At 67.1% G+C, this 57671-nt stretch carries 44 protein-coding genes and 2 pseudogenes (1 of these 46 running past the window's edge); 18 read left to right on the top strand and 28 right to left on the bottom strand.

What is annotated here, in order from left to right:
* From M4D77_RS05415 to M4D77_RS05430, 4 genes are all read right to left on the bottom strand, one after another.
* Nucleotides 1-1392 (bottom strand): aromatic ring-hydroxylating dioxygenase subunit alpha (locus M4D77_RS05415; RefSeq protein ID WP_259935703.1); only part of this gene is annotated, 1392 nt, incomplete at its 3' end.
* Nucleotides 1389-1694 (bottom strand): hypothetical protein, encoded by a 306-nt coding sequence (locus M4D77_RS05420; RefSeq protein ID WP_058252858.1) that lies wholly within the window; start codon nucleotides 1692-1694, stop codon nucleotides 1389-1391. The genes M4D77_RS05415 and M4D77_RS05420, both read right to left, overlap by 4 nt.
* A gap of 110 nt (nucleotides 1695-1804) precedes the next feature.
* The gene (locus M4D77_RS05425; RefSeq protein ID WP_058252857.1) at nucleotides 1805-2551 is read right to left on the bottom strand and encodes a ThuA domain-containing protein; all 747 of its coding nucleotides are present in this window, start codon (nucleotides 2549-2551) and stop codon (nucleotides 1805-1807) included.
* Between the two features lie 67 nt (nucleotides 2552-2618).
* Entirely contained in the window at nucleotides 2619-3488 is an 870-nt protein-coding gene (locus M4D77_RS05430; protein WP_083229472.1) for a TetR/AcrR family transcriptional regulator, read from the bottom strand.
* 90 nt (nucleotides 3489-3578) lie between these two features.
* Here M4D77_RS05430 and M4D77_RS05435 point away from each other — a divergent pair, with 90 nt between their 5' ends.
* From M4D77_RS05435 to M4D77_RS05455, 5 genes and pseudogenes are all read left to right on the top strand, one after another.
* Entirely contained in the window at nucleotides 3579-4286 is a 708-nt protein-coding gene (locus M4D77_RS05435) for a TetR/AcrR family transcriptional regulator (protein ID WP_223259032.1), read from the top strand.
* Nucleotides 4287-4390: 104 nt separating this feature from the next.
* On the top strand, nucleotides 4391-5098 hold the full coding sequence (locus M4D77_RS05440; RefSeq protein WP_247450614.1) for a histidine phosphatase family protein: 708 nt from the start codon (nucleotides 4391-4393) through the stop codon (nucleotides 5096-5098).
* A 63-nt stretch (nucleotides 5099-5161) separates the two neighbouring features.
* Entirely contained in the window at nucleotides 5162-5923 is a 762-nt protein-coding gene (locus tag M4D77_RS05445; protein WP_259935704.1) for an SDR family NAD(P)-dependent oxidoreductase, read from the top strand.
* A 1-nt stretch (nucleotide 5924) separates the two neighbouring features.
* Nucleotides 5925-7325: pseudogene (gene lpdA, locus M4D77_RS05450) on the top strand (dihydrolipoyl dehydrogenase).
* Between the two features lie 16 nt (nucleotides 7326-7341).
* Nucleotides 7342-8145 carry a ThuA domain-containing protein gene (locus M4D77_RS05455; protein WP_247450610.1) on the top strand — a complete coding sequence of 268 codons (804 nt, stop codon included), beginning with the start codon at nucleotides 7342-7344 and terminating at the stop codon, nucleotides 8143-8145.
* A gap of 212 nt (nucleotides 8146-8357) precedes the next feature.
* Here M4D77_RS05455 and M4D77_RS05460 read toward each other — a convergent pair whose 3' ends face one another.
* The 4 genes from M4D77_RS05460 to M4D77_RS05475 are packed head-to-tail and all read right to left on the bottom strand — an operon-like array spanning nucleotide 8358 to nucleotide 12953.
* Nucleotides 8358-9104, bottom strand: coding sequence for an SDR family NAD(P)-dependent oxidoreductase (locus tag M4D77_RS05460; protein WP_068972147.1), 747 nt, complete (start codon nucleotides 9102-9104; stop codon nucleotides 8358-8360).
* Nucleotides 9101-10204 carry a zinc-binding dehydrogenase gene (locus M4D77_RS05465; protein WP_259935705.1) on the bottom strand — a complete coding sequence of 368 codons (1104 nt, stop codon included), beginning with the start codon at nucleotides 10202-10204 and terminating at the stop codon, nucleotides 9101-9103. The genes M4D77_RS05460 and M4D77_RS05465 overlap by 4 nt, the downstream gene beginning before the upstream one ends.
* On the bottom strand, nucleotides 10201-11199 hold the full coding sequence (locus M4D77_RS05470) for a TIGR03619 family F420-dependent LLM class oxidoreductase (protein ID WP_259935706.1): 999 nt from the start codon (nucleotides 11197-11199) through the stop codon (nucleotides 10201-10203). Before M4D77_RS05470 ends, M4D77_RS05465 begins: the two co-directional genes overlap by 4 nt.
* Complete coding sequence (locus M4D77_RS05475) at nucleotides 11199-12953, bottom strand: PEP-utilizing enzyme (protein ID WP_259935707.1); 1755 nt, start codon at nucleotides 12951-12953, stop codon at nucleotides 11199-11201. Before M4D77_RS05475 ends, M4D77_RS05470 begins: the two co-directional genes overlap by 1 nt.
* A 248-nt stretch (nucleotides 12954-13201) precedes the next feature.
* Between M4D77_RS05475 and M4D77_RS05480 the strand changes: the two genes are divergently transcribed.
* Entirely contained in the window at nucleotides 13202-16591 is a 3390-nt protein-coding gene (locus M4D77_RS05480; RefSeq protein ID WP_259935708.1) for a pyruvate carboxylase, read from the top strand.
* A gap of 45 nt (nucleotides 16592-16636) precedes the next feature.
* Here M4D77_RS05480 and M4D77_RS05485 read toward each other — a convergent pair whose 3' ends face one another.
* Nucleotides 16637-17410 (bottom strand): enoyl-CoA hydratase-related protein, encoded by a 774-nt coding sequence (locus M4D77_RS05485; RefSeq protein WP_058252827.1) that lies wholly within the window; start codon nucleotides 17408-17410, stop codon nucleotides 16637-16639.
* A 235-nt stretch (nucleotides 17411-17645) separates the two neighbouring features.
* On the opposite strand from M4D77_RS05485, the gene M4D77_RS05490 reads away from it, so the two are divergent.
* On the top strand, nucleotides 17646-18395 hold the full coding sequence (locus M4D77_RS05490; RefSeq protein WP_065629473.1) for a FadR/GntR family transcriptional regulator: 750 nt from the start codon (nucleotides 17646-17648) through the stop codon (nucleotides 18393-18395).
* Between the two features lie 14 nt (nucleotides 18396-18409).
* Here M4D77_RS05490 and M4D77_RS05495 read toward each other — a convergent pair whose 3' ends face one another.
* The 10 genes and pseudogenes from M4D77_RS05495 to M4D77_RS05540 form a co-directional block, all read right to left on the bottom strand.
* The gene (locus M4D77_RS05495; RefSeq protein ID WP_065629472.1) at nucleotides 18410-19555 is read right to left on the bottom strand and encodes a Wadjet anti-phage system protein JetD domain-containing protein; all 1146 of its coding nucleotides are present in this window, start codon (nucleotides 19553-19555) and stop codon (nucleotides 18410-18412) included.
* Nucleotides 19552-22947: pseudogene (locus M4D77_RS05500) on the bottom strand (ATP-binding protein). The gene M4D77_RS05495 and the pseudogene M4D77_RS05500 overlap by 4 nt, the downstream one beginning before the upstream one ends.
* Nucleotides 22940-23518 (bottom strand): DUF4194 domain-containing protein, encoded by a 579-nt coding sequence (locus tag M4D77_RS05505; protein WP_065629471.1) that lies wholly within the window; start codon nucleotides 23516-23518, stop codon nucleotides 22940-22942. Before M4D77_RS05505 ends, M4D77_RS05500 begins: the two are co-directional and overlap by 8 nt.
* On the bottom strand, nucleotides 23515-24957 hold the full coding sequence (locus M4D77_RS05510) for a DUF3375 domain-containing protein (protein ID WP_247452162.1): 1443 nt from the start codon (nucleotides 24955-24957) through the stop codon (nucleotides 23515-23517). Before M4D77_RS05510 ends, M4D77_RS05505 begins: the two co-directional genes overlap by 4 nt.
* A gap of 37 nt (nucleotides 24958-24994) precedes the next feature.
* Nucleotides 24995-25393, bottom strand: a complete 399-nt coding sequence (locus M4D77_RS05515; protein ID WP_065629469.1) for a type II toxin-antitoxin system VapC family toxin — start codon at nucleotides 25391-25393, stop codon at nucleotides 24995-24997.
* Complete coding sequence (locus M4D77_RS05520) at nucleotides 25390-25623, bottom strand: type II toxin-antitoxin system Phd/YefM family antitoxin (RefSeq protein WP_065629468.1); 234 nt, start codon at nucleotides 25621-25623, stop codon at nucleotides 25390-25392. Before M4D77_RS05520 ends, M4D77_RS05515 begins: the two co-directional genes overlap by 4 nt.
* A gap of 69 nt (nucleotides 25624-25692) precedes the next feature.
* The gene (locus M4D77_RS05525; protein ID WP_065629467.1) at nucleotides 25693-27147 is read right to left on the bottom strand and encodes a wax ester/triacylglycerol synthase domain-containing protein; all 1455 of its coding nucleotides are present in this window, start codon (nucleotides 27145-27147) and stop codon (nucleotides 25693-25695) included.
* Nucleotides 27144-28637, bottom strand: coding sequence for an HAD-IB family hydrolase (locus tag M4D77_RS05530; protein WP_058252824.1), 1494 nt, complete (start codon nucleotides 28635-28637; stop codon nucleotides 27144-27146). The genes M4D77_RS05525 and M4D77_RS05530 overlap by 4 nt, the downstream gene beginning before the upstream one ends.
* Nucleotides 28634-30979 (bottom strand): glycerol-3-phosphate 1-O-acyltransferase, encoded by a 2346-nt coding sequence (locus M4D77_RS05535; RefSeq protein ID WP_137810259.1) that lies wholly within the window; start codon nucleotides 30977-30979, stop codon nucleotides 28634-28636. The genes M4D77_RS05530 and M4D77_RS05535 overlap by 4 nt, the downstream gene beginning before the upstream one ends.
* 136 nt (nucleotides 30980-31115) lie before the next feature.
* Entirely contained in the window at nucleotides 31116-31319 is a 204-nt protein-coding gene (locus tag M4D77_RS05540) for a cold-shock protein (RefSeq protein ID WP_058252822.1), read from the bottom strand.
* Nucleotides 31320-31536: 217 nt separating this feature from the next.
* On the opposite strand from M4D77_RS05540, the gene M4D77_RS05545 reads away from it, so the two are divergent.
* Both M4D77_RS05545 and M4D77_RS05550 read left to right on the top strand, forming a co-directional pair.
* Entirely contained in the window at nucleotides 31537-34968 is a 3432-nt protein-coding gene (locus M4D77_RS05545; protein ID WP_259935710.1) for a serine/threonine-protein kinase, read from the top strand.
* A gap of 115 nt (nucleotides 34969-35083) precedes the next feature.
* A complete protein-coding gene (locus M4D77_RS05550; RefSeq protein WP_068972157.1) occupies nucleotides 35084-35917 on the top strand; it encodes an aldo/keto reductase in 834 nt (277 codons plus the stop codon).
* A gap of 410 nt (nucleotides 35918-36327) precedes the next feature.
* Here M4D77_RS05550 and M4D77_RS05555 read toward each other — a convergent pair whose 3' ends face one another.
* The 4 genes from M4D77_RS05555 to M4D77_RS05570 form a co-directional block, all read right to left on the bottom strand.
* The gene (locus M4D77_RS05555; protein ID WP_065629464.1) at nucleotides 36328-37122 is read right to left on the bottom strand and encodes a trans-aconitate 2-methyltransferase; all 795 of its coding nucleotides are present in this window, start codon (nucleotides 37120-37122) and stop codon (nucleotides 36328-36330) included.
* Nucleotides 37123-37215: 93 nt separating this feature from the next.
* A complete protein-coding gene (gene xylB, locus M4D77_RS05560; protein ID WP_065629463.1) occupies nucleotides 37216-38616 on the bottom strand; it encodes a xylulokinase in 1401 nt (466 codons plus the stop codon).
* A complete protein-coding gene (locus tag M4D77_RS05565; RefSeq protein WP_259935711.1) occupies nucleotides 38613-40088 on the bottom strand; it encodes a mannitol dehydrogenase family protein in 1476 nt (491 codons plus the stop codon). The genes xylB and M4D77_RS05565 overlap by 4 nt, the downstream gene beginning before the upstream one ends.
* Nucleotides 40085-41143: an NAD(P)-dependent alcohol dehydrogenase gene (locus M4D77_RS05570; RefSeq protein WP_259935721.1), complete on the bottom strand. Its 1059-nt coding sequence runs from the start codon at nucleotides 41141-41143 to the stop codon at nucleotides 40085-40087. The genes M4D77_RS05565 and M4D77_RS05570 overlap by 4 nt, the downstream gene beginning before the upstream one ends.
* Before the next feature lie 150 nt (nucleotides 41144-41293).
* On the opposite strand from M4D77_RS05570, the gene M4D77_RS05575 reads away from it, so the two are divergent.
* The 6 genes from M4D77_RS05575 to M4D77_RS05600 all read left to right on the top strand — a co-directional run bounded on the left by M4D77_RS05575 (nucleotide 41294) and on the right by M4D77_RS05600 (nucleotide 47652).
* Nucleotides 41294-42334, top strand: coding sequence for a sugar-binding transcriptional regulator (locus tag M4D77_RS05575; protein WP_137810249.1), 1041 nt, complete (start codon nucleotides 41294-41296; stop codon nucleotides 42332-42334).
* Nucleotides 42331-43689, top strand: a complete 1359-nt coding sequence (locus M4D77_RS05580) for a sugar ABC transporter substrate-binding protein (protein ID WP_137810250.1) — start codon at nucleotides 42331-42333, stop codon at nucleotides 43687-43689. Before M4D77_RS05575 ends, M4D77_RS05580 begins: the two co-directional genes overlap by 4 nt.
* A 2-nt stretch (nucleotides 43690-43691) precedes the next feature.
* The gene (locus tag M4D77_RS05585; protein ID WP_137810251.1) at nucleotides 43692-44645 is read left to right on the top strand and encodes a carbohydrate ABC transporter permease; all 954 of its coding nucleotides are present in this window, start codon (nucleotides 43692-43694) and stop codon (nucleotides 44643-44645) included.
* The gene (locus tag M4D77_RS05590) at nucleotides 44645-45532 is read left to right on the top strand and encodes a carbohydrate ABC transporter permease (protein WP_259935712.1); all 888 of its coding nucleotides are present in this window, start codon (nucleotides 44645-44647) and stop codon (nucleotides 45530-45532) included. The genes M4D77_RS05585 and M4D77_RS05590 overlap by 1 nt, the downstream gene beginning before the upstream one ends.
* A gap of 55 nt (nucleotides 45533-45587) precedes the next feature.
* Nucleotides 45588-46694, top strand: coding sequence for an ABC transporter ATP-binding protein (locus M4D77_RS05595; RefSeq protein ID WP_058252812.1), 1107 nt, complete (start codon nucleotides 45588-45590; stop codon nucleotides 46692-46694).
* Between the two features lie 175 nt (nucleotides 46695-46869).
* On the top strand, nucleotides 46870-47652 hold the full coding sequence (locus M4D77_RS05600; protein WP_137810252.1) for a sulfite exporter TauE/SafE family protein: 783 nt from the start codon (nucleotides 46870-46872) through the stop codon (nucleotides 47650-47652).
* 51 nt (nucleotides 47653-47703) lie between these two features.
* Here the strand turns inward: M4D77_RS05600 and M4D77_RS05605 are convergent, their stop codons facing one another.
* Together M4D77_RS05605 and M4D77_RS05610 are read right to left on the bottom strand one after the other, a co-directional pair.
* The gene (locus tag M4D77_RS05605; RefSeq protein ID WP_137810253.1) at nucleotides 47704-48657 is read right to left on the bottom strand and encodes a DUF808 domain-containing protein; all 954 of its coding nucleotides are present in this window, start codon (nucleotides 48655-48657) and stop codon (nucleotides 47704-47706) included.
* Between the two features lie 133 nt (nucleotides 48658-48790).
* Nucleotides 48791-50110: an MFS transporter gene (locus M4D77_RS05610; RefSeq protein ID WP_249356272.1), complete on the bottom strand. Its 1320-nt coding sequence runs from the start codon at nucleotides 50108-50110 to the stop codon at nucleotides 48791-48793.
* Nucleotides 50111-50225: 115 nt separating this feature from the next.
* Here M4D77_RS05610 and M4D77_RS05615 point away from each other — a divergent pair, with 115 nt between their 5' ends.
* The 3 genes from M4D77_RS05615 to M4D77_RS05625 are packed head-to-tail and all read left to right on the top strand — an operon-like array spanning nucleotide 50226 to nucleotide 54239.
* Nucleotides 50226-51902, top strand: coding sequence for an AMP-binding protein (locus M4D77_RS05615; RefSeq protein ID WP_259935713.1), 1677 nt, complete (start codon nucleotides 50226-50228; stop codon nucleotides 51900-51902).
* 46 nt (nucleotides 51903-51948) lie between these two features.
* Nucleotides 51949-53154 carry an acyl-CoA dehydrogenase family protein gene (locus M4D77_RS05620; protein ID WP_259935714.1) on the top strand — a complete coding sequence of 402 codons (1206 nt, stop codon included), beginning with the start codon at nucleotides 51949-51951 and terminating at the stop codon, nucleotides 53152-53154.
* Nucleotides 53155-53162: 8 nt separating this feature from the next.
* A complete protein-coding gene (locus M4D77_RS05625) occupies nucleotides 53163-54239 on the top strand; it encodes an acyl-CoA dehydrogenase family protein (protein WP_259935715.1) in 1077 nt (358 codons plus the stop codon).
* A gap of 109 nt (nucleotides 54240-54348) precedes the next feature.
* Here M4D77_RS05625 and M4D77_RS05630 read toward each other — a convergent pair whose 3' ends face one another.
* The 3 genes in view from M4D77_RS05630 to M4D77_RS05640 are tightly spaced (at most 26 nt apart) and all read right to left on the bottom strand, a layout consistent with a single transcriptional unit that may run on beyond the window.
* Nucleotides 54349-54957, bottom strand: coding sequence for a 3,4-dihydroxy-2-butanone-4-phosphate synthase (locus M4D77_RS05630; RefSeq protein WP_083229323.1), 609 nt, complete (start codon nucleotides 54955-54957; stop codon nucleotides 54349-54351).
* Nucleotides 54908-56362, bottom strand: a complete 1455-nt coding sequence (locus tag M4D77_RS05635; protein WP_259935717.1) for an NAD-dependent succinate-semialdehyde dehydrogenase — start codon at nucleotides 56360-56362, stop codon at nucleotides 54908-54910. Before M4D77_RS05635 ends, M4D77_RS05630 begins: the two co-directional genes overlap by 50 nt.
* 26 nt (nucleotides 56363-56388) lie before the next feature.
* Nucleotides 56389-57671, bottom strand: partial view of an amidohydrolase gene (locus M4D77_RS05640; protein ID WP_223258855.1) — the 3' portion only. The gene runs 376 nt beyond the window's last position; only the last 1283 of its 1659 coding nucleotides appear in the window; its start codon lies beyond the right edge, outside the window — the gene reads right to left on this strand; it ends in the stop codon at nucleotides 56389-56391.

Raw genomic sequence — 57671 nt, forward strand, 5'->3', positions numbered from 1 at the left:
GTCGACTTCCTCGCCCACCCACTTCGCGAGCAGGTGGTGCATGTGGCGGATCTTGAGTTCCTGGTACGCCGCCATCGGCAGGTACTTCTGGGTGGTGGTCTTCAGGCCGCGGTGCACCTTCGGCATGTTGTACGCGTCCTGGTCGAACACGCGGGCCGAGCTGCCGAGGACCGTGGCGTCGATCCAGGTCTGTTCGGGCGTCAGCCACTGCACCTTCGCGGCCGGCGGACGCGGCCCGGTGAACGGCGCCAGCAGGTAGACGTCCATGATCGACGTGTTGTGGTCGTCGCCGTTCGGCCGGAACCGGTAGACGATGCGCTGGTAAGCACCCCACGGATGGAAGTTCGGGAACACCGTGTAGTAGATGCTGTCGAGTGACTCGGCGTCGGACATGTTGTCCGCCTTCACATCACCGATGACCTCGCGGAGCCCCTCGCGGGCGAGCAGGCCGGACATCTCGCGCGCGGTGACACCGTCGGGCAGGGTGACCATCGGGTCCTCGTCGATGCGCGCATCCACCATCGAGTCGAACATCTCCTGCTCGCTCGGTGTGAACTTGATGTGCGGGCTGGGCACGCCGTTGGCGGTGATCCCGCGGTTGAAGTTGCCCCACGAGTCGTACTGGCTGTTCGAATCCCCCGTTCCCACAACACGTTGCGGGTGGGTGGTGATGACGTGGAAGGCCTCCGAGAACGCCTCCTGGGCGATCTTCCAGTTCGCGTCGATGACCTTCGCGACGTGCGCCTGGATGTAGCGATCCTCCAGCGGCCAGGCCTCGAAGTGCTTGCCCAGGTCGCCGAGGAAGCTGGCAAGCGACTCCGACTGCGGGTCCATGTTGATGAAGACGAAGCCGCCCCAGGTGTCGACCTTGACCTGCGGAAGGTTCATTGCATCCTTGTCGACGTGGGGGAAATCCCATTCGCACGTCATGGATTTCAGCGATCCGTCCAGGTTCCAGCAGAAGCCGTGGAACGGACAACGCAGGTCGTTGCCCGCGGGACCGCTCTCCTCGCGGAGCATCCGGCCGCGGTGCAGGCACGAGTTGTAGAACGCGCGGATGGACATGTCCTTGCCGCGCACGACGAGGATCGACTTGTCGCAGATCTCGTAGATGTGCGTGTCGCCGGGCTCGGGGATCTCCTCTTCACGACACGCCATCTGCCAGACCTTGTACCACATACGATCTCGCTCGAGCTCGTGATACTTGCGGCTGATGTACCGCGTGACCGGGATGAAGTTCTGATCCTCGTAGAGGTCGTGGGTCTCCTCCCGCAGGACCTGCGGGACCGGGTGGGTGTCGGTGTCGAGCAGTCGCTGGTAGCTGGCGACGTAGTCGGCCTGCTCGTCGTCGGATGCCGACGATCCGGGGGTGCGTGTGTCGATCTCGGTCACAATTTGCCTCCTTCGGCCAGGCGATTGCTGCGGGCTTCGTCGGCGAGTCGGTCCGCCTGCATCTTCTCCAGGAGCTTGGCAGCGCCCATGAAGCGACGGTTCTGGGTGATGGGGACGGGCTCGCGCGGACCGAGACCGACCCAGCGGGCCATCTCCGGGTCAACGGATTTCACTTCGCCGTGCAGATACCGGCCTTCGGGGTCGAAGGTGCCGGTCTTGCCGTCCTTGGTGGTCACGAGGACGTTGAAGTCCTCGTCGAATTCGTAGATGGCTCGACTCATCGGATGCTGGATCTGACGCATCGGGTTCTCCTCGGTGGGGCTGGCGCGCCTCTTACTTGGCAGTTTATTCACTAACTGTAGCACCTAGAGTGAGCGGCAACACATCGAACTGTATTCGCTGTAAAAAAAGTTCAGATGGAACGGGCTGCCCACCGGAGCGAGTTGGCGATCAGGGACCGATAGTCCGGGTGGGCGAGAGTGGCCGCGGTGTCGCCGGGCTGGAGGTAGACCAGGCGGGATGCACCGTTGGTGCGACACCAGCCGACCAGCGACGATCCCTCGGCGTGCTGCCACCCCTCCCGTTCATCCCGCCGCCCGGACATGGCCAGTGCGGTGGAGAAGTGCACGTCGTCGGTCATCGGTGCGTTCGTCCGCAGCAACGGCGTCACGGAGTCCTCGAACACCTCGCAGAGATAGGTCTCGTCGACGAGGTCGAGATGTGCCGGCAGGTCCGCGGTCACCGGGTGGGTGCTGTCCTCGATGGTGATCCGTTGCTCCACCGCATGCCGATAGCCGGAGTCGGGGCGCGGTGCCCCGCGCACGGTTCCGGGCTGGTACAGGTAGCGGCCGCCGACGAACTCCGACCACTCGTCCCAGTTGGCCCAGCTCGCGATCGCATGATGCAGGACGACGTATCCGTGCCCCGTCTCGCGGGCCGCGCGCAGACAGTCCCGCAACGACTCCGGCGGGTCGTACGGTTCGGGCAGGGTGCCCGGCATGTCGTAGTGAAGGGACACGTCGTGGTCGGCGAGGTCGTCGGGCCCGATCGCGGCGTCGGGATGTTCGCGCCAGGTGACCTCACCGGGAAGGGCGTCGAGGAGATCGGCGAAGGCGGCTCGGTCGAAGGAGTGGCCGCCGGTGATCGCGAGGATGCGCATGATCGAGTCCAACCTGCATCGGAGTAACTGTTTCGGAATTAAAGTTACTCGACGGGCTCGGCTCGGGTCAGCGGCCTTCGATCATCTTGGTGCAGACGTCGGTCGTCGCGGTGCGCAGACTGGGGACCGGGATGTCCGACAGCGGCCCACCCTCGATACGCAGGGGTTGGATGGCGATGGTCATCGCGATCATCGTCCGGACCCGGAGGGTGCGCGCCGCGTGCTGTGCGGTGGCCGCACGCCGGTTGGGCGGGTCCTCACCGGCCGGGAAGTAGTCGAACGCACGTCGGATGTGCCGTTCCTCGTACTCCTTCGTCAGCAGCCGGGTCCCGGGGGTCGCGCCGCCGGCCATCTGCAGGAACAGCATGCGGGCGGAATTGGGGTGCTCGGCGGTCCAGTCCCAGACCGCGGCGACGACGTCCTTGAACGAGTCCGCGCTCGCGGACACATCGTCCGGTCGAGCCGACTGCGCCGCGGCCGAACTCGCGTCCATCGCATAGCCGAGTGCGCTCTCGAAGAGCTCCTCTTTGCTGGCGAAGTGATAGTAGACCGCGGTCGGGACCATTCCCGCCTCGGTGGCGATCTCCTGGATGGAGGCCTCCGCGAACCCCTTTCGCGAGAACACCCGAACCGCGGCCTTCACGATGAGATGCCGCCGCGACGGACGGTGCGCGGTCGTGCCATTGCCGGCGCCCGACCCGTTCTGGACCGGTGAGTCCGGCGGTGCGCCCTCGGCGCCGGCCTCGTGTTCCACCGGCGAGATGTCGGGTGCGGCGTCGGGATCGACGTCCTCCTGTGGGCCGGTGCCCGCCCCCGGATCCGCGGCCGCCAGTGCGATGTCGTCGGCAGCCGGGGTCGAATCCCAGCCGAGCCAGTCGGCGTCCGACTCCGACATGCCGTCGGCCGGCCGGGCGTTGTCTCGCCTCGATCTCGCCATACGTCCTCCTCGCCGTGCTCCCCGTCCCGATCCGCCGTGGCGCAGACCTCCCGGTTCCGTTCACGGCGTGCCATCAGGATGGCACAGCCCGTGGCAGCCCCCGATGCTGTCATGATCTATCGCATGGCGGGCAAGAATCCCTCAGGACGAAGCACTTCCGGCCGACGCAACGCCGGGCGCGCGTCGGCGAGCGCTCCGAGTGGCGGCAGCGGCGCGAAGCGGGCCGCGCACCGGCCGTCTCGACGCGACGTCGTCGTCGAGGCGGCGATGCACCTGTACTCGATGCGGTCGATCGAGGACGTCACCGTCGCCGACATCGCCGCTGAGGCGCAGATGACCTCGGCGGCAGTGTATTACCACTATCCCTCCAAGGAGGAGGTACTCCTCGGCGGACTGCGGATCTTCGCCGAGCAGATGCTCACCCAACTGCGCACGGAGATCGACGCCGATCCCGACGCCTCGCTCGGCGACGTGATCATCTCGGTTCTCGAGTGGACCGACGCCCACCGGGCGGCGTCGCTGGTCTACTTCGTGCGGTCGCCCGGATGGAGTCTGTCGATCGAGGCGCTGCGCCGGGAGGTGCGTCTGGAGATGCTCGCGATCTTCTCCGCCGAGTTGCGGGTGCGGGACCGCATCACGTCCAAGGCCAAGCAGGCCGCTGCGGCAACGGCACTGTCCAGCCTCCTCGAGGTGTCCGCGTCGTCGTGGCTCACCGAGGACGTCGTCCTCGCGAACCTGGGGCGCCGGCGCTTCTCCGACGAGGTGCGTGAGCTCGCCGCCGACATCGCCAGCGTGTGATGTGACACCCTCGAACCTATAGCTTCGACGTCTGATCGTGCATCTGAACAGGCGGTTCGCGATAGTATCTTTATAGAGAAACTAGTTTGTGGTTCACTGGAGCCGTGCCCAACCAGACCCGCGCGCGCTCGATCGACCTCGACAACCCGTTCGCGCCGCTGGCCGGACTGTGCGAACTCGTGCTCATCCGCCACGGCGAGCAGGCGCTGAGCAAGGAGCTCAGCGCAGCCGAGACCGTCGATCCGCCTCTGTCCGACCTCGGGCAGCGACAGGTGCGCGCCGTGGCCGACCGGCTCGCCACCCACACCGTCGATGCCGTCTACAGTTCGCCGCTGCGCCGGGCCCTCGACACCGGCCGGGCCATTGCCGCCCATCACGGTCTGGAACCGATCGTCCGCGACACCCTGACCGAGTACGAGCCGTGGCAGTCCTTCCCTGCCGACGAATCGCCGTTCGAGACCCTTCCGCACGACGAGATATCCCGGATCTTCCGCGAACACATCAGGACCCGCAGCTACGAACCGTTCCCGTACGCGGAGGACCCGGGGGCCTTCCGCGCGCGAGTGCTCGGCGAGATCGGCCGGATCGTCGACGCGCACCTCGGCGAGCGCGTGGTGGTCACCTGCCACAGCGGGGTGATCAATGCCGTGCTCGCCGACGCGCTCGGAAGCGGTTTCGACATGCCGGTCCGCGTTCACCACACGTCGGTCAACGTGTTGCGCGGTGCGGACACCCGCCGTGCGGTGCAGTCCGTCAACGACTTCACACACGTGCTCGACTTCCAGACCTCCGTCGGCGCGATGAACCTCTAGTCCGACCCCGCCAGAACAACCAGCCCCGAACCGCCAGCACGACCGAAAGAAGAAGGACCCGACATGGATCTCGACCTCACCGGAAAGCGCGCCCTCATCAGCGGTGCGAGCAAGGGCATCGGCCTCGCCATCGCCAAGACCCTCCTTGCCGAGGGGGCGTCCGTGGGCATCTGCGCCCGTGGCGAAGCCCAACTCAAGACCGTCGCCGACGAACTGTCGGAGTCCGGCACGGTGTTCTGGAAGTCCGTCGACGTCGGCGACTCCACCGCGGTCACGTCCTTCGTCGACGACGCGGCCGAGGCGCTCGGCGGGGTCGACATCGTCATCGTGAACGCATCGGCGATGACCGGTAAGGGGCGCGAGGCCTGGGAGAACAGCTTCAACGTCGATCTGATGAGCCTGGTCGGCTTCATCGAGGCGGCGACACCGCATCTGGAGAAGAGCTCGGCCGCGTCGGTCGTCACTATCAGTACGACATCGGCCATCGAGGCCGGCCCGATCACCACCGCCAACAGCTATGGCGCGCTCAAAGCCGCCGTGTTGCAGCACTCCTCGGCGCAGGCACGTGGTTCGGGAGCCAAGGGGATTCGCGTCAACGCGGTGTCGCCCGGTCCGGTCTACTTCGAAGGCGGACCCTGGGACACCATCAAGGAGCAGCGCCCGCAACTCTATGACGCGGCGCTGTCGTCCGCCGCACTGGGCAAGCTGGCCGCCGCCCAAGATGTCGCCAACGCGGTGACCTTCCTGGCGTCGCCCGCCGCCGGTCACATCACGGGCACCAACCTGGTCGTCGACGGCGGCTTCACCAACCGATTCGACTTCTGAGATGAGCGCGGACTCCACCGAGACCGCCGACGTCGTCGTCCTCGGCGGCGGTTCGGGCGGATACTCGTGTGCCCTGCGCGCCGCGCAGCTCGGCATGTCGGTCGTCCTGGTGGAGTCCGGCAAGCTCGGCGGTACCTGCCTGCACAACGGTTGTATCCCCACCAAGGCGCTGCTGCATGCCGCGGAGATCGTCGACTCCGTGCGCTCTGCGGCCGATTTCGGAATCAAGGCTTCGCTCGACGGTGTCGACATCACCGCGGTGCATGCGTACAAGCAGAAGGTCGTCGACGGTCTGTACCGCGGCCTCGAGGGACTGATCGCCTCGCGGGCGATTCGCGTGGTGCGTGGTCACGGCCGCGTCGTCGGGGACCGAACGGTCGCGGTCGATCTCGCGGACGGGGGGACCTCTCGGCACCGGGGTGAGGCCCTTGTCCTTGCCACCGGATCGCAGTCGCGGACCCTGCCGGGCATCGACATCGGCGGTCCGATCATGACCAGCGACCGTGCGCTGGAGCTGGATTCGATCCCGAGGTCGGCGATCGTCCTGGGCGGCGGTGTGATCGGTTGCGAGTTCGCCAGTCTGTGGGCGTCGCTCGGCGTCGAGGTCACCATCGTGGAGGCGGCACCACGACTGGTCCCGACTGAGGACGAGTGGTCGTCGAAGCAGTTGACCCGAGCGTTCCGCAAGCGCGGCATCACGATTCGAACCGGGGCCATGCTGTCCGCCGCGCGCGTGACCGATGCCGGGGTCACCGTCGATCTCGCCGGCGAGTCGGAACCGTTGCACGCCGACATCCTGCTGGTGGCGGTAGGGCGTGGTCCGCGGACGTCCGGTCTCGGGCTCGAGGAGGCGGGCATCCGACTCGACCACGGGTTCGTCGAGGTCGACGATGCGCTGCAGACCACTGTGGCGGGCGTTTACGCGGTCGGCGACATCGTGCCGGGACCGCAGCTCGCCCATCGCGGGTTCGCGAACGGGATCTTCGTGGCGGAGCAACTGGCCGGCCTCGATTGTGTGCCGGTCGCGGACAGTGGGATTCCCCGCGTCACCTACTCCCACCCCGAGGTTGCTTCGATCGGGCTGACCGAGGCCGAGGCCGTCTAACGGCACGGTGACGTCACCACCGCCATCTACGACCTGGGTGGCAACGGCAAGAGCCGCATCCTCCAGACGTCGGGTGGGGTGAAGATTGTCCGTGCCGGGTCCGACGGACCCGTCGTGGGAATCCATCTCGTCGGTGATCGGGTCGGTGAGCTCATCGGTGAGGCACAGCTGATCTACAACTGGGAGGCGACCGCCGACGACGTCGCGAACCTGGTGCACGCGCATCCGACCCTGGCCGAGGCGCTCGGCGAAGCCCACCTCGCGCTGGCGGGCAAACCCCTGCACGCACACGCCTGAGATCTCGAGGAGCGACATGTCCGGACCCGCCGGCCGCCTCGACGCGGTAGTCATCTGCGGTGGGCAATGGCACGACTTCGACTACGCGAGACTGCAGATCCTCACGCTGCTGGCCGATCACGAAGTGGTGCGAACGCGAGTCTTCGACGACTACGCGGGTGCGATCCCGGCCATCGACGACGCGGATCTGCTGATCACCTACACGTGCAACCGGATTCCGGACGAGGCCGCGCAGCGGTCGCTCACGGAGTTCCTCGCACGCGGCGGTCGATGGCTCGCGTTGCACGCCACCAACTCCGCGATCGAGCCGACGCCACCGGGGTCGCCGAGCAAGTACGTCACCCCACGCACCATGGGCGTGCTGCCGCAGCTCGTCGGCAGTCAGTTCCTCGGGCATCCGCCGATCGCGCCGTACCGGGTCGAGATCGCCGCGCCCGATCATCCGCTCGTGGCAGGTGTCGAGGCCTTCTACGCCGTCGACGAGCTCTACGTGAGCGAATTGTTCGAGCCGATAGAGGTTCTCGCCCACACGCGGTTCGTCGGCGAGTCGACCGGTTTCGCCGAGGGCACAACACCTCCGACGATCCGTTGCCGGTCCTCTACCTCAAGCAGCATGACGCCGGAACCGTCTGCTACTTCACGCTCGGGCACTGCCGCGGCCGGTTCGATGTCCAAGACCTGGGTATCGACGATCTCGGACGGGTCGACCGGGGGAGCTGGGAGGTGCCGGAGTACCGGACCATCCTCGGCCGGTGCGTGGACTGGGCGGTTCGCGGGACGTTCTGAGGGTCAGAGCGTTCCCCGATGCCCCGTTTCGTGACCGGCAGACTTCAACTCGACTCCTGGACCTCGATCGGAGTCCATCGGTCGAGTTGAAGTCTGCCGGTCGCGGGCCCGACCTCCTGTGTTTCTATCGATTCAGCGAACAGAGGCCCCATGCGCCCTAATCCGAGAGAACGCCACAACCCTTGCTCCCTGAGGTGCGAGGAGCGGTGGCAGACGGGCTGTCGCCAGGTTGCAGAGGGGCGTAACTCAGTAGGACGCGGTCCCACCGTCGACGCTGAGGATGGCACCGGTGATGACGAACGAGGCCAGCGGCGAGGCGAGGAACGCGATCACCTCGGCGACCTCGTCGGCCGTGCCCCAGCGTTGCAGTGGAACCATCCGACGCAGGGACTCGTAGCGTTCGGGGGTGTTGACCGCGATGCGTCGAGTCATCCCGGTCTCGATGGGGCCGGGACAGACTGAGTTGACCCGGATGCCGTCGACGGCGAGGTCGAGGGCCAGTGACCGGGCGAGGTTGACCGCGCCGGCCTTCGCCGCGGCGTACGGCCAGCGGTTGGGTTCGCCGCCCAGGGCCGTCGCCGACGCCGTCACCACCACCGCACCGCCCCCGGATCGCCGGAAGGCGGGGATCGCCTCGCGCACACCGAGAACCACCGACCGGAGGTTGACATCGAGGGATCGGTCGAAGACGTCGAGGTCCAGGGTCTCGATGGACCCGGAAGCGGGCACCCCGGCATTGAGGATCAACGCGTCGAGCCGGCCGAAGCGCTGTTCCGCCGTCTCGACCGCGCGCCGGTTGTCGTCGGCCGACGTCACATCCCCCACGAGCGGGACGATCCGCGGCCGGTCCGCGAGCTCGTCCAGAACCGCAGGCGAGTTGTCGACCGCGACAACCGAACTCCCGCGACCGACCAAGAGCTCGGTCACCGCACGGCCGATGCCCGAGCCGGCACCGGTCACGATGGCGACGGTGCCGGACACGGTGTCGGTCATTCGGAGTCCATCTCGATGATCGCCCGGCCGACGATCTCGCCGCGGGCGAGGGCCTGGTAGGCCTCGTCGACCTCGTCGAGGCGGTAGCGGCGGGTGATCACACGTTCTGGCTCCACGATCCCGCCGGCGACCATGCGCAGCAGCGCCGGCATGTCACGTCGTGCCTTCGCGCCATAGGAACCGCGGATCTGCAGGCTGCGGCGCACGAGACGGGCCAGGTCGAGCTCACCGGGCGTGCCGGCCGGCGCGATCCCGACGACCACGGCGCGGCCCCCGTCGTCGAGGATGTCCAGCGCGGTCGCGAAGGTGCTCGGGTGCCCGAGGGCCTCGAAGGCGACGTCGACGCCGTGGCCGTCGGTCAGTGCCCGTACCTCGGCGACGACGTCGGTGTCGCGCGAGTTCACGGTATGAGTCGCACCGAGTTCCGCCACCGCCTTGAGCTTGTCGTCGTTGACGTCGATCGCGATGATCTGGGCGACTCCGGCCGCTGCCGCGAATTGGACTATCGACGATCCCACGCCGCCGGCCGCCACGACGGCGATGCGGTCGGCCAGCCGCAGCTCGGCGTTGGTCACGGCGCCGAGCGCGGTGAACGAACTGCAGCCGAGGATGGAGACCTCACCCAGTCCGACCCCGTCGGGGACGACGAAGGCGTCCGACGCGGGGACGACGCAGTACTCGGCGAGTCCGCCCATCGAGTACATCGCCAGCGGGGTGCCGTCGGCGCGGGCCAACCGGGTCTCGCCGTCGTAGAGCGTGCCGTTGAGCCGGTTGTGGGCGAAGAACTTCTCGCACAGATCGTCCAGTCCGCGCGCGCAGTGGCGACACTCGCCGCACGGCATGATGAAGCTGCACACGACCCGATCGCCCACCGCGAGGGTGTCGACGCCGTCGCCGAGTTCCTCGACCACGCCGGAGACCTCGTGGCCGAGGACCGCGGGAGCGGGGAAGTTCACCTCGGACTTCAGTACATGCAGGTCGGTGTGACAGACCCCGCACGCGGTGACCTTGAGCAGGATCTCGCCACGACGGGGCGTCGGCCGCGGGATCTCCTCGACGGCGAGTGTCGGTGTACTGCCCTCCCAGACAGCAGCTTTCATGATGCGTTCTCCTTCTGGGGCCGGGTGGCGCCCGACGAGTCGGGCACCGCGGAGCTGTCGTCGCGCACGAGTTGGATCAGCGGCGCCAGCCGCTCGGGCATGGTGGCCCAGTCCTCCGGCGACCGGATGTCGTCGGAGAAATTGCATTCGATGATGAAGTGTTCCGCACCGACCGCCTTCGCGGTGGCGATATCGGCGGCCACACCGTCGATGCCCTGTCCGCCGGATCCCACCGGGTCGGTGGGGCGCTGGAGGTAGGACCGCAGGAACAGCCGGACCGGGGCCCGTCCGGCGGGACGCTGCGCGGCCATCCCGTCGAGCTGGGCTTGCAGGGCCTCGGCTGTGCCGCTGCTGGGATTCCAGATGTCGAACAGTGCCGCGGTGCGGGCGAGACCGCGTTCCGACCGCAGCCCGGACAGCAGCGGCGGATGTGGTGTCTGGACCGGCTTCGGCCGCACGGTGGAGGTCGGGATGGTAAAGAACTCCCCGTCGAACTCGACGGGATCCGGTCCCCAGCACGCCTGGACGGCGCGGACGAGTTCGTCCATCCGGCGCCCGCGCGTCCGGGGGTCGACGTCCATGAGTCGATGTTCTTCGTCGGACCAGCCGACGCCCAGCCCGGCGACGAGACGTCCGCCGGAGAGCACGTCGAGAGTGGCCAGACGCTGTGCGAGCTCGACCGGACGGTGGTACCCGGCAACCAGGATGCTGCTCCCGATCAGCGCCCGCCGGGTGCACGACGCGACGAATGCCATGAGCTCGGTGGCCCCGAGCACCGAACGGTAGGCGGGGTGCACCGCCGTGGTGTGCCGGCCACCGTAGACCGACGCGTTCTGCTCGGAGTAGAAGAGGTGTTCCTGCGCCCACAGTCCGGTGAATCCGAGTTCCTCGGCGGCCACCGCGAAGTCGCGGACGGCCGCGGCATCGACGTGCTCGCCGAGCTGGGGGAGGGCGAGCCCGATCGTCGTGCCGCGGGCGCCGTCAGTCATCGCCATCAGAGGATCGTCACCGACCCGGTGTTGCCGTCGACCTCGATCATCGCGCCGTCCGGGATGCGGGCCGTCGCGTCCTGAACCGATACGGCGCATGGGATTCCGAGCTCACGACACACGATGGACGAGTGGGTGATCGTCGCGCCGACATTCACGACGACACCGCCCGCGAAGACGAACAACGGCGTCCAGGCGGGATCGGTCTGCGGTGCGACGAGGATGTCGCCTTCCTCCAGCTGCTCGGCCTCGTACGGGTCGTGCAGGATTCGCGCACGTCCCCGGGCGACGCCCGGGGCGCCGCCGACTCCGGAGAGGACGTCACCGGGCACCGCGGGGTCCACCCGCTGCCCGGTGCGCCGGGGCCACTGCGAGAGGGGGAGCGGTTCGAACAGGAAGAACGGCGGTTGCAGATCGAACAGGGCGAGATACTGCTCGCGTCGCTCCTTGATGGTGTCCGCGAACGACTCGGGTTCGGCGACAAAGCGATCGAGCTCGTCGTCGACGAGCATCGTGATGTCGTGATGGTCGTCCATGATCCCGCGTCCGACCATCCGGTGTCCGAGTTCGTAGAGGGCGGCCCGCATCTCGCCCATGATCTTCACGCACGCGGTCTTCGTGCGCTCCCGCCACGGCATGAACTTGGTGATCGACTTCGCCGCGTTGCGGAACGCGGTGGCCGACTCCACGTCGGGCATCTTCGCGGCGAGGTCCTCGGTGAGGGCGAGACGCTTGTCCTGATTGCGGCGCAGGATCGCTTCGGGATCGGCCTCCGGCGGGCTGTTGCGCATCCCGTTGATGGCCATCAGTGCCAGCACGGGTTTGGTCTCCCAGCTGTCCGATCGGATGTCCCATTCGTTCGGTGCGCGCGAGCCGTAGCGGTAGAGGAAGTCGTCGAACTCCTCTCGGAACCTCGCGGCGTTGGCGGAGTCACTCGCGGTGATCGCGTCGAGGGCGGAGGCGAGTCCGTCGTCGAAGATCCCGGTCAGTTCGGACGAACCGGCGACGAGGCGCCCGAGCTTCCACATCGCATACGACGGGGCGGCCGAGTCCACGCCGCCCAGTCCGCTGAGCAGATCGCCGAGTTTGTCTGCCTCGCCGATGGTTTCGAGGAGTTGACCGGCCACGGCCGGACCCATCGTCGACAGCGTCGTGGTGACCGGGTGATAGGCGTAGCAGTAGATGAGGTCGGGGAGCAGCGAGCGAGCGTGGCCGACGAGTTCGGCATCGCTCATCGCGGCGAGATCGGGACGCTGGTCGCGTGCCCGGTCGGCGCGCCGCTTGGCCTCCTCGGCTTCGGGGAACTCATCGGTCGTGAGAGCCCAGGCGGTCTTCTCGGCGAGACCAGCCGTCAGTTCGGCGTTCTCGTCGCCCGGCTTGGGTACGTACTCGGGGATGTCGGGGTGGTCGCCCACCCACAGGCTGTTCCACACCGGCACGGTCAGCCCCGGGAGCCGGGCGCCGTTGAGCTCGGTCATCGAGAAGTTCGTGTAGTGGTAGCCGCCGAAGTTGCCGATGATCTCGGGCATCACCTCGTCGATCTCCTCGGCAAGGTGAGTGCCGAGGTTGTCGACGTAGCCCTGGCGCCAGCCGATGTTGAGGCCCTTGTTCCAGACCATCGTGACGTTCAGCGCACTCGACGGGTCGGGCAGCACTTCGCCGGCGTTGGCGCGTGTGTACACCGGGTATCGGCTGCTGAACTCCCAGTCGGTGATCCAGCGATCGATGTCGACCGCCCCCGCGGACTGCTCGTCACTCATGTGTTCCTCCTCATCGAGGTGACAGGCTGTATGTCAAGTCACACTATAGAAACCTGGGACAGATGAAACATGTACAGAGATATTTCTCAGCAGTTTGGAGGTAAAGCCTTTGCCGGTTGCGGCGCTAAGTAACTTTACTTGGAATAGAGTAACCTGACGCCAGACCCAGAGATGTGGGTCACATCCTTCCCGCGCCGCCCGCTTCTCGCGTGGCTACTTCCGGCGCATCCGGTGACGAAAGGAAACCCATGTTCGAGAAGGTGCTGGTCGCGAACAGAGGCGAGATCGCGGTACGGGCTTTTCGTGCCGCGGTCGAGCTCGGCGCGAGCACGGTGGCCGTCTACCCCCACGAGGACCGCAACTCCGTTCATCGGGCCAAGGCGTTCGAAGCCTACGAGATCGGCGAACGCGGGCATCCGGTCCGCGCGTACCTCTCGGTCGACGAGATGGTCCGCGTCGCGGCGACGTCCGGAGCCGATGCGGTGTACCCCGGGTACGGCTTCCTCTCCGAGAACGCCGAGTTGGCCCGTGCGTGTGCGACCCGGCAGATCACCTTCATCGGCCCGTCCGCCGAGGTGCTCGAACTCGCCGGCGACAAGTCCCGGGCCGTGGCGGCCGCCGCCGAGGCCGGTCTCCCGGTGCTGACCTCGTCGACCCCGTCGAGTGATGTGGACGAGCTCGTGGCCGCGGCGGATACCGTCGGTTTCCCCTTGTTCGTCAAGGCGGTCGCCGGTGGTGGCGGGCGCGGCATGCGTCGCGTCGATGAGCCGTCGCGGCTGCGCGGGGCGATCGAGGCGGCCTCGCGCGAGGCCATGACGGCCTTCGGCGACGGCACGGTCTTCCTGGAGCGGGCGGTGGTCGACGCCCGGCACATCGAGGTGCAGGTCCTCGGGGACGCCACCGGCGAGGTCATCCATCTCTACGAACGCGACTGTTCGCTCCAGCGTCGCCACCAGAAGGTCGTCGAGGTGGCCCCCGCACCCGCGCTCGACCCGGCTGTCCGTGATCGGATCTGTTCGGATGCAGTGGCTTTCGCCAGGCACATCGGGTACACCTGCGCCGGGACGGTGGAGTTCCTGCTCGGTTCCGACGGTCGGCACGTGTTCATCGAGATGAACCCGCGCATCCAGGTGGAACACACGATCACCGAGGAGATCACCGACGTCGATCTCGTCGCCACCCAGATGCAGATCGCATCCGGTGCGACGCTGCGGGAGCTGGGACTGACCCAGGATTCGATCGAGATCCGCGGCGCGGCAGTGCAATGCCGCATCACGACCGAGGACGTGACCGACGGCTTCCGGCCCGACACCGGGCGGATCACCGCCTACCGCACGCCCGGTGGCTCGGGTGTCCGTCTGGACGGGAGCGTCGGACTGGGGTCCGAGATCGGCTCCCACTTCGACTCGATGCTCGTGAAGCTGACCTGTCGCGGCCGGGACCTGGAGACCGCGCGGGCGCGCGCACGCCGGGCGATCGCCGAGTTCCGGGTCCGGGGCGTCGCCACCAACATCCCGTTCCTGCAGGCGGTTCTCGCCGACGACGACTTCGGCGCGTGGCGGGTCACCACCTCGTTCATCGAATCCCGACCGGACCTGCTCGAGCAGCACGCCTCCGCCGACCGCGGTACCCGGATCCTGCGGTATCTCGCCGACGTCACCGTGAACCGACCGCACGGCGAGCGACCGTCCGCGGTGTACCCGGTCGACAAACTGCCGGCGATCGACCTCACGTCCCCACCGCCGCCGGGGTCGCGCGATCGACTCCGGGAGCTGGGGCCGGACGGTTTCGCCGCCGAGCTCCGCGCGTCGACGGCACTCGCGCTGACCGACACCACCTTCCGCGACGCGCATCAGTCGCTGCTCGCCACCCGCGTGCGCAGCCGGGACCTGGTGACCGTCGCACCGCACGTCGCGCGGATGACCCCGCAGCTGTGGTCGGTCGAGGCGTGGGGTGGGGCGACCTACGACGTCGCGCTGCGATTCCTCAAGGAGGATCCCTGGCAACGCCTGGCGGCCCTGCGCACGGCGATGCCCAACGTCTGCCTGCAGATGCTGTTGCGCGGCAAGAACACCGTCGGGTACACGCCGTACCCGGTGGAGGTGAACGACGCATTCGTCCGCGAGGCGGCGGCCACGGGCGTCGACGTGTTCCGGATCTTCGACGCGTTGAACAACATCGACGCGATGCGGCCGGCCATCGACGCGGTGCGGGAGACGGGGACCGCGGTGGCGGAGGTGGCCATGTCCTACACCGGCGACCTCTCTGATCCCGGCGAGACCCTGTACACCCTGGACTACTACCTGAAGCTGGCCGAACGGATCGTCGACGCGGGCGCACACGTCCTGGCGATCAAGGACATGGCGGGCCTGTTGCGCCCGGCCGCGGCGTCGACCCTGGTGCGCGCCTTGCGGTCGCGGTTCGACCTGCCCGTCCATCTGCACAGCCACGACACCGCCGGCGGGCAGCTGGCGACCTACCTCGCCGCCTGGGAGGCCGGGGTGGACGCGGTGGACGGGGCGAGCGCACCGCTGGCCGGCACGACGAGTCAGCCACCGTTGTCGGCGATCGTCGCCGCGACGGCGAACACCGACCGCGACACCGGGATCGACCTCGCGGCCTGCTGCGCTCTCGAGCCATATTGGGAGGCGGTCCGGGCGGCGTACTCGCCGTTCGACACGGGCTTGCCGGCACCCACCGGCCGGGTCTATGCCCACGAGATCCCCGGCGGCCAGCTGTCCAACCTGCGGCAGCAGGCCCTGGCATTGGGGCTGGCGGACCGGTTCGAGGACATCGAGGCGGCCTATGCGGGCGCCGACACCGTGCTCGGGCGACTGATCAAGGTGACACCGTCGTCGAAGGTCGTCGGCGATCTCGCGCTGGCACTCGTCGGCGCCGGTGCGAGCGCCGTCGAGTTCGCGGACGACCCGACCGCCTACGACATCCCGGACTCGGTGGTGGACTTCCTGCGGGGCGATCTGGGCGAACCCGCGGGCGGGTGGCCGGAGCCGCTGCGCACGCGCGCCCTCGAGGGCCGCACCGACCCCCGCCCGGTGACCGCCCTGACCGAGAGCGACCTCGCGGCGCTCGCCGGTACGTCGGCGGAGCGTCGTGATGCGCTCAACCGGTTGCTGTTCCCCGGACCGAATCGCGAGTACCGCGAGCACCGCGAGACCTACGGTGACACGTCTCGGCTGTCCACCAACCAGTTCTTCTACGGCCTGCGCCAGGACGAAGAGCATCGCGTGGAGCTGGAGAAGGGCGTCGAACTGCTCATCGGGCTCGAGGCGATCTCCGACCCGGACGAGTCCGGGATGCGCAACGTGCTCTGCATCCTCAACGGGCAACTGCGGCCGGTTCGGGTGCGCGACCGCTCGGTCGAGTCGACGACACGCACCGCGGAGAAGGCCGACCCCGCCCTCCCGGGGCAACTCGCCGCACCCTTCGCCGGTGTGGTGACGCTGTCGGTGAAGGAGGGCGACGAACTCCGCCGGGGTGAACCGATCGGCACGATCGAGGCGATGAAGATGGAGGCCTCGATCTCCACGCCGGTCACCGGGATCGTGCAGCGTGTCGCGGTGTCGGGATCGACCGAGGTCGACGGCGGGGACCTCCTGCTGACCATCGCGACGGACTGACGCGGTGCGTCGGGTCCGCGGCCCGATGGCGCGGACCCGACGTCGTCACTTGCGTGCGAGGTCGGCGACCTGGGCCTCCACCGCGGTCTTGGAGTCGGGGTGTTCGGACAATCGCACGGTGAAGGACTGCTCGAGCTCGTAACCGCGACGGATGTCGAGATCTTCGCAGCCGTTCAGAGATTGTTTGGCGAGCACGATGGCGTGCCTGCTCTTCTCCGCGATCGAGCGCGCGCGGGCTGTCGCGATCTCCAGGAGATCGTCGTGGGCGACGACCTCGATCGGTGCTCCCCACCGCTCCAGGGTCGACGCGTCGACCGGTTCGGCGGTGAGGAACATGCGGCGCATCGCCTGCTGGGGCAACATGCGGGCGGTGAAGCGACCACCGCCGAGGACCCCGACGTTCATCTCGGGCAGTCCGAAGGTGGCGCGTTCGGACGCGACCACGAGGTCGGAGAGCGCGACGAGTCCGAACCCGCTTCCCAGGGCCGGGCCGTTCACCGCGGACACCACGGGGAGGTGACACTCGCGCACGCTGAACAGCGCCCGCCGGGCCCGCCGCATCGCGATGTCGCCGCTGACGGTGGACATCGTCCGGAACTCGTTGATGTCGTTGCCCGCGCTGAAGATGCGGCCCTGACCGGTCAGCACGATCACGCGCACGTCCTGATCGTCGGACAGCGCGTCGAACGTCGCCGCGATGTCCTCGTACATCTGCCCGTCGATGGCGTTGACCTTGCCCCGCGAGAGCTCGACGAGTGCGATACCGGGCTGGTGCACGGTGACGGAGAGGTTCCCGGAGGCCGGGGAGGTGGTCTGCATGGGTGCCTATCTGTCGTGGACTGCGCCGACGGGCGGTCGGGGCCCCGGCGCGAACGAACGGAACGGGACTCACGGTAATCGAGCGAGCAAAATATGTACACAGTTACGACGATGGGTCGTCTCGCCGCCGCGCCGATCGTTCGGGGACGACCATTGCCACCCCGATCCGAATTGGAGGGCAGGTCCGGGCGGGTAAGGTGTCGGCACCGACCGATCAGCCGACCACGGGAGTCACATGACCGTCGCCGACGAGCCCGCCACCCGGCAGCCGCGCGGACAGAAGATGTCCGCGCGGGTGGCCAACATGGTGGCCGACCAGATCCTCGGCGGTGGCATCGTCGAGGGTCAGCGCCTGCCGACCGAGAAGGAGATGGTCAGCGAGTTCGGCGTGGCACGCACGACGGTGCGTGAGGCGCTGCGGCTCCTCGAGAGCCGAGACCTCGTGACGATCAAGGCGGGCATCGGCGGTGGGCCCATAGCCAAACGGCCCGAACTCGATTCGCTCGGCAACATCATGAAGCTGTTCCTCCAGATCAACGGCGCGAACATCAGTGATGTCATCGACGTCCGGTTGATGCTCGAACCGATGGTCGCGCGGGCCGCGGCGCAGAACGTCACCGACGAGCAGATCGAGTCGATGCAGCGGGCACTGGACCGGATGCGCGACCATCCAGAGGACCACGCCAACTTCCAGGAGAACAACGCCGCATTCCAGCGCGGGGTGTACGAGGCGGCGGGCAATCCCGCACTGCGGGTGGTCATGGAGACGCTGTGGCTGCTCGTTCGCGACGCCGAACCCGTCGAGCATCCCCTCGCGACGCGGCTCGCGGCCTTCGAACTCCAGCAGGACATCCTCGACGCCATGCGCGCTCGCGATGTCGAGGCCACCGCGGCCGCGATGGACGTCTTCAACCAGGAGTCCGCCCGGTACTACCGCCGACGGCTCCGCGACATCATCTCCCAGCCGGTGCAGTGGCAGATCTGATCGTCGGCACACGTCTACCTTTCGAGGTGCTCCAGAGCCCACGCCCAGTCGATGCGTTCCTGCTCGAGCCGAACCCGCTCACCGAGCGAGTCGTCCGCGAGGTCGGCGTACAGGTCGTGTTCTGCGGGTGAGAGGTGGCGGAGTGCGGCTGTGGTGGGGCTCGGCTCGGTAACCCATCGATCGCGATGCGCGAACAATGTTTCGCGATCCATCAAGATCGATTCGGTCTGCGGAAGCCAGGCACGTAGCCGGTCGAGAATCGCGAAGCCGTGTGTGTCGAGGTCACCCCAGTACCGAACAGGCACGTCGGTCAGCCAGGGAAGGCGCCCGATTCTGTCGACCTCGAATCCCTTGCCCCAGAACACGGCTCCGTGGGCTGGAACATCGACGCTGAGATAGGTGATCTCGTTCTCGATGACCAGGACGCGCGAGGGACGCAAGTCGATCCGGGTGAGCTCGTCAGCTCGGAGGCTCACCTCCGAAACGTGCTCGAGAAGTCCCAGCGACGGTGACGGTCGTAGTCTCACGAACTCTGGTTTCGTCTGCAAACCCAGCCCGGTCACGAAACCGGACGCCGTCGACGACACTCCGAGTATCGACGCCAAGACTCCCCGGTGCCTTTCGGTGAACTTGGTGTCGACCCCAGGTGCGCTGATCTCACGCAGGTAGCGTCGGGAGTCCCGATGCGTGTCAAGCCATCGGTGCGCGTCGATCAGTCGAGGAAACTCCGATGCCAGATCTATTGCGCGAAACGGGTTCTGGAACAGCCACGCGTGGACCGCGGGATCGTCGGCGGCGAGCTCGAGCAACCTCTCGAACTGCTGTACCGCTGCCTTCACGTTCAGAAGTGCCCACGCCTGCTCATAGGTGGAGATGATCGCCCGTCGTGGAAGCGTGTTACGCCCGACGTGCCGGCCGCCGATTGTTTGCCAGACCAGGGAGTACCTGGTGTCGCCACGACGTCCGCCGTCCAACGCCGTGACCCAGTCGCGAGCGGCGCCGAGATCTGCTCCTATCTGCGACGCGGTGGGCCCGCGCAGCGGAATCTCGATGGGCTCGAATGGTTCTCGGTTCGCAAACGTCCGGAGCAGCGTCCCGTCGTCCCAGCGGCGTCTGGCTTTGATGGCGATGTCGGCCGGGGTGGTCCAACGATCGGTCACCGCAGACGCCCGTCACGGCGTGACCGGTATTCCTCGATCGTCATCGTCTGCAGGCGTGAAAAAGTGCCCGTCGGATTGTCGACGAATCCGATCGCCTTCACGTAGGGCTCGATGACGTGCACCTTCTGCAAAGGGGTGACGATCAGGAGCTGCAGACCCAATTTGGCGAACAGGTCCAGCGCATAACGGGTCGACAGGTCAGAGCCGCGCCCGAATGCCTCATCGATGACGGCGAACCGGAAGTCGCGCGACTTCTTCACACCCCACTCGAGTCCGAACTGGTAGGCAAGGGACGCGGCCAGGATCGTATAGGCGAGCTTTTCTTTTTGCCCACCTGACTTGCCGTCGGAATCGCTGTAGAGTTCCCACTCCACGTCCGTCTCGACATCGCGTTCGGATGCGGAGAACACGAACCAGTTGCGCACATCGGTGACACGCCGCGTCCAATTCTTGTCGAGGTCGGCGTGATTGTCCCGTCCGCGGAAGCGCTCGATGATGCGTTTGACGTCGAGGAAACGCTGCTCCGAATACTGATCGCCGTCTACTGCGAGACTGTCGCTCGTCAGGTTCCGCAGGTCGGAGCGGAACTGTGCCACATCCTGATTCGTGGTTGACTCGCGCTCCAACCGGATATACCGACCGGGGTTGTAGGGCACGGCGCCCAGCGCTTCGTTGATCCGTCGCACGCGTTCGTCGATGGATGCGGCCTGCCGGTTGAGCCAGTTGTTGAAGCCGGCGAGTTCTTGAATGGCGTTCTTGTTCAGCTGTTCTTTGAACTCGAACTCGAAGCGCGGCAGATCGTCGGTCGCGACCCGTTCGCGGAGGGCGACGAAATCCGCCCTGGCATCGACGTCGGCATCCATGTCCGATCGCAGGTCCGGCCACCGGCGGAGAACCTCGGTCATGTGCTGCGTTAGGCGCTGTCCGAAGCCGCCGAGCTCGCGGGTGAGGCGCTCGATCCGTTGATGAAGCGTCGCGGTCAGTGTCGTTTGAGCTGTGGTGCAGTCTGCTGCCCTTGCCGGAACACCGCCGTCCAGCCGACGTTCCAGAGCGTCGTAGCATGCTCGTGCGGCGTCGAGTTCAGCCTCCGGGTGGTCCGCGACGAACTCGTCGTCGCTTTTCTTGTCCTGCTCGGCCCGATGACTCGCGGCGGCGGTGGTTGCGAGCTTGCCGGTGAGGTCGTCGATCGCGGCAGCCGTGGAATCCGCGAGCGCGGCGTTCTGCTCCAGCGCCGTGGTGATCTCGCGAAGGCGTGAGGACCCCGATTCGAGCCGGGCGCGCTCGGCCTCGTGGGTGGCGACGCGTCGTTGTGCTTCCTCGATGTCGAGCTCGGCCCAGGAATGGAATCCTTCCAGCCGCGCCAGGGACTCGCTGCGATTCTGGGTGGCGTCGCGTTCCTCCGACAGCGCCACCACCTCCGCCGAAGCAGCCACGCGCTCGCGGTCGGACTCGTCGAGATCCTCTCGTAGGACCGCGATCTTGCGCTCATTGGCCCATCCGAGCACCCATCGGCGTGGGTCGTCGACCCGGTGTCGGTCGTCCTTCTCGTGACGGCCACCGGACCGCACCTGACCTTCGCGGGTGACGGCGCGCTTGGCAGCGCGGAACTCCTCGATGGTGGCGGCCCGCTGATGTTCGGCGCGCCGGAGGAGTTCGTCGCGCAGATAGCCCTCGAACGACCCGCTCTTGATCTCGAGGCAGTCAGCGAGAATCGGTAGATCAGAGCCATTTCTCTGCAGGGGAACTCGACGGATCGGCACTCGTTCGTACACGAGCCGGGCACCGACAGTCCGGCCGCCGTGATTGTGGAACGTGAGTCGGCGGGAGTTGACCCAGTTCGTCACGGCATCGTAGTGCTGCTGCGGTACCAGTAGCGACAGTGCGAAGCCACGCAAGACACGTTCGGCAGCGCCACGCCACTCGCTGTGTCTTCGACGACGTCGATCAGTTCACCCGCGTAGGGCAGGTCGGCAGGTGTCAGGCCGGTGTCGGTGGCCAGCTGTTCGCGTATCTGGACCTGGTCGGGTGGCAGGTTGCTGGTGCGTTTCTGCAGATCGTCGAGCTCGGTCCGGATGGTCTCCTGACGTCGGGCCGCTTCTTTCTCTCGGCCGATGGCGTCGGCGCTTGCAGCATCGAGCGATCTCTTCGCCTCGACGAGTAGTGGTCTCGCGGGTGATGAAGCCGTGAAGATCAGTGAACTGCTCAACCGTTGTGACGGGGGCGAAGCCTGCAGCCGTGACGGTGGCGTCGAAGAGGGATCGTCCGTGACGGCGCTTCTCCACGTCGTCACGGGCAACGGCGGCGAGTCGCTCGAGTTCGCCGACTCGATCGCCGCCGGCTCTTGCCCGCTCCTCGATCAGAGACTCGCGTTCGCGGGCCAACTCGCGTAGCCGTCCTCTGGCCGCATCCTGGTTGCGGAGAAGCTGCTCGCCCTGGCTCGTATAGGTGGCGATGTCGTCTGCCAGCAGGCGCGAGCGATTCTCGGCTATGAACAGGCGTATGGCCGCACGCTGTACGTCGAGAGCCTCGCGCTCGGCAAGTGCGGCATCGTACTTCTCTGTGGCGACCACGATGGGATCCAGCGCCTCGAGCAGTTCGCGGGCGCGTTTGACCGCGTCGTACGACTTCGTGAGATTGTCGAAATGGTCGATGATGTCGCGGACACGTTCGCCGGCGTCGCTCGGCTCGAGCATGTGGTTGCGCACGAAATCGTTCAGATTGCCCACGGACTTCATCGACACGGTCTGATGTAGTAGCTCCAACGCCTGCTCTGATCGGATGCCTAGCAATCGGCGCAGCGAAGTGGAGTACTTCGGGAACTCGTCGACCACCTCGGCCCCGCCGGACCGTAGGCGTTTACGAAGGTCGCGCAAATCTGAACCGAAATCGGCGAAGTCCGTCGTGATGGCGAGTTGTTTGGTTGCGGTGACGTAGAACCGGTAGGGCTGTCCGGCGGTGTCGCGCTGCTGGAAAACCTGCGCCAGGGTGACCGTCTCGTCATATCCCCGATTGCTGAAGACGCCCAGGATGACCGAGTATGTATTGCGCTCCTGCCGAAGGCCTTTGGCGCGAGAGCGGCCGGTTGCTTCCTGTCGTTCGGACTTGTAGTGGCCTTCGACGTAGGAGCGAAGCGTGCGTTCCTTGGCCTCAGCTCCCGCGGCCCTGTTGTAAGCGATCTTGTGTGCGGGCATCAGCAGTGTGGTCACCGCATCCACCAGCGTCGACTTGCCCGACCCGATGTCGCCGGTGAGTAGTGCGGTGTCTGTGTCGGGGGTGAGCCGCCACACCTGTCGGTCGAAGGTGCCCCAGTTCAACACCTCGACGTGCTGCAATCGGAACCCGGCGCCTCCGGCACCCCCGAGTTCGACCGCTGAGAACAGACCGTCAGTCATCGGGGCCCGCGGTTCCTGCGTATTGGCGCAGTTTGCCCGCGAAATCCGACAGTGTTTGCGCATCCACGTACGCCTTGATGATGCGACGCACCTCCCACTGGTCGGTCTGCCCACGTAACTGGCGCAGGAAGCCCAGTTCGACGGCCTTCTTGATGGTGTTATCGGCCTGTTCGACCAGGCGCGCCTCATTCGTCGATTCGGCTTGGAAGAGTTGTAGCATCTCCACGATCTGATCCGTTGACAGGACGAGTCGTCCTTCACCGCCGGTGATCTCGAACTCCAGCAGGCGTTTGCGTAGCAGCACGAGCAGCAGGCTCACGTTGTAGGTCAGCGCCCGCCTGCGGACCAACCGCGGAAGTGGCTCTTCGCCTTCCTCTTCCGGGTGTGAGCGCAGATAGGCGTAGCCCTCGGACTCGTCGACGATGACATCGACGCCGATCGTGGTGAAGTGATCGCGTACGCCGGCTCCCGAGCGTTCGAGTGTGGCCCAGATGTCCTCGTCCGATTCGCGGTACACCACGCCCCGCATCAATCGGATTATGGCACTCGAAATTGCGTGGTCGTCGGTCATCGTCGCCTCACAGTGACACTCGGCAGCCGGGCACGTTTGACCGTGCTCGGGTCACTCGGGTCGGCGTACTCGAGCAGGGTCTCGTCGGTGTCGTCGATGTCGACGCTGACATCGTCATCGTCGAGGGCGAGGTAACCGACGATCTCGGCCGCACCCTGTTCTATCGGATACATGGTGACCACATCGGATAGCAGTGCCGACGATCTCTCCGGGAGGATGCTGCGGATGTTGGCTGCCAGGCGGGCTTGGTCGACGAACGTCTGGGCGAACAACAGGTCTGCGTCCAGGTTCTCGGTCGCGTCCTCGACCCGACTCTCGACGGTCGCAGAGGCGGGTTGTTGATAGAGTGGCCTGTCGAACGGCAGCGCGATCTCGATACCGGTCTGATCCACAGTGAGCCCGAAATCTGGTGTCCTGCCACGAATCTCGAGGGCGCTAGCCTCTACGGACCGGACCAGGTCGAGTACGCGGCGATTCTCCAGCCAGACCTGATCGTCGAGGAATCGGCGTAGCTGTTCAGAGATCTGTCGGACCATGCGCTGGGTTCGGTCGGCAGCCTCGGACCAGTCGTGATGGATGCTGCGGATGCGCTCGTCGACGTCGATCATCTCCAGCGACGACACCTTCGCAAGCAAGTCTGCCAGTTCCGTCTGGCGCGAATCGGACAGCAAGAATTCGTAGAACGACCCGAAGCTACGACCTTGATCGGACGAGGCGATCTCGGATCGGCTGCCCACCAGGTCGGCGAGGAGTTCGCCCTTGGGCCCGGTCCAGGACGCGATCTTCTCGCGGGCCGAGCGATCAAGAAGGCGGAAGTTGTCTTCTACCTCTCGGAAGTCGGCGAGCAGTTCACGTGCGGTCGACGCCACCTGCTGATAGCGGTCTCGAACCCCGGTCTGATCCAGATACGTCAGTTCGCCGCACTCGGCCGCGGCGATTTCTGCATCGATCTCGGCGCGACGCCGCCGCAGCTCTGCCAGTCGAACCTCGGGGTCTACCTCGGTGCCGTCCACGATCTGCCGAAGAAGCTCGACGACGGTGTGCAGTCGCGACTCGGTACCGACGAACGCTCTGCCCTGTAGAGAGACGATCCAGGCGTACGCCTTCTCGAAAGCCGGCGTCACCTCGTAATAGATCTCGTCGTCGCCGGAGGGGCAGAAGCGTCGTAGGAACCCAGCCTCGGTGCCGGCCCAATCCTCGAGGTAGGCGCGGGGTTCTTTGGGAAATCGAACCGAACCGTCGTTGGTGGGTAGCGAGGTGTTCAGGTCGTAGAGCAGATCATCCAGAGCGGTGGCCAGTTCTCCAGCTGAACTCGCACCACGGTTGCCCTCGACGAAGAATGTCCCGAGAAACGTCAGGATGAGCGGGGAGTGGTGGGCGCGCAGGAGCCGCCACGCGGGATGGCGTTCCCACAGAGTGGTGAACGCATCAAAGTCCATGAGTTCCTCTCTAGGGGAGGGGACTGACACCGAGGACTCACCGGCGAGTGTCGATGACAGGTGTCAGCGTGCCGGTCTGGATGACCTGATCGCTCGTCGCGATGGTCAGACCTCGGCGGGTGGCCTGAGCGACGATCATGCGATCGAAGGGATCGCGATGTTCCCAGGCGAGCTGTCCTGCTGTCACCGCGTCGCTGGAATCGATGGCGAGGTCGGTCGCTGACATGGACGAGAGGGTTTCTTCCCACGCGGCGAGGAGCGGCGCTCCGTCGAGTCTGCCCAGCCGCGTCTTGATGGCGATTTCCCAGGCCGACGCAGCCGACACGTAGAGAGCGTTGCCGGGATTCGCGAGGATGTCCAAGGTGGTGGGTGACAGCCGGTCCGGTTCGCTGACCAGCCACAGGACCGCGTTGGTGTCCAGCAGGACATCGGTCACGAACCCGACTCCCAGCGCTCGAGGTCGTCGGCGGACAGCGGTGCGTCGAAGTCGTCGGGAACAACCATGGCCGGGAACTGCCCGAATCGACGCGGAGGTGGTGCCACGGGCCTGAGTACTGCGACGGGTCGGCCATGCGTGGTGATAGTGATCTCTTCCCCGGTTCTCTCGATCTCAGCCAGCACGGCGTTGAGGCGCGCCTTGGCTTCTGTGCTGCTCAGGGTTCTCATGAGCCGATTCTACTCGGTTCTGACCATTCGGACTGGTTCGAATGCACAGAACGTGGGCCACGAGTTCCCTCACACCACCCGTCGCAGAACCCCCGGCACGACGTCGTCATCGGCGGCGAGAGCCAGCACCTCACCGAAACCGGCGACGAGGCAGTCGGCGAACAACTCGAGGTCGGTGACCGCGGCGCCGTCGGAATTGATTCCGAGACAGGCCGTTCCGTTGTGGGTGATCATCGTCGCCATCATCGCGCAACCGGGCAGCGGGCCGAACGGGAACATCCGCTCGACCTTGGCGCCGGCCACGTAGGTGTCCCACGGGATGCCCGGCACGTTGCTGGCCTGCAGATCGTTCTGGCTGGTCGTGCCGCTGAACTGCATGAGCACCGATCCGGGCAACCAGGCCATCACCGAGCCCAGCGTGTTGAAGATGTCGACGGCCGGTTCGTGCCGGGCGACGCGGACCTGTTCGCGGATGGTGAGGACCCGCTCGAAGGGGTCGGCGATCCCGACCGGTCCGGCGAGCCGTCCCACCGCGATCCGGTTGCCACCCGCCGGATCCTCCGGACGCCGCACCGAGATCGGGATCGCGACCGGCATCGTCTCGATCGGGGTGCCCATCTTCTCGTGATAGAGGCGGAAGCCGCCGATGAGCCCGGCGAGGTAGACGTCGTTGATCGACGCACGAGTCGCCGTCGCGGTCGCCTTGAGGTCGGTGAACGGGACCTCGAACGCACTGAAACGCCACGACAGGCTCCGGTGCGCGAGCAACGGGGAACCCGGGGGACTGACCAGTCCCGCCACGCGTGGAACCGAGCGACCATAGCGGAGAACGGAACTCAGTGCCTGGCGGGGATGTGCCAGGGCGCGGACGCCGCGGAAGGTCGTGTCGACACGATGCGGGATCCGCCGGATCTCCTCGCCCACCTGCCGGCGGAGCAGGTCGACGGGCGTGATGTTCACCGGGTCGGGACTCGGCGGCTGGGGTTTGCCCGGATTGTGTTCGCGTGTGGGCGAATGCAGCTGGGCGAGTCCGATGATCGCGCCCAGGCCGTCGGTGAGCGCATGGTGGGCTTTGAGGAAGTATGCGGCCTTGCCGTCCGGCAGCCCTTCGATCAGCGTGCCCTCCCACGGCGGCCGTGCGGCATCGAGCGCGGTCATCGCGAGCTGCTCGCACGTGACGAGCAGCTCACGCATGCTGCCGTTGCCGCCCAGACGGATTCGGCGCAGATGGTAGTGCAGGTCGAAGTCCGGGTCGACTGCCCAGCTGGGCGTTCCCATGCCGAACGGGGAGTCGACGACGCGCTGCCGGAATCGCGGGGCCATTCGGCTTCCCCATTCGTGGGCAGCCACGAGCCGGTCCCAGTCCGGGGCGCAGTCGTACACCTCGAGCATGCAGATGGTCCCGCGCATCCGGCGATCGGTGTCGCCTCGCCACATGATGGTGTCCACCGAGCTCATGTGGGGCTCGTTGGCCCAGTCGAGCGGTCGGTCCACCCCGTCGGTCAGGTCCGGTTCCTCGCTCACACTTGCCTCTCTTCCGGTACCTCGACGGGTGGCCGGGCGTCGTCGTCGGCGAAGAAGTCCAGCGGCCAGTCGGCCAGGGCGCTGATGTACATCTGCCGGACCTCCTCGGCGCGGTCGCCGATCTCGTCGGGCGACCAGTCGCTGGTGTCCACCGGCGGCAGCACCATCACCTCGACGGTCCCCGGTCGGATGAGTTGCGCACCGCGCCACATCAACTCGCCGGTGTTACGCAGGACCACCGGTACGACGGGGACACCCGCCTGCATCGCGATGTGGAACGGACCCTTCTTGAACCTGCCCACACGTGGTGTGGGCGACCGGGTGCCCTCGGGCGCGACCACGAGCGACATTCCCTCGTCCCGCAGAGCTGTGACGGCCGGCGCCAGCTGTTCGATCGCGCGGCCCGGGTCGGCGCGATCGATGAACACCAACCCGGCCTGCTGCAGGATCGGCCCGACCACCGGAACCCGTTGCACCTCCTTCTTGGCCACCCCCGTGGCCTCGGACCGCACGAGGTTGATCATCACCGGCAGGTCGAGTTTCGACTGGTGGTTGAACAGGAACACGCACGGCCGCGCCGACGTGAGGTACTCGCCTCCGTCGAGGACCTGCACGTGGATCCCGGCGAGTGACAGCCCGACGTCGGTACCGGTCGGCAGGGCCTCGACGAGTGCGGCGGGATCGCGTCGAACGAGCCCGGTGGTGACGCCCACCGCGGCGGAGGCGAGAAACGAACCGTAGAAGGCGCCGGTTCGGGCCAGCATCCCGAGCCGGTTGTACGTGGGGTTCTTCAGGTCGATGATCGGCCAGCCGCGGGATTCGGCCTCCGCCCGCAGTATTCGGCGCGGGGAGACCGCCGCCGGGTTGCCCACCGACTCCAGGTACGGGATGTCCTCGTTGCCGTCGCTGTAGGCGAAGGAGGCGTCGAGGTCGATGCCGTGCTCACGGGCGAGGGTGCGTACCGCAGCGGCTTTTCCCGGACCCCAGAGCGGGCGTCCCCGGATGTTGCCGGTGACCACCCCGTCGACGACCTCGACATCGGTGGCGAGTGCGAAGTCGGCCTCGATCTCCCGCGCGATGGGTTCGATCTGGAATCGGGTCGCCGACGACGCGATGACGATGGTGTGTCCCATCTCCCGATGCGCGCGCAGGATCTGCCACATCTGCGGCCGCAGCTTGGCCGCCGTCTCGTATTTGAAGAGGTGTTCGCCGAACTCGATCAGCTCGGCGTAGGTCTTGCCGGCGAACGTGGGACGCGTGGCGTCGAGCACTTCTGCGTAGTCCTGTTCGGACACGACGCCGCGCAATCCGATGAGCAGGAAGTCGGCGAGTTCGCCGAAACCGAATTCCATGCTGCGCAAGCGTGCTCGCATGATGGCGGCGGCGGAGAAGCCCTCGATCAGGGTGCCGTCGTAGTCGAACAGCGCGGCGACCTTCTTACCGGTGGGTGCCGACCGGATGGCCCGCATCCGGTCGGTGAAGGCACTCACGGTGTCCCCTCCGACCAGACCGTGTCCATGGTGTCGGCTCCGCCCACGGCACGCTGGAGATCCTCGATCGACGCGATCCGGGCCAGCCGCTCGCGCATCGATTCGACCTCGTCGAGCCAGTCCCGGCGGGCGGTCGCGAGGTCCGCGACCTCCTCGCCGTGGATCAGGTGGCGGTTGTCGGCGAGCTGATAACAGCCGTCGTAGAGGTCCTTGGAAACCGAATCCTTGCTGCGCACAACACCTTGCAGGGACAGCTGGCGTCCCAGACCGAGGCATTCGACGATCAGGTCCTCCTTGTCGCGCGATGCGGTGCCGAGTTCCACGAGTTTGGTCGCGAAGACCAGTTGGGCGTCGAAGAACGGCTGCAGGGTGCGTCGGGCGAGGAGTCCGCCGGTGTGGCCGTGCAGTACCTCGTAGGTCCACTCCTGCGTCGGCGTCACGGCACGCCAGCCCGGGGCCAGCAGATCGAGTTCGAGACCGAGTCGGTGCAGGAACTCGGTCTTGGCCGGGAAGAAGAACTCGAACTTGAGCAGATCGCGGATTCGCAGGGCCTCCCGTTGCGACGCCGCGAGCAGCCCCTCGTCGGCGAGCGGACCGTCGGCCGTCTCGTCGTATCCGACGGGGTGTTCGTCCGGCGGGATGTCGTCGGCCCGGACGTCACCGTCGGCCACGGCGATCATGGCGACCTCGACGATCGCGCGGTCGACGAAGTGATGGAGCGCCCCGTTGCGGTAGTAGGCCGCGACCGCGTGATTGTCCGGCACGATGGACCACACCGGTTCGGAACCGCCGTCGAAGCAGCTCACCACGCCGTTGCCGGCGAGGACCCGGAGGGTCTGGGTCAGCCCGACCCCGCGGCACAGGGCCGGGTCCGGGCCGGGTAGCTCGCGCCGGCGGATGTAGTCGAGCAGGGGAGCCAGGATGGCCTCGATCTCCGCGAGCGTGTACGCCCTGTCGTGCGCGCCGAGGAGGGCGAAACCGGCCAGCGAGGTCGCCGAGATCGGGGTGGCGGAATTGATCTCGTCCATCACCCGGAACGCGACCTTCTCCAGTCGCGCGCGGCCCTCGCCGGCGTCGGCGAGAGCGGTCCGCAGCGAGATGGGGGTCCCGAATCGCACCCGGGCCTCGCCCAGGTACGCGCGCTGCGCCTTCGCATAGCGCAACAACCACCCGACGCCCTCGGGCTTCTTCGTGCCACCGGCGTCCTCGGCCGCCATCGCGCCGATCTCCTGGAGCTGGTCGTACACGATCGAGGTCGGCACGATCGTCACGTCGGCCTCGTCGAGCTGCCCCACCGCGTCGACGACGTAGGTGAGCAGTCCCAGTTTGGGCTTCCGGAGCTTGCCGGTCCGGCTGCGACCGCCCTCGATGTACCACTCCAGGTTGAAGCGCTTCTCGACGATGTAGGCGAGGTAGGAGCGCATCGCGAACTTGTAGACCGGGTCCGCGCCGAACTTGCGCCGGATGAAGATCATGCCGGCGCGGCGGGCCACCGGGCCCACCGGCCAGAACGAGAGATTGTTCCCGCCGAGCACGAGGTTGGGTGGGAAGTCGTTGTTGCGCAGCACTTTCGCCAGGACCAGCGGATCGACATAGGACCGGTGGGAGGGCAGGAAGATCAGGCCGGTGGACTTGTTGAGGGTGCGCAGGGTGTTGAGGTTCTCGACGTCGACGGTGACGTTCCAGGCCCGCTCGTGCAGTCGGTTGAAGGTCGCCGAGAACACGTCGTCCATGAGCCGGCTCTGGGTGGCGACGAAGGTCGAGAGTTTGTCGGTGGCCTCGGCGACCACCGCATCGGTGGGCCGACCCAGCTCGGCTGCGAGTTTGGCCGCGGACGTCTGGAATCGCGACGAACTGCTGATCTGCTCGGCGACCAGCCGGGGGACCTTGTAGCGATCACCGACGATCTGGCGTTCGGCTCGCTCGGCCGACACCGACGCCTGGAACAGGACGAACTGGGCGAACGGCTCACCCTGCGCCTGGTGATGGGCATACCGGGTGCGTAGTTCCTCGATCGTGGCGGGTGCACCGGCAACGACGCGGAGACTGTCCGGACGTCTCTTCCGGATCAGCGGCTGGACCGCTCCGAGCGGCCGCCGGGGATTGGACAGCACCAGGACGTCGCCCAGCGTGACCCGCCGCTCACCCTGCCGGACCGCCGGGAGCCAGACCGCCCGGACAGGCACGAGCAACGTCTCCGGCGCCATGCCGTCGAAGTCGATCTCCGCCGATCGGGAGATCGTCGCGTCCGGATAGTTCGCCGCCGTCCACTCGCGTACCGCCCGCATCTCGCACGACGTACGGGCTTTGGTCAGCACCACCACCGGATCGGTCACCTGCATCACCCTCACGTCTCCTGGGGTCCGGCCCCGCCTAATTGTGACGTGGACTACGCCGAGGGGGGTGGTTTTCGTCAGGATGACGAAACGCCCCATCCGACCGTGTGGCCGTCCGGGGCGTTTCGCGAAAGTCAGGAGCTCAGAGCGCGCTGACGTTGGTAGCCTGGGGGCCCTTGGCACCCTGCTCGACGTCGAATTCGACGCGCTGGTTCTCTTCGAGGTTGCGGAAGCCGCTACCTTGGATCGAGGAGTAGTGGACGAAGACATCTGCGCCCTGGTCGTCGGGAGCGATGAAGCCGAAGCCCTTTTCGCCGTTGAACCACTTGACGGTTCCCTGTGCCATACTGCTGTACTTCTTTCTTCAGTGTGCGCAACCACCAAGACCGATGGCCGCCCGTCAACTCTGTCACAGATGAGGACCGTTGGGAAACGCAGGGCGCAATCGGTGTGGGCGGTCCGCTGCGCGGGTACCCCGTTCGAGAACGAAACCCGGGTGTTCGGGGTCTGCGTGAGTAGGCTGGACAGGGCACCACGCGATCGACCTGCGATCGAGGCACGTCATGGCCGAGAACGATCCGCTGACCACACAACGCGGTGCCGTCCGCGACGTCGCCGGTGAACTGGTGGAAGCAGGTTTCGCCGATCCGGTCGAGATCGGTCGTGGTGGCTACGGTGCCGTATATCGCTGCCGCCAGCCCGCATTGGACCGCGATGTCGCGGTCAAGGTGCTGACCGACCACCTCGACGCGCAGAACCTCGAGCGGTTCGTGCGTGAGCAGCGTGCGATGGGACGACTCTCCGGGCACCCGAACATCGTCAACATCCTCGAGGTCGGGTCCACGCCCGAGGGGTTTCCGTTCATCGTGATGCAATACCACCCCCACGCGTCGTTGGACCTGCGCATCCGCAGGGACGGTCCGCTCGACTGGCGCGACGTGCTCCGGCTCGGCATCAAGGTGGCCGGCGCGCTCGAGACGGCCCACCGGGCAGGCACCCTGCACCGCGACATCAAGCCGGGGAACATCCTGCTCACCGAATACGGCGAACCTCAGTTGACCGACTTCGGCATCGCCCGGATCTCCGGCGGCTTCGAGACCGACGCCGATCTGGTCACCGGTTCTCCCGCCTTCACCGCGCCCGAGCTCCTCGCCGGTGCGACGCCATCGGTGACCTCCGACGTCTATGGGCTGGGCGCGACCCTGTTCTGTGCGCTGACCGGCCACGCGGCGTTCGAGAGGCGCAGCGGGGAGCAAGTGGTCGCGCACTTCCTCCGCGTCGCGAGCGAAGGAGTCCCCGATCTCACGTCGGCCGGATTCCCCGCGGAGGTGTCCGGCTGCATCGAACATGCGATGGCGCGCGAACCCGCGGACCGCCCCGGGTCGGCGGCAGAGCTGGGCGAGGAACTGCGGAACGCGCAGCGGCGGCTCGGGGTGCCACTCGACGGGATGGCGCTGCCGGACGGGTCCTCGGAGCCTGCCACCTCGACGACGCCGCCGCGGCGGCGGACGACGATGACGCTGCCCATGCCGTCGACGAAGTTCCGCCCACCCGTCCGGCCTCGAGCGCAGGTCACCAGGACCCGACTCCTGAAGACACTGCGCGACGGGAAGCTGCGCCGTCTCACGCTCATCCACGCACCCACCGGCTACGGGAAGACCACGGTCGCGGCCCAGTGGGCCGAGGAGCTCGCCGTCGACGGCGTACCGGTGGCGTGGCTGACGGTCGACGACACCGACAACGACGTCGCACGGTTTCTCGCCGACCTCGTCGAGGCACTGCGCCGGGCGGCCCCGGACGCCGTCGGCGACCTCGCCGCGGCGGTCGAGGAGCACGGCGATCGCGCCGAGGAGTACGTGTTGACATCGTTGATCAACGAGGTCCACGCGCACGGCCGGCGCATCGCGCTCATCGTCGACGACTGGCACCGGGTGACGGACCCGACGGTCATCGGGGTGATGGACTATCTGCTCGAACACGGTTGCCGTCACCTGCAGGTGATCGTGACCAGCCGAACCCGGCGAGGCCTCCCGGTCAGTCGCCTGCACGTCCACGACGAGATCATCGAGATCGACATGGGAGCACTGTGTTTCGACGAGGCGGAAGCCGGGCGGTTCCTCCTTGATGTCGCCGGTCTGGACCTGCGGGGCGACGAGGTCGCCGAACTGTGGTCATCGACCGACGGTTGGGTCGCGGCGCTGCAACTGGCATGTGTGTCGCTGCGCCGATCCGGGCATCCCGGCGAGCTGATCGGCGACATCTCCGGTCGCCACCATGCCATCGGTGACTTCCTCGCCGAGAACGTCCTGGGCGTGCTGGAACCGGAGGTCCTGCATTTCCTGCTCACCGTCTCGCTGCCGGAACGGATCTGCGCCGATCTCGCGACCACGCTGAGCGGCGAGGCGCGCGGACAGGCCATGCTCGAGGAGGTCGAGCTCCGTGACCTGTTCCTCACCCGGGTCGATCAGGCCGGGGAGTGGTTCCGGTTCCACTCCCTGTTCGCCGAGTTCCTCCGGCGCAGGCTGGAACGCGATGAGCCGCAACTCATTCCGCAACTGCACCGCAGAGCGTCGGAGTGGTTCGCGGGGCACGCAATGCTGACCGAGGCGGTCGACCATGCGCTCGCCGCCGGTGACGCGGACCGCGCCATCGAACTCGTCGAGACCGACGGCCGGTCACTCATCGAACACTCGCGAATGACCACCCTGATCACGTTGATGGAGAAGTTGCCGCCCGTGACGGTGGCGGCCAACCCGATCCTGCAGATGCAGCTCGCGTGGGCGAACCTTCTCCTGCACCGCGCCGCGCTCGCCGAAGCCTCCCTCGAACGGGCGCGGGTCGCACTGGAGCGAGTGGCGAGGTCCGATGCTGCCCTGGGGATTCGGCGTGAGGCCGACATCGCCGAGGCGTGCGTGCGCGCCATCTTCGACCGGCTCGACGGGCTCGACGAACTGGTGGCGCGCCTGGCCGACGACCTCGACGGGTTGTCGCCGTTCCTCGTGTCGGCCATCCACAATGTCGGGACCCTCAGCGCCACCTTGCGATTCGACTTCGACGAGGCTCACCGCTGGCAACAACGCGCGATCCCGGCACACCGACGCAACACCGGTCCGTACGCGGTCATGTACGGTTACGGCCTCGACGGGCTCGCCTACGTCGAGCAGCTCGACCTCGACCGTGCCGAAGCATGTTTCCGTACGGGACTGCGGTTGTCGCGCGAACAGGGTTCGTCGACCCAGTCGCAGGGCGCGCAGCTCGCCAGCGCTCTTCTCGCGGCGGTCCGGTACGAGCGAGGTGATCTGTCCGAGGCCGAACGACTGCTCGACGAGAGCTTCTTCATCGGGGCCGCCGAAGGCGTCGTCGACATGATCGAGGCTCGCCACCTCGTCGGGGCGCGCGTGGCGTTGTGCCACGGTGACCGGGCCGTCGCGGCGTCCTACCTGGACGAAGCCGTGGACATCGCCGAGCGGCTCGACACCCCACGGCTGCGTGCCGTGGCCGAGAACGAGCAGGTGATGAGGCACCTGCCGGCTCGTCGTAGGGTGTCTGCGCGCGTCGATGCCGGCGCCGAGGTGCCGACACGCGGCATCGCGGCGATCGTCGCGCAGCTCCATGCCGAGACCGCGATCCGGTTGATGCTTGACGCCGGCGAGTCCGCCGAAGCCCCTGACGTCGCCTGTCGGTGGGCGCAGGAGTGGGTGGACCGGTTGGCCGGCAGTGGCCGCCACCGGGCGTTTCTGCGGGCGCGACGACTACTGGCGGTGTGTCTCGCTGCGGCCGGTCGGACGCAGGAGGCGCGCGCGCACACCCTCGCTGTCCTGGCGCAGTGCGCAGCGTCAGGCTTGGTTCGGTTCCCGCTGGATGGCGGCGACGAGTTCACCCGGCTCGTCGACGACGTCGCCCGCGGTGTTCGTGCCGGTGACCGTCCCGCTCCGGCCGCGTTGTCGCCGGATTTCCTCGACCGGTTGCTCGGCGACGGTGGCACCCGTTCGTGACCGGCCGGGAATACCAGGGCGGGCCGGCGGCCTTGAACCACAACGTGGCCCCACACCGCCCGCCGCGCGGGTGCGGGGCAGGTGTAGACGACCCCTAGAGAGAGGACAAGTGCTCATGGCAGTCCCGAACATCACACTGAACAACGGAATCACCATCCCGCAGTTGGGTTTCGGAGTCTTCCAGGTTCCGCCGGAGGACACGCGTGAAGCAACTCTGACCGCATTCGAGGTCGGATACCGCCACATCGACACCGCGGAGATGTACGGCAACGAGAAGGGCGTCGGCGAAGCGGTCCGCGATTCGGGCATTCCGCGCGACGACATCTTCATCACCAGCAAGCTGAACAACGGCTTCCACGACTACGACGACGCCCTGAAGGCGCTCGACGGAACCCTCGCCGACCTCGGCGTCGAGCAGATCGACCTCTTCCTGATCCACTGGCCACTGCCGGAGGTGGGCGACTACGTCCAGACCTGGAAGGCGCTCGAGAAGGCCTACGCCGACGGCAAGGCGCGAGCGATCGGCGTGTCGAACTTCCAGCAGGCGCATCTACAGCGTCTCTTCGACGAGACCGACGTCGTACCCGCGGTGAACCAAATCGAGGTGCACCCGTATCTGTCGCAGAACCCGTTGCGCGCGTTCAACTCCGAGCACGGCATCGCGACCGAGGCATGGTCCCCGATCGCCCAGGGCAAGGTGACCGACGACCCGGTGATCACCGAGATCGCCAAGTCCAAAGACCGCTCGCCCGCCCAGGTCACCCTGCGGTGGCACATCCAGCGCGGCGACATCGTCTTCCCGAAATCGGTGACCCGCTCGCGCGTCGAGGAGAACTTCGCACTGTTCGACTTCGAACTGTCCGACGACGAGGTCGCCCAGATCGACCGCCTCAACAGCGACGAACGCATCGGTCCCGATCCGGACACCTTCAACTACGTGCCGGAGTGATTAACCCCCTCTCGACTGTGCTCCCCTGAGGTGCGAGCGGTGACCTCTTCTGTTCCCTGAGGTGCGAGCGGTGACCTCTTCTGTTCCCTGAGGTGCGAGCGGTGACCCTTCTGTTCCCTGAGGTGCGAGCGGTGACCCTTCTGTTCCCTGAGGTGCGAGCGAAGCGAGCCTCGAAGGGCCTCACAAGGTGCCTCACCAGGCCCTTCGTGGCTCGTCGCTATCGCTCCTCGCACCTCAGGGAGCAGGGGGTGGCGGCGCTATCGCTCCTCGCACCTCAGGGAGCAGGGGGTGGCGGCGCTATCGCTCCTCGCACCTCAGGGAGCAGGGGGTGGCGGCGCTATCGCTCCTCGCACCTCAGGGAGCAATGGTTATGTCGTTCTCTCGAGTTATGGGACGGGGGTGACCGGAGGTCAGGAGAGGTTCTCGGGGCGAGCAGGTTTCGACAACGAGGCGCGCAACTGACTGAACCGGAACAGTGCGGGTTCGCCGACCACGTCGGTGTAGCGGTCGATGACCGTGTCGACGAAGTCGTCGACTGCACTGTCCGGTAGGCGGCTCGTCCAATCCGACGCCCCGACGGCGAACCAGGCTCGGAAGTCGTCGACCGAATCGAACTGCCAGTTCAGATCCTTCACCGTCAGGTCGTCCACGATGAACCCGGCGTCGGTGGCGAGTTCCCCGAACCGCGACGGTTCCACGTGGACGTAGGGCGCGTCGAAGCCGTCGAAGTAGCGCTTCCGCTCCGGTTGCGCCGCGACCTCCATCGCCACGTCTTCGATACTCGGTCTTTCGGTGGCGCACACCATCTGCAGCACCGCCCGACCGCCGTCGACGAGACTGCGAGCGATTCCTTGCAGCGCCGCCCCCTGGTCGTGCACCCAGTGCAGCGCGTTGAACGACACCACGATGTCGAAGTCGTCGTCGAAGGGCAGGGCAAGCACGTCGTCGACGTGGAACTGGATGCGCAGCAGGTCCGCCGGGACCCGGAGCAGCGCGCGTTCGATCATCCGACGCGAGGCGTCGACGCCGACGACCGAGCCCGACGGCAGCCGGTCGGCGAGCAGCATCGTGATGAAGCCGTCGCCGCACCCGATGTCCAGCAGGCGTTCGGTCCCGGTGAGTTCGAGGTCGCAGATCGACTCCTCGGCGACCATGCGCTGCAAGGCGCTCACGTCCGCGTACCGGTCACCGTCCCAATCGACCATCGCTCACTCCTCGGTTGTGTACCGACCCCGGGCCATTGTCCCGGCAAGTGCGCACGGCCGCCCGACGTTCGGCGTATCCGGGCCGCCGCAGTCCTACCGCCCCGCCGCGCGTTCCACCATGAGCGAGGCCTCCCGGTAGTGCGCGTACACCTCGGGCGTGGGCGTCCCGGTGAGCGTCTGGGTCGATGTCTCCCACGCGGGCAGTTCACCGGTCAGGGCCCACGCGGCCTGTCGCGCCGCACCGAGCGCCACGTGTTCGCCGTCGGCGGGGACGACGACCTCGCCGCCGAACAGAGCCGGTGCGATGTGGCGCACCGCAGCCGACTTCGCGCCACCCCCGGTGAGCAGCACACGCTCGACGTCGATGCCCTGCTGCTCGATCCGTTCGCGGCAGAACACCAGCGACGAGACCAGGCCCTCGACGGCCGCGCGGGCGATCGCGGCCGGGGTGAAGTTGGCCGCGGTCAGCCCCGTCAGCGTGCCGGTCGCGTCGGGGAGGTTCGGCGAGCGCTCGCCGGCGAAGTAGGGCACCATCGTGACGCCACCCGCGCCGGGCTCAGCCGACATGGCCAACCGGGCGAACTCGGCCAGGTCCACGCCGAGCATCGACGCGGTCGACGCCAGCACCGGGGCGCCGTTCAGGGTGCAGACCAGAGGCAGGTGACGCCCGGTCGCGTCCGCGAACCCGGCCACCAGACCCGACGGATCATTCGGCGCCACGTCGCCGACGGCGCTGACCACGCCCGACGTGCCCAGGGAGACAACGGCATCCCCGGGGCCGGCGTGCAGTCCCAGTGCGGCTGCGGCGTTGTCGCCCGCGCCGGCGCCCACGACGACGCCGGTCGGCGTGCCGCCGGCCCGTTCCGCGGGGCCGAGGACCCGGGGCAGAAGTGGTCGACGGCCGCGGAACGCGGCTTCGAGCAGATCGGTTCGGTACTCGCCGGTCGCCGCGCTGAAATAGCCGGTGCCGGAGGCGTCGCTGCGGTCGGTCGTCAGCTCGGCGAGGTCGTGACTGTCGCGCAGTCGCCAGGTCAGCCAATCGTGCGGAAGGCAGATCGCAGCCGTGGCGTCGGCGTGCGCCGGTTCGTGGTCGGCCAGCCAGCGGAGTTTGGTCGCGGTGATGGAAGCCACCGGCACCACCCCGACAGAGCGTGCCCACTGCTCGGATCCGCCGAACTCGTCGACGAGAGCAGCAGCGCTCGGTGCGGATCGGGTGTCGTTCCACAGCAATGCTTCCCGGACCACCCGGCCGTTCCCGTCCAGACAGACCATGCCGTGCTGCTGGCCCGCCACGGACACCGCGGAGACGTCGTCGAAGCCGCCCGCGGCGGCGACCGCAGTGCACAGTGCGTCCCACCAGTGATCCGGGTGTACCTCGGTACCGGCGGGGTGCGCAGCGTGCCCGGTGCGCACCACCTGCCCGGTGTCGGCGTCACAGACGACCACCTTGCATGACTGGGTCGACGAATCGATCCCGGCGACCAGCGTCGTCATGCGAGCAGGTCGATCAGTGTCGCGCGGGTTCCCTTGCTGCGCAACGACTCAAGCGCCGACAGATACGGAGTGGTGAACAGCGGATCCTGGGCGAGGGTACCGAACAGCTCGGGGTCGGCGACGAAGGCCAGCGGGTCGGTGCGGGACCGTTGCGCTCGCGGAACGAGTTCGGCCGCAAGGGGGTCGACGACGTCGATCGGTTCCCCCGCCTCGTCGGTGCCCTCGGCGTAGCGGGTCCAGCTCGCCACGACCGCAGCGGCGAGGTCGCTTCGCCGGCCCTGTTCGAGGCGCTCGCGGATCACCGGGACCAGCCACTTCGGGATGCGGTCGGAGGAGTCCTGGCACAGTCGCGCGATGGTGTCACCGATCGCCGGGTTGGCGAAACGTTCGAGGAGGGTGTCGATGTACTCCTCGACGTCGACGCCGGGAAGCGGACGGAGGGTGGTTGCGCCTTCTTCGGTCATGTAGCGGTGCAGCAGGTTCCGGATGTCCGGGTCGGACGACGCGTCGTGGACGTAGCGGTACCCGAGCAGATATCCGAAGTAGCACAGCGCCTGGTGACCGGCGTTGAGCAGTCGCAACTTCATCAGCTCGTACGGGGTGACGTCGTCGACGACCTGGACTCCCACCTGCTCCAGTGCGGGGCGTCCCATCGAGAACTCGTCCTCGAGCACCCACTGCGTGAAGGGCTCGGCGACCACCGGCCAGTTGTCGTCGACACCGGTGCGATCGGCGACCTCGGCGGCCAACTCGGGCGGTGTGGCCGGGGTGATGCGGTCCACCATCGAGTTCGGGAACCGGGTGTTGGATTCGATCCACGCGGCCAGTTCCGGATCGCGCAGCTGCGCATAGGCGAGGAAGGTCGATCGTGCCATGTGCCCGTTGCCCTGGATGTTGTCGCACGACATGACCGTGAACGACGGGACACCGCGGTCCCGGCGCCGCGCGAGTGCCTCGGTCACCAGCCCGAAGACGGTGCGTGGCGGCGCACTGGCCTCGAGGTCGGCGACGATGTCCGGGTTCGTGGCGTCGAACTCACCGGTCGACGGTGAGAAGTTGTAGCCGCCCTCGGTCACCGTCAGCGAGACGATGCGTGTCGCCGGGTCGCTGAGCCGCTCGATGACCTTCTCGGGATCATCAGGAGCGTAGAGGTATTCGACGATCGATCCGATCACCGAGGTCTCGACGGCGCCGTCGGGGTGTTTGAGGGTGAGCGTGAACAGTCCGTCCTGCGGCCCCAGGGCGTCGCGCATCGCGGCGTCGGCCGTGCGGACGCCGACCCCGCAGATGCCCCACTCGCGCGCCGACGCATCGGTGGCGAGGAGACGGTCGAGGTACATCGCCTGGTGTGCACGGTGGAACGCACCCACACCGAAGTGCACGATCCCGGGGGTGGCGCCCGAACGGTCGTAAGTGGGGACCGCCACGCCGGCGAGGCCCGACATCGTCTCGTTGTTCAGGGGTGTGCTCATCGACGAGTTCCTTCCGTCTCGTTCGGGGCGGTGTCGGCGCCGGGCCCGGGCTGGTATCTCGAAACAGACGGGTAGACCACGGCTTTGATGGTGCCGGGCGCGCGATCGGAGTCGAGCGCGTCGGCGAGTTGGTCGAGTCCGAACCTGGCGGTGACCATGGCGTCGAGGTCGACGGCGCCGGTCCGGACCAGCGCGAGGGCCGTCGGCCAGGTGTTGGCATAGCGGAACACCCCGGTCAGCACCAGTTCGCGGTTCTGGATGAGCGACACCGGCAGTTCCATCGAGTCGGCGCCCATCCCGACGAGGACGACGCGCCCGCCGGGACGCACCCGGGCCAGTCCATCCCGGACCGCACCCGCGACACCGCTGGCATCGACGAAGGCGTCGACGGGTTCGGTCCCGGTTCCGGGTTCGATCACCGTGGTGGCACCGAATTCGAGTGCGCGAGAACGTCGCTGCGCATCGGGCTCACTGACGACGATGCGCGCGAGACCGGACGCCCGGGCGACCTGCGCCACCATCAGGCCGATCGGACCCGCGCCGGCGATCAGGACCGAGCCGCCCACCGACGCCTCGGCTTTGCGCATCGCGGCGATGCCCACGGAGAGCGGCTCGAACAAGGCGGCGGCCTCGTCGGAGACCTCGGGTGGTACGGGATGCGCGAAATCGGCTCCGATGGTCACGAATTCGGCGAAGGCGCCGTCCACCGGAGGCGTCGCGTAGAACCGCATGTGTGGGCACAGGTGGTAGTCACCGCGTCTGCTCTCCGCTGTGGTCGGGTCGGGACGCTGCGGTTCGATGGACACCCGCTCGCCGACCCGGCCCGGGTCAACCCCTTCCCCGACGGCGACGACGACCCCGGCCGCCTCGTGACCGAGGACGAGCGGTTCGCGGACCACGAACTCGCCGATCCGTCCGTGACGAAAGTAGTGGGTGTCGGACCCGCAGACCCCAACCGCGCGCACGGCCACCGTGACGTCACCGGGCTCCGGGTCCGGCGACCTGCGACTTTCGGTGGTCACCGAGAGATCGGGATGCAGGACGGCGGCGCGCATCGCGTCGGGAACGTCCGCTATGGGGCGATCGGCTGTTGCGTGGGTCACACCCGGATGCTAGCTTATTGAGCACATTGACCGCCAGTGAGCAGATGCTCACCGTCGTTGGCTCAACGAGCGACGGCGACGACAGGGACGGGGCACGCGACCATGGCACCTCGGAAGTCGACGAGCGACGACGGCGAGCCGTCCGTCTCGACAGTCCGCGCGGCCTCGCGCGGAACCCCCGACTCCGGCCAGGACCTGCGTCTTCTCGTCCGCGCCGCGACCATGTACCACCTCGAGGGGCTCACCCAGGCCGAGATCGCATCACGCCTGGGCGTCTCGCGGCCGACCGCCGGTCGGCTGGTGGCGCGGGCCCGGGCGCAGGGCCTCGTCCGCGTGTCCGTGGCTGCGCCGGCGCACCTCTCGGCCTCGATCCACACCGATCTCGAACGCGCGGTGGAGGAGACCCTCGGTCTCGACGAGGTGCTCATCATCGACGAGGTGGCCGACGGCACCACCACCGGCAACGCCGCGCTCGGCCGCGCCGGGGCCTCGGTGCTCACCCGCCGCATCCAGGCGACCGACACCTTCGGATTCACCTGGGGGCCGGAGCAGGTGGCTGTCGCCGACGCCATGGCCGCATCGGCGTCATGTCAGCGGGTCGTGCAGATGGACGGCTCGATGACCTCGGTGGAGTACCACACCGGCGTCGACCATGCACTGTCCCGGTTCTCCGAACGTCTTCATGCCCGTCCGCTGCGGCTGGTCGCACCGCTGTATGTCGACCCGGAGACGGTCACCGCCGTGAACCGTGATTCGATTCTGTCGCAAGCGCTCGCGGCGGCACGTGGTGCGCAGGTGATGCTCTTCGGCGTCGGGTCGGTGTCGACGTCGACCACATTGTTCGAGGGATCGTTCATCGATGCCGTCGTCCTCGACGAGCTCCTGGAACTCGGCGCGGTCGGAGAGATCGGCGGACGCTTCTATGACGCGCACGGCGTCGCGGTGCCCTCCAGTCTCGTCGATCGGACCGTCTCGGTGTCCCTCGACGCGGTACGGGCCTGCCCGACATCGATCCTCGTGTCCGGTGGCACACACCGTCGCGAATCCATCCTCGGTGCACTGCGCGGTGGCTACGCCACCATTCTCGTCACCGACCTCGCCACCGCCGAATGGCTTGTGGTGCAAGAGAAAGGCGGACAATGATGTTCTCCCGACACCGAGTGCGATGGGCGCTGGGTGCGATCATCGCGACCGTGACGCTGGTGCTGACCGGCTGCTCCGGCGCCGGTTCACTCACCGGCGGCGGTGGTCGCGAGATCACCGTCGCGATGGTCTCCAACTCGCAGATGCAGGACGCGGTGAAGCTGTCCAGGCAGTTCGAGGAACAGAATCCCGGCGTCACGGTGCGATTCGTGACCCTCTCCGAGAACGAGGCGCGGGCCAAGATCACCGCATCGGTGGCCACCGGCGGCGGTGAGTTCGACGTCGTGATGATCAGCAACTACGAGACCCCGATGTGGGGCGAGTACGGCTGGCTCGTGAATCTGACCCCGTACATGGATGCCGATCCCGAGTACGACGTCGACGACTTCATCCCGACGCTGAAAACGGCTCTCTCTCACGACGGTTCGATGTACTCGGCGCCCTTCTACGGCGAGTCGTCGTTCCTGATGTACAACAAGAAGCTCTTCGCCGAGGCGGGGGTGTCGTTGCCGGCCCAGCCGACGTGGCCCCAGGTCGCGGAGGCGGCAGCCAAGCTCGACAACGAGCGCACCGCGGGCATCTGCCTGCGCGGCAAGCCCGGCTGGGGTGAGGTGCTCGCCCCGCTCAACACGGTGATCAACGCCTTCGGCGGCCGCTGGTACGACGAGGACTGGAACGCGCAGCTCAACAGTCCGGAGGTCGCCGCGGCGGTGAAGTTCTACGTCGACACCGTCCGGAACCACGGCGAGGCCGGCGCCGCGTCGTCGGGCTTCCAGGAGTGCGGAAACCTGTTGTCGCAGGGCCAGGTCGCGATGTGGTACGACGCGACCTCGGCGGTGTCGGTGCTCGAGAGCCCGGACACCTCGTCGATCGCCGGGGACGTCGGCTACCTGCCGGCGCCCAGTATGGCCAAGGGAGACAACGGCTGGCTCTACACCTGGTCGCTGGGCATCCCCACCAGCAGCGAGCACCAGGACGAGGCGTGGAAGTTCATCCGGTGGATGACCAGCAAGAGCTACATCGAGTACGTCTCGGAGACGCTGGGGCCCAGTCACGTTCCACCGGGCAGCCGACTGTCCACGTATGAACTGCCGGCGTACAAGGAACTCGCCGCTCCGTTCGCCGAGCAGACACTGAGCGCGATGCGCGCAGCGAACCAGTTGAAGCCGACCCTCGAGCCGGTGCCCTACACCGGCGTCCAGTTCCTCGCGATCCCGGAGTTCCAGGACCTCGGAACCCGGGTGAGTCAACAGATCTCGGCAGCCATCGCCGGTCAGATCAGTGTCGACGACGCGCTCGCCCAGGCACAAGAGTACGCCCAGGTCGTCGGCAAGTCCTACCAGAGGGAGCAGTGATCATGGCCACCGCAGTCTCCACTCCACCACCCGACACGACCCCGAAGGCACCGCTGACGTCCTCGCGTGATCACGTCACGCGCGCCGAGGGCTGGCGGCGTCGCGGCCCGCTCCTGCCGGCCCTGATCTTCTTGATCGTGGTCACGCAGATCCCGTTCGTGTTCACGCTGTACTACTCCACCCAGTCATGGAACCTGGTGCGTCCGGATTCCCGTGCGTTCGTCGGCCTCGACAACTATGTCGCGGTCTTCGGCGACAGTCAGTTCTGGCGGGTGACGGTCAACACGATCCTGCTGATCGTGGGCACGGTGCTCATCTCGGTGCTCCTCGGTCTGATGTTCGCCCTTCTGCTCGACCGGAAGTTCCTGGGCCGGGGCGTGGTTCGGACACTGCTCATCACGCCGTTCCTGGTGACCCCGGTGGCGGCCGCGCTGCTGTGGAAGACGAGCTTGCTCTCGCCGACCAACGGACTCGTCAACTGGGCGCTGAGTCCGTTCGGTGTCGAGACCGACTGGCTGTCGGAGTTCCCGCTGATGAGCGTGATGGCCGAATTGGTCTGGCAGTGGACGCCGTTCATGATGCTGCTGATCCTCGCGGGCCTGCAATCGATGCCCCGTGACATCCAGGAAGCGGCACGCGTCGACGGCGCCACGAGCTTCCGGCTCTTCCGGGAACTCACCCTCCCGCATCTGCGCCGGTTCATCGAACTCGGTGCGGTGCTCGGGGCCATCTATCTGGTGAACACCTTCGACGCGGTGTACATGATGACCTCCGGTGGTCCGGGCGTCTCCAGTTCGAATCTGTCGTACTACATCTACCAGCGCGCGTTCCTCGGCTTCGACATCGGCCAGGCCGCCGCGATGGGTGTCGTGACGGTGATCGGCACGATCGTCGTCGCCACGCTCGCCCTGCGACTGATCTTCAAATCATTCTCCGGAACAGAGGAGCCGGCCTGATGACCACCGACATTCGCTCCGACCATGCGTCGGCCGGCAATACAGAAGACAAGTCCGGCACCGAGATCCGCCGTCGGCGACAACCGCGCCAGGCAGCCCTCACCGCCGTCACCTGGATCCTGGCCATCGGGTTCTTCTTCCCGGTGCTCTGGATGGTGCTGACGGCGTTCAAGCAGGAGAGCGACGCCGCGACGAACCCGCCGACCTTCTTCTTCGAGCCCACGCTGCAGCAGTTCCGCGACGTCTTCGACGCGGGAATCGCCACACCCCTGTTGAATTCCTTGTTCGCGACGATCGTGTCGACGATCCTGGTGCTGTTGCTCGGCGTGCCGGCTGCGTTCGCGCTGTCGCTGCGCCCGGTACGCAAGACCAAGGATGCGCTGTTCTTCTTCATCAGCACCAAGATGCTGCCGATCGTCGCCGCAATCATCCCGCTGTACGTGATCGTCGGTGAGATCGGGATGCTCGACAACATCTGGACGCTGGTCATCCTCTACACCGCGATGAACCTACCGATCGCGGTGTGGATGATGCGGTCGTTCTTCCTCGAGGTCCCCGGTGAACTCCTCGAGGCCGCCAGCATCGACGGCGCCAGTCTGTGGACCTCGGTGCGTGAAGTGATCCTCCCGCTCATCTCGCCGGGAATCGCAGCGACAGCTCTGATCTGCGTGATCTTCTCGTGGAACGAGTTCTTCTTCGCCGTCAACATGACCGCGGTCAACGCGCAGACGATGCCGGTGTTCCTGACCGGTTTCATGTCCGGCCAGGGCCTGTACTGGGCGCAGCTGTCCGCCGCATCCGTGCTCGCCGCGCTGCCGGTCGTCATCTGCGGCTGGATCGCCCAGAACAAGCTCGTCCGTGGACTCTCGTTCGGCGCGATCAAGTGATCCATTCCGTCTGACACGCACTCGCACAACACTTTTGTAGAAACCGGAGAACATCATGGCTTCCATCACCTACGACAAGGCCTGCTGCGTCTACCCCGGCGCGGACAAACTCGCCGTCGACTCACTGAACCTGGACATCGACGACGGTGAGTTCGTGGTCCTCGTCGGACCGTCGGGCTCGGGCAAGTCCACCGCCCTGCGCATGCTCGCCGGGCTCGAAGAGATCGACTCGGGTCAGATCCGGATCGGTGGCGACAACATGGTCGGCGTCGCGCCCAAGGACCGCGACATCGCGATGGTCTTCCAGAACTACGCGCTGTACCCCAACAAGACCGTCGGGGAGAACATGGGTTTCGCGTTGAAGATGCGCGGCGTGCCCGCCGACGAGCGCAAGCGCAAGGTCGCCGAGGCCGCGCGGTTGCTCGACCTGACCGACTTCCTCGACCGCAAGCCGGCGAAGCTGTCGGGTGGCCAGCGGCAGCGTGTCGCCATGGGGAGGGCCATCGTTCGCGAACCGCAGGTCTTCTGCATGGACGAGCCGCTGTCGAATCTCGACGCCAAACTCCGCGTTCAGACCCGTACCCAGATCGCGGCCCTGCAGCGGCGTCTGGGCACCACGACCGTCTATGTCACCCACGACCAGGTCGAGGCGATGACGATGGGGGATCGTGTCGCTGTCCTCAAGAACGGTGTGCTGCAGCAGTTCTCCACGCCGACGGAACTGTACGACCGTCCGGTCAACGCATTCGTCGCCGGGTTCATCGGCTCGCCGGGGATGAACCTCTTCGTGGCGCCGGTCGTCGACGGTGTGATCACCGTGTCAGGTGCCGCCGTGGACATCGACGCCGAAGCGCAGGCCGCGCTGCGTCGTTCCGGTCTGGAGTCCGTGGTCGTGGGCATCCGTCCGGAGCACCTCGCGTTGTCCGACGGTGGCACCGGACTCAACGCTGACGTCGCCCTCCTGGAGGAACTCGGCAGCGAGACCTACATCTACGCCAACCTCGCCGACGACTCGGTCCGCAATCTCGACGGCGATCCGATGGTGATGGTCGCGCGGTCTGCCGACCGGGCCCCGGCCAAGCGCGGTGAGGGTATCCGCCTGCGCCAGTCCGACAGTGCGGTGCACCTCTTCGACCCGTCCACCGGAGACCGCATCAACTGATCGACCCGTCGACTGGGCGTCGTCTCGCGACGCGAGATTCTCCGCTGGTCGAGCCCTGTTCTCCGCTGGTTGAGCTCCGTTCTCCGCTGGTTGAGCCGTCTTCTCCGCTGGTTGAGCCCTGTCGAAACCACCCCGGTGCAGCCGCTGTAGATCTCGGAGGGCACCCTCGGAGACTGTGACCATCTGGGAACTAGTCGTCGTACTCGTCGCCGGCGTCGGGGCGGGCGCGATCAACGCCCTCGTGGGCAGCGGAACCCTCATCACGTTCCCGACGCTGGTCGCGTTCGGCGTCCCGCCGGTCACCGCGACGATGTCCAACGCGATCGGCCTCGTCGCCGGCGGGGTGTCCGGAACGTGGGGATACCGGCGTGAACTCGAGGGCCAGTGGCCGCGCCTCCGGTGGCAGATTCCGGCGTCGTTCACCGGCGCGATCGCCGGCTGCTGGCTTCTGCTCCATCTGCCGGAGACGGTGTTCGAGACCGTGGTCCCGATTCTGCTCGTCGCCGCGCTGATCCTCGTCGTCGCGCAGCCCTACATCCAGAGATGGGTGGGCACTCGCACGTCCCTCGGCGGAGACCTCACGCCATCGCATCTCGGTCCCCTGCGGGTCGTGGCGATGACCATCGGGACATTCGCCGTCGGTGTCTACGGCGGCTACTTCACCGCCGCGCAGGGCATCCTCTTGATGGGCATCCTGGGGGTGGTCGTACCGGACCACCTGCAACGGCTGAACGCGGCCAAGAACCTGCTGTCCCTGGTGGTCAACGTCGTCGCCGCCGTCACGTACACGCTGGTCGCGGTCGACCGGATCGATTGGTGGGCCGCGGCGGCCATCGCCGTCGGCTCGCTCATCGGCGGTTTCCTCGGCGCCAGGTACGGGCGGCGCCTCTCCCCCCGCGCGCTTCGCGGGGTGATCGTCGTCGTCGGGCTCATCGGCCTCTGGCGACTGCTTGCGTGATCCCGGGGTGCACGGTCGACGTGAATCGACGCCCAGTCGACGGGCCTCGGGTCAGTGCGCGGCGGCGGTGTCCTTCTTGCGCCGCGGGATGACGTGCAGGATCGCCACGATGATGGCACCGACCACGAGGCCGACGACGGCGGAGAGCACGGTGCCCGCCGTCCAGGGCAGCACGGCGCCGAAGCCGCCGTGGACAAGCTCTTCGAACCAGTGCTCGACGTCGTGGAGCCGATCGGCGGGCCAATGGAAGCCGGCCTCGCCGACGTTGACGATCAGGATGTGGCCGCCCACCCAGAGCATGGCCGCGATACCGACGACCGTCAGCGTCGACATGATCTTGGGCATGGCGCGGACCAGACCGCGGCCGATCTTCTGGACCGTCGGCGACTCGCGCTGCGCCAGTGCCAGCCCGACGTCGTCCATCTTCACGATGACGGCGACGACGCCGTAGACGAGCGCGGTGATCAGGAAGGCGACGACCACGAGGACCGCGAGACGGGTCCAGAACGGTTCGGACTCGACGGAGGACAACGAGATGACCATGATCTCGGCGGACAGGATCAGGTCGGTGCGGATCGCGCCGCTGACCATCGTCTTCTCGAACTCCGGACCGGCTTGGCCGGCGGTCTGCTCCTCGGCGTGGTGGCCGCCGCCGACCGCCTCCCAGACCTTCTCGGCGCCCTCGAAGCAGAGGAACAGGCCGCCGGCGATCAGCAGGTAGGGAAGCGCCTGCGGAAGGAACTGGCTGAGGATCATCGCCACCGGCAGGATGATCAGCAACTTGTTGCGGATCGAGCCCAGGGCGATCTTGCGCACGATCGGCAACTCGCGGTCGGGCGTGAACCCGTGGACATAGCGAGGTGTGACCGCGGTGTCGTCGACCACGACTCCCGCCGCCTTGACGCTGGCCTTGCCGGCCGCCGCGCCGATGTCGTCGAGAGATGCGGCGGCCGCCCGGGTGAGGGTCACGATGTCATCGAGCAGGGCGACGAGACCACTGGCCACGTGAACCTCCGGGGTTCGAGGAACTGAGTTCTCGAACAGTATGCCGAAACGGACGCGGACCACACCGTGCAGAGGCAGTCCGCGTCCGTTTCGTCGGATTCGGTTGTCGGGCGCCGGATGACGCCGGGTCGGGTCAGGTACGCGCGGGAACGGCCGGGGTGTCGTCGGCAGCGCCGCCGGCGTCGCCGAGTCCGCCGCGCTTCCGCCGGATCGTCATCAGCGTGAGCAGACCGATCGCGCTCGAACCGATGAGGAAGTAGGCGGGGGAGAGCGAGTTGCCGGTGCGGTCGATGAGCCACGTGGCGATGTAGGCGGCGGTCCCGCCGGCCAAGACCGTCGAGAGGTTGAAGCCGAGCGCGACGCCGGTCAGACGAACCTTCGTGTCGAACAGCGACGGGAACAGCGGCGCGGTGGCGACCTGGATCAGCGGGGTGCACAATGCGAACACCGCGAAGGCGATGGCGGCCACCGCCAGGCCGTGACCGGTCATCAGAGCCATCGCGGGGTAGGCGAGGGTGGCGGCGGTGAGCAGTCCGGCGATGAGGACGGGGCGACTTCCGAAGCGGTCCACCAGGATTCCCGCCAATGGCATACACGATGCGATGAAGACGATCACGCCGGCGGCGGTCCAGGTGACCGCGGTCTGACTGCATCCACCCTCGCGGACGAGGTGGATGCCGATGTAGGTGAGCACCATGTACCCGGTCGCGTTCTGAGCGATACCCAACCCGAGGACCTGCAGGACCTGGGCGGGTTGGCTGCGCAACAGCTCTCGGAGCGGCGCCTTCGGCAGTTCGCGCCGCTCGGCGGTCTTGGTGAACTCGGGCGAGTCCTCGATGCGGGTTCGCAGCCACAGGCAAAGCACCAGCAGCGGCAGGCCGGCGACGAACGGGATGCGCCAGCCCCAACTGTCCATCTGGGCCTCGGAGGTCAGTGCCGAGGTGGTCGCGACGACGATCGCAGCCAGGGCGAAGCCACTGTTCGAGCCCAGTGCAACGATCGATCCGCCGAGACCGCGACGCTTCGGTCCGACGATCTCGTAGACGTAGGTCAGCGCGCCGCCGAGCTCACCGCCCGCCGAGAAGCCCTGGAGCAACCGGGCGATGACCAGCAGGATCGGCGCGAGGACCCCGACCGCGGCGTAAGTGGGCAGCAGGGCCATGAGCGTGGTGCCCACACCCATCAGGATCACCGACACCAGGAGCGCTCGTTTGCGGCCGAAGCGGTCGCCGAGACGTCCGAAGAAGATGCCGCCGATCGGCCGCATCAGATATGCCGACGCGAAGACGGCGAGGCTGGACAACAGCGAGGCGGTCGGGTCATCGCTGGGGAAGAACAGCGGGCTGACCACGACCGCGAGGTACGCGTACACCGTCAGGTCGTAGTACTCGACCACCGTTCCGATGCCGGCCGCGACGACCGCTCGCCGGCTCCGTCGATCCTGGGATGCCATGAGGTCTCTTTCTGGGAATGGACTCTGGGGGCACTAATATGTACATATTTAGTGAGACGTGGGTTACTGTAGAACGCGTCACGAGCAATCGGCAAGAGCATCCGGAGGAATCACCATGCGTCCCAAGCACTCTCCACGTCCTGATCTCGCCGTGCGCTACCGGGCGGCGGGGCATTGGCGCGACCAGACGGTCGACCACTTCCTCGAGCGGGCCGCCGCGCGGTATCCCGACACGGTCGCGGTCATCGACGGCGACCGGCGGCTGACCTTCGCCGATGTGGAACAGCAATCCCTGCGCTTGGCCGCGGCGCTCCACGACCGCGGTGTGCAGCCGGGCGACGTGGTGTCGTTCCAGCTCCCCAACTCGGCCGAGGCGGTCGTCGTCTTCCATGCGATCCATCGGGTCCGTGGTGTCGGCAACCCGATCGTGCCGATCTACCGGGAACGCGAGGTCGGGTTCATTCTCGGCCAGGCAGGCACCAAGGTCGCCTTCGTTCCCGGAACACACCGAGGATTCGATCACGTCGAGATGTATGCAACTCTCCGACAACGACTTCCGGAACTGGACCTGGTCGTCACGACCGGCGGTCCAGCAGCCGACGACCAGACCGTCGGACTCGCCGATCTGATCGCGTCCGCGACGCCGGAGATGATCGAGGCGGTGCGCGCGCTGCCGCCCGCCGATCCCGACGACGTATGCCTGCTGCTGTACACATCGGGGACCACCGCGGATCCGAAGGGCGCGTTGCACAGTCACAACACCCTCGTGTTCGAGAACATGTCGATGATCGACACGTTCGGACTCAACGAGCGCGACGTCGTGTTCAACCCGTCGCCGGTGACGCATGTGACGGGCGTGAACTGCGCCCTCACCCTGCCCTTCCTCCTCGGTGCGCCGGTGGTGCTCCAGGGCGCGTGGGACCCGGAGGTCGCACTGACGAGGGTGCTCGAGGAGCGCGCCAGCTTCATGATCTTCGCGACCCCGTTCCTACGTGGCCTCGTGGACGCGGCCGTCGCGCGTGGCGTACGCACACCGTCGGTGCGCTACATCATCTGCGGGGGTGCCGACATCCCGGACTCGCTGGTGACCAGATCCACCGAGGTGCTGGGCACCGTGACGCGGATGTACGGCGCCACCGAGGGGCCGTCGGTGACGTCCGCCAATCGCTCCGACGAACCCCGCCTGCGTACCGGGACCGATGGCCGCGTGCTCGCCCCGACCGAGGTCATCGTGTCCGACGGCGCCGGGGGTATCGCTGCGACCGGCGTCGTCGGTGAGGTGCTGTGGCGCGGGCCCGACACCTTCCTCGGGTACCTCGACGCATCGCTCAACGACGAGGCCTTCACCGCCGACGGGTTCTTCCGCAGCGGTGATCTCGCCTACTTCGATGCCGACGGTGGAATCCACATCGTCGGCCGGATCAAGGACATCATCAATCGGTCCGGCGAGAAGATCAGCACCCACGACGTGGAGAACGAACTGAGTGAGCATCCCGCGGTCGCCGAGATCGCGGTCGTCGCCGGGCCGGACGCCCGAACCGGGGAGCGGGGGTGCGCGTTCGTGGTCACCCGGGACGCCGTCGACCTCACCCTCGAAGAGGTTCGAGAGTTCCTCTCCGCGAGAGGAATCGCGATGCAGAAGGTCCCGGAGAGCGTGTTCGTCGTCGACTCCCTGCCGAAGACGGCCAGCGGGAAGATCCAGAAGTTCGCCCTCCGCGACTGGACCCGCGACCGCACGACCACACCGCCGCAGATGCAGGCCGTGACCATCTCGGCGGCGCACGAACGGTGAGAAATCCAGCAGGACAGCACGACCGAGCAGGACAGGAACGACGAGAATGACGACGACCGCACCGGGCGCGATCACGCTCGATGACTACGAAGAACAGGCGCGGGCCTGGCTCGACGCCGAACTCCCGGCGCGGGCTGCACAGGAGCACGACCCGACCTACGCCATCTTCCACAACCGGACACACGACGAGGAACGTGCGCTGATCGACGCGGCGCGAGCGTGGCAGGCCCGACGCGTGGACGCGGGCTTCGGCGCGATCACCTGGGGCCCGGACTGGGGCGGACCGGGTCTCACGGCGGGCCACGAACGCGTCTACGTGAACCTCGAACGCGGATACCAGGCCCCCGACCGGCACGAGAACGTCCTGGTGACAGTCGAACTGGTGGCGCCGACCCTGCACGCACTCGGGACCGACGAGCAGCGGGAGCGGTTCGTCCGCCCCTTCCTGCGCGCGGACGAGCTGTGCTGCCAACTGTTCTCCGAGCCCGGGGCGGGTTCGGACCTGGCCGGCTTGTCGACGAAAGCCGTTCGAAGTGGGGACACCTGGCGGATCAACGGCCAGAAGGTGTGGAGTTCCGGCGCGCAGTTCTCCGAGTGGGGTCTGCTCATCGCCCGGTCCGACCGGTCGGCGCCGAAACACAAGGACATGACCGCATTCATGGTCCCGATGGACACGCCCGGCGTGGAGGTGCGGCCGATCCGGCAGATGCCCGGTGGGTCGACGTTCAACGAGGTCTTCCTCTCCGACGTCGAACTACCGGACTCCCTGCGGGTCGGTGCCGAGGGCGACGGATGGAAGGTCGCGCTCACCACACTCGGTTTCGAGCGGAACTCCAGCGCCGGGATCGTCAGTGCCGGCGGTAACAGCGTCGACCTCGCCCGCCTGGCCGACCGTCTCGGACTGTCCGACGACCCGTTGGTCCGCCGGCGCCTCGGTGACGCCGCGATCTATGAACGGGCGGCGGCCCTCATGGTGGCGCGCTACGCCGAACGTGAACGGGCGGGTGCCGTGCCGGGTGTCGAGGGCTCCATCGGCAAACTCGTGTGGACGCAGAACCTGAAGCGCGCCGGCGACGCCGCGGCGTCGTTCCTCGGCGACCGGATCGTCGCCGACACCGGCGAGCCCGACACGTTCGCATGGTCGGAGCATCTGCTCGGCGCACCCGGGTACCGCATCGCGGGCGGCTCGGACGAGATCCAACGGAACATCATCGGCGAACGCGGCCTCGGACTGCCGCGCGAACCCCGCTAGGAGTACACATGCCCATCGAACTCACCGTGGAGCAGCGCGATCTGCAGGCCGCCCTCACCGATGCATGGTCGGAACACGCTCCGGCGCAGGATGTCTGGCCGTCGATTCGGGAACTCGGACTGACCGAGATCCCGTTTCCGGAGGATCTGGGCGGGGCCGGGTACGGGGTGAAGGACGCGTCGGTCGTGATGACCGCCCACGGTCGCTGTCTCGGTTCCTCGCCGTACCTCTCGTCGGTGATCATGGCCGGCCTCACCCTGCTCCATGCCGCCGACGACGAGGGGCGACGGGCACACCTGCCGGCCATCGCGTCCGGGGAGCGGCGCGCCGCACTCGTCTGCGGCCCCGCCGTGGTCTCCTCGTCGATCGGTGCGGAGGTCACCGATGAGGGAACGCTTGTCCTGAACGGACGGCAGGACGTCGTCCTCGACGCGGCGTCGGCCGACGTGCTCGTGGTCGTCGCGCACACCGCGTCCGGTGTGGAACTCGCCGTCGTCGACGGCAGCTCTGCCGGTGTCGGCCGCCACCAGCGTGAAAGCCTGGATCTCACACGAGAGTTCGCGACTGTTGAGTTCACCGGTGTCGAGGCGGCCCGGGTGTCGGGCCCGTATCTCGAGGAGCGGCTGCGCCGGGTTCGGTCGCTGCTGATGATCGCCCTGGCTGCCGAGCAGGTGGGTATCGCCCGCCGGTGCCTCGAGATGACGGTGGACTACGCGAAGACGCGTCAGCAGTTCGGTCGCACGATCGGATCGTTTCAGGCGCTCAAACACCGCCTCGTCGACATGCTCGTTGCCACCGAGCTCGCCGAGGCGACGGTCCTCGACGCCGCGGATGTCGACCGCTTCGTCGACGCGGATCTCGCCGAGCGGGCCGCGTCGGCTCGCGTGCTGGCCTCGCGGGCCGCCATGTACGCCGCGGAGGAGGCCATCCAAATCCACGGCGGAATCGGGTTCACGTGGGAACACCCGCTGCATCACCACTTCCGGCGGGCCAAGACCGACCAGTTGTTGTTCCAGGACGATGACGTGCACGTCGACACCGTCGCGCGCGCCATGCTCGGACGGGTCCGCGCGGCGTCGGTGTGAGCCTTGCGTAGCGTTAACACGTCCCCGCACGCCGGTCGGCGTCCGGCCGTGGCGGACGGTGCTTCTCGAGGCTGGACAGACACAAGTGGTCAACGTCATCGACTGTCCGTCAGGGGCCGAGCACCGGGTCCACCGGAAGCCCGTGCCACAACGCGAATGACGCTGCGGACGCTGCGTCCAGAGGTTCCCCGGCGTCGTCGATCAACCGAGCGGCCACCGCCACCGGGGGGTAGCCGGAATCGGTGACGAGCCGGAGTGCTCGTTCCCAGAGCCGCATTTCGACGGACTCATCTCCAGAACACCTGATCGGAAGGACGTGCCCGGGCCGTACGAGGTCCGCGCACGTCGTCCGGGGATCGGCGAGCACGCGGAGAGTGCGTGCGCGGTCGCTCGCCGAAATGCCCGTTCCGATGCCGGAGGCTGCGTCGACCGCCACGGTGAATGAAATACCCGAGCTCTCCGCCGTTAGCACCGGCTGATCGGGGATCCGCAGAGAGTCGAGCAGAGTCGACGGCATGACCGCGTGTACTAGGCCCGACGAGTGCCGGATCACGAAGTGGATAGCGGCCGGCGTGGCGATCGCGGCTGGGAGGATCACGACCGCTCCGTCGGAGTCGGTGAGCACGGCGGCCGACGGCACGGCTGGTGGTCGCGTTCCGACCACGGGCTCATCGCAGAGCGATGTATTTCGTTTCAAGGTATTCCTCGATTCCCTCACTACCGCTCTCCCTTCCCAAGCCCGACTCCTTGACGCCGCCGAACGGAGCGGCCACGTCGGAGATGATGCCGCGATTCACCCCGACCATCCCGGCTTCGAGTGCTCCCGATACACGGAGGGCTCGATCCAGGCCGTCGGTGAAGATGTAAGCGGCGAGTCCGTACTCCGTCGCATTTGCCGCTGCGATGACCTCCTCCTCGCGGTCGAAACCGATGACGGCCGCAACTGGTCCGAAGATCTCCTCGGTGAGAAGTCGTGCGTCGGAGGGAATCTCGGACAACACGGTTGGCTCGAAGAAGTAACCGGCTCCTTCGACGGTCCGTCCGCCGGTGTGCACCCGCGCCCCCTTTGTCACTGCGTCGCCGACGAGGCCGGCGACGACGTCTCGCTGCCGTTCGCTGATCAGTGGCCCAAGCTGGGTGGACTCACTCGTGCCACGACCGAGTACGAGACCCTGCATCCGAGAGGTCAACTCGGCAAGGAACTCTGCGCGTACCGCGTTGTCGACGTAGATGCGGTTGGCGGCCGTGCACGCCTCACCGCCATTGCGCATCTTGGCCGCCATGGCCCCGTCGACGGCCGCGTCGAGGTCGGCATCGTCGAAGACGATGAACGGCGCGTTGCCACCCAGCTCCATCGAGGTGCGCAACACTCGGTCCGCGGCCGCATGCAACAGAATCTTCCCGGTCGTCGTGGACCCGGTGAAGGTGATCTTGGCCAACCGTGGATCGGCAATGATCGGCGAAGTCACCGCAGCCGGTGAAGTCGTCGGCAACACCGAGAGGACACCATCAGGAAGTCCTGCGCTGGAGATGATCTCGGCGAGTAGGAGCATCGTCAGCGGGGTCTCTTCCGCGGGTTTGACGATGACGGTGCATCCAGCCGCGAGTGCGGGTGCGATCTTCCGGGTGCCCATCGCGAGAGGAAAGTTCCACGGCGTGATGGCGAGTGTGGGGCCGACGGGTTGCTTGGTGACCAAGATGTTGCCGTTGCCCGATGGTGACCTGCTGAATCGGCCGTTGATGCGGACTGCCTCCTCGGCGAACCAGCGCAAGAACTCGCCGCCGTAGGCGACCTCGCCGAGAGACTCACTCAGCGGTTTTCCCATCTCTGCGGTGATCGTCGCAGCTATCTCGTGGCGACGTTCGGAGATGAGTTCCCATGCCCTGTGGAGGATCTCGGCACGATCTCGAGGGGCGGTCGCGGACCATTCGCTCTGGGCGGCATCGGCGGCGTCGATCGCGAATCGGCCGTCGTCCGGGGTGGCGTCGGCCACCTCGGCGATCAGCGATCCGTCGGCGGGATCCCGGACGGGAAACGTTGCCCCGCTCGCTGACGGTCGACGACGACCGCCGATCCAGAGTTCCGCGACGCGCTTGATCGGCTGCTCGGGGGTATCGATCATCTGGTGGCTCCTCGAATAGGGTGCGGTCACGGCAGCTGGTACACCCGTGCGCCGCCGACCATGACGTCGGTCACCACGAGGTCCCGCAGGTCCTCGTGGGCCGCGGTGAGCGGGTTGCGTTCCAGGGCTATGACATCGGCCAGTTTGCCGACTTCGATCGTGCCGCGGTTGTCGTCGACGCCGAGTACCCTGGCGCCTCCGATGGTGTGCATCTGCAGGGCCTCATAGATCGTCACTGCCTGGTCCGGGGACATCACCTCGTGATGGAACGTCCAGCGGCCGACGGCGCTCGCGATCGACAGAAATGGGTTGGTCTGGCCGATTTCAGAGCCGACCCACACATCCGAGCTGCCCGACACGTTCCATCCGTCGTCGAGCATCCGGCGGAACGGGAACTGCCGGTTCTGCGCGTACTCGCCGACATAACCAGGTATGAATTCCCCGAAATTGTAGAGAAACACCGGCTGCGGTACCGGCATGATTCCCGCCGCCGACCACGCTGCCGACAGTGCGTCGTAGTCGGGGACGAAGTTGCCGGCGTGCTCGATGCGGATGGTGGGCCCGGGTGGGAGGTCGTCGATGACCCCCGCCAGTGCTTCGCACACCGCGTACTGAGCCCGGTCTCCGTTGGCATGGATCGCGAGCTGCAGGCCGGCGCGGCGCGTCTGCATGGCGATATCGGCTATCTCGGACGCACTGAGTGCGAGCTCCCCGTGCGAATGGCAGTCATCCACATAGGGTTTCGTCAGTGCCGCTCGCTTGGCCGAGTATCCGCCGTCGGCGAAGACCTTGACGCCCCGCACCCGAAACCGGTCCGGCTCCGCCCGCGGGGTCATCCAGTCCTGGTGCGCACAGGCCTCTTCGAGACTCACGGTGCCAGGACTCCAGAGATAGACGACCATCCGAGACGAGATCCGGCGGTCGGCGATCGCCTGGTCGAAGATGCGGAGACCGTCTACGGAGTCGGAGATCTCACCGATCGTGGTGACGCCGTATCTGGTGAACAACTGGGTGATTCCCGACTCGAGGGCCTCGGTGATCTCTCCGTGACTCAGCTCGGGAAAACCGATGAGCTTGTCCATCTCGGTCACGACTCCCGTGGGCGCGCCCGAGGCGTCCCGCGCAACGGACGGCTTGCCCGTGACGCTGTACTCCACGGCTTCGTAGTCGGCGGTGATCCCGGCGAGCTCGAGGGCCCTGGTGTTCAAGATGCTCAGATGGCCGCCTGCACGGATCGCCACCGCGAGATCGGTACTCACCGAATCCAGTTCGTCCCGAGTGGGAAAGCGCCGCTCGGCGAGCTTCTGAT

This window comes from Gordonia sp. p3-SID1431 (assembly GCF_025143765.1).
In the GTDB taxonomy this organism is placed as follows: Bacteria; Actinomycetota; Actinomycetes; order Mycobacteriales; family Mycobacteriaceae; genus Gordonia; species Gordonia hongkongensis.

Coding starts and splice junctions, on each gene's coding strand:
- M4D77_RS05470 (WP_259935706.1), bottom strand. CDS start 11,199: ATGGCGATGACTGACGGCGCCCGCGGCACGACGATCGGGCTCGCCCTC.
- M4D77_RS05520 (WP_065629468.1), bottom strand. CDS start 25,623: ATGAGAACCCTGAGCAGCACAGAAGCCAAGGCGCGCCTCAACGCCGTG.
- M4D77_RS05540 (WP_058252822.1), bottom strand. CDS start 31,319: ATGGCACAGGGAACCGTCAAGTGGTTCAACGGCGAAAAGGGCTTCGGC.
- M4D77_RS05505 (WP_065629471.1), bottom strand. CDS start 23,518: ATGACCGACGACCACGCAATTTCGAGTGCCATAATCCGATTGATGCGG.
- M4D77_RS05465 (WP_259935705.1), bottom strand. CDS start 10,204: ATGAAAGCTGCTGTCTGGGAGGGCAGTACACCGACACTCGCCGTCGAG.
- M4D77_RS05580 (WP_137810250.1), top strand. CDS start 42,331: ATGATGTTCTCCCGACACCGAGTGCGATGGGCGCTGGGTGCGATCATC.
- M4D77_RS05620 (WP_259935714.1), top strand. CDS start 51,949: ATGACGACGACCGCACCGGGCGCGATCACGCTCGATGACTACGAAGAA.
- M4D77_RS05510 (WP_247452162.1), bottom strand. CDS start 24,957: ATGGACTTTGATGCGTTCACCACTCTGTGGGAACGCCATCCCGCGTGG.
- M4D77_RS05555 (WP_065629464.1), bottom strand. CDS start 37,122: ATGGTCGATTGGGACGGTGACCGGTACGCGGACGTGAGCGCCTTGCAG.
- M4D77_RS05480 (WP_259935708.1), top strand. CDS start 13,202: ATGTTCGAGAAGGTGCTGGTCGCGAACAGAGGCGAGATCGCGGTACGG.
- M4D77_RS05425 (WP_058252857.1), bottom strand. CDS start 2,551: ATGCGCATCCTCGCGATCACCGGCGGCCACTCCTTCGACCGAGCCGCC.
- M4D77_RS05635 (WP_259935717.1), bottom strand. CDS start 56,362: ATGATCGATACCCCCGAGCAGCCGATCAAGCGCGTCGCGGAACTCTGG.
- M4D77_RS05420 (WP_058252858.1), bottom strand. CDS start 1,694: ATGCGTCAGATCCAGCATCCGATGAGTCGAGCCATCTACGAATTCGAC.
- M4D77_RS05460 (WP_068972147.1), bottom strand. CDS start 9,104: ATGACCGACACCGTGTCCGGCACCGTCGCCATCGTGACCGGTGCCGGC.
- M4D77_RS05625 (WP_259935715.1), top strand. CDS start 53,163: ATGCCCATCGAACTCACCGTGGAGCAGCGCGATCTGCAGGCCGCCCTC.
- M4D77_RS05570 (WP_259935721.1), bottom strand. CDS start 41,143: ATGCGCGCCGCCGTCCTGCATCCCGATCTCTCGGTGACCACCGAAAGT.
- M4D77_RS05575 (WP_137810249.1), top strand. CDS start 41,294: ATGGCACCTCGGAAGTCGACGAGCGACGACGGCGAGCCGTCCGTCTCG.
- M4D77_RS05490 (WP_065629473.1), top strand. CDS start 17,646: ATGACCGTCGCCGACGAGCCCGCCACCCGGCAGCCGCGCGGACAGAAG.
- M4D77_RS05590 (WP_259935712.1), top strand. CDS start 44,645: ATGACCACCGACATTCGCTCCGACCATGCGTCGGCCGGCAATACAGAA.
- M4D77_RS05545 (WP_259935710.1), top strand. CDS start 31,537: ATGGCCGAGAACGATCCGCTGACCACACAACGCGGTGCCGTCCGCGAC.
- M4D77_RS05585 (WP_137810251.1), top strand. CDS start 43,692: ATGGCCACCGCAGTCTCCACTCCACCACCCGACACGACCCCGAAGGCA.
- M4D77_RS05485 (WP_058252827.1), bottom strand. CDS start 17,410: ATGCAGACCACCTCCCCGGCCTCCGGGAACCTCTCCGTCACCGTGCAC.
- M4D77_RS05550 (WP_068972157.1), top strand. CDS start 35,084: ATGGCAGTCCCGAACATCACACTGAACAACGGAATCACCATCCCGCAG.
- M4D77_RS05455 (WP_247450610.1), top strand. CDS start 7,342: ATGTCCGGACCCGCCGGCCGCCTCGACGCGGTAGTCATCTGCGGTGGG.
- M4D77_RS05445 (WP_259935704.1), top strand. CDS start 5,162: ATGGATCTCGACCTCACCGGAAAGCGCGCCCTCATCAGCGGTGCGAGC.
- M4D77_RS05430 (WP_083229472.1), bottom strand. CDS start 3,488: ATGGCGAGATCGAGGCGAGACAACGCCCGGCCGGCCGACGGCATGTCG.
- M4D77_RS05610 (WP_249356272.1), bottom strand. CDS start 50,110: ATGGCATCCCAGGATCGACGGAGCCGGCGAGCGGTCGTCGCGGCCGGC.
- M4D77_RS05565 (WP_259935711.1), bottom strand. CDS start 40,088: ATGAGCACACCCCTGAACAACGAGACGATGTCGGGCCTCGCCGGCGTG.
- M4D77_RS05595 (WP_058252812.1), top strand. CDS start 45,588: ATGGCTTCCATCACCTACGACAAGGCCTGCTGCGTCTACCCCGGCGCG.
- xylB (WP_065629463.1), bottom strand. CDS start 38,616: ATGACGACGCTGGTCGCCGGGATCGATTCGTCGACCCAGTCATGCAAG.
- M4D77_RS05535 (WP_137810259.1), bottom strand. CDS start 30,979: ATGCAGGTGACCGATCCGGTGGTGGTGCTGACCAAAGCCCGTACGTCG.
- M4D77_RS05475 (WP_259935707.1), bottom strand. CDS start 12,953: ATGAGTGACGAGCAGTCCGCGGGGGCGGTCGACATCGATCGCTGGATC.
- M4D77_RS05615 (WP_259935713.1), top strand. CDS start 50,226: ATGCGTCCCAAGCACTCTCCACGTCCTGATCTCGCCGTGCGCTACCGG.